At 60.0% G+C, this 56,043-nt stretch carries 57 protein-coding genes (1 of these 57 only partly in view); 35 read left to right on the forward strand and 22 right to left on the reverse strand.

Annotation, left to right across the window (positions count from 1 at the left end; all coding sequences use genetic code 11):
* From xdhB to DNK49_RS14905, 4 genes are all read right to left on the reverse strand, one after another.
* On the reverse strand, positions 1-629 hold the beginning of the coding sequence (xdhB, locus tag DNK49_RS14890) for a xanthine dehydrogenase molybdopterin binding subunit (protein WP_110526165.1). The gene continues 1,738 nt to the left of window position 1, outside the view; only the first 629 of its 2,367 coding nucleotides appear in the window; it begins with the start codon at positions 627-629; the stop codon falls past the left edge of the window.
* On the reverse strand, positions 616-2,139 hold the full coding sequence (gene xdhA, locus DNK49_RS14895; RefSeq protein ID WP_110526168.1) for a xanthine dehydrogenase small subunit: 1,524 nt from the start codon (positions 2,137-2,139) through the stop codon (positions 616-618). The genes xdhB and xdhA overlap by 14 nt, the downstream gene beginning before the upstream one ends.
* Positions 2,140-2,275: 136 nt before the next feature.
* Positions 2,276-2,911, reverse strand: a complete 636-nt coding sequence (locus DNK49_RS14900; RefSeq protein ID WP_243632382.1) for an HNH endonuclease — start codon at positions 2,909-2,911, stop codon at positions 2,276-2,278.
* A 101-nt stretch (positions 2,912-3,012) separates the two neighbouring features.
* On the reverse strand, positions 3,013-3,573 hold the full coding sequence (locus DNK49_RS14905) for an NUDIX hydrolase (RefSeq protein ID WP_110526171.1): 561 nt from the start codon (positions 3,571-3,573) through the stop codon (positions 3,013-3,015).
* 204 nt (positions 3,574-3,777) lie between these two features.
* Between DNK49_RS14905 and DNK49_RS14910 the strand changes: the two genes are divergently transcribed.
* The 13 genes from DNK49_RS14910 (at position 3,778) to DNK49_RS14970 (ending at position 17,720) form a co-directional block, all read left to right on the forward strand.
* Positions 3,778-5,691, forward strand: a complete 1,914-nt coding sequence (locus tag DNK49_RS14910) for a GGDEF domain-containing response regulator (protein ID WP_110526174.1) — start codon at positions 3,778-3,780, stop codon at positions 5,689-5,691.
* Between the two features lie 183 nt (positions 5,692-5,874).
* The gene (flhD, locus tag DNK49_RS14915; protein ID WP_110526177.1) at positions 5,875-6,192 is read left to right on the forward strand and encodes a flagellar transcriptional regulator FlhD; all 318 of its coding nucleotides are present in this window, start codon (positions 5,875-5,877) and stop codon (positions 6,190-6,192) included.
* A gap of 10 nt (positions 6,193-6,202) precedes the next feature.
* The gene (gene flhC, locus DNK49_RS14920) at positions 6,203-6,757 is read left to right on the forward strand and encodes a flagellar transcriptional regulator FlhC (protein ID WP_110526180.1); all 555 of its coding nucleotides are present in this window, start codon (positions 6,203-6,205) and stop codon (positions 6,755-6,757) included.
* 139 nt (positions 6,758-6,896) lie between these two features.
* Complete coding sequence (gene motA, locus DNK49_RS14925; protein ID WP_110526183.1) at positions 6,897-7,751, forward strand: flagellar motor stator protein MotA; 855 nt, start codon at positions 6,897-6,899, stop codon at positions 7,749-7,751.
* A gap of 58 nt (positions 7,752-7,809) precedes the next feature.
* Positions 7,810-8,811: a flagellar motor protein MotB gene (motB, locus tag DNK49_RS14930; protein ID WP_110526185.1), complete on the forward strand. Its 1,002-nt coding sequence runs from the start codon at positions 7,810-7,812 to the stop codon at positions 8,809-8,811.
* Positions 8,812-8,866: 55 nt separating this feature from the next.
* Complete coding sequence (locus DNK49_RS14935) at positions 8,867-9,820, forward strand: CheR family methyltransferase (RefSeq protein ID WP_110526188.1); 954 nt, start codon at positions 8,867-8,869, stop codon at positions 9,818-9,820.
* A gap of 6 nt (positions 9,821-9,826) precedes the next feature.
* Entirely contained in the window at positions 9,827-10,429 is a 603-nt protein-coding gene (locus tag DNK49_RS14940; RefSeq protein ID WP_110526191.1) for a chemotaxis protein CheB, read from the forward strand.
* Positions 10,430-10,560: 131 nt separating this feature from the next.
* Entirely contained in the window at positions 10,561-12,237 is a 1,677-nt protein-coding gene (locus DNK49_RS14945; RefSeq protein WP_110526194.1) for a methyl-accepting chemotaxis protein, read from the forward strand.
* A 150-nt stretch (positions 12,238-12,387) separates the two neighbouring features.
* A complete protein-coding gene (locus tag DNK49_RS14950; protein WP_110526197.1) occupies positions 12,388-13,359 on the forward strand; it encodes a chemotaxis protein in 972 nt (323 codons plus the stop codon).
* A 9-nt stretch (positions 13,360-13,368) separates the two neighbouring features.
* Positions 13,369-14,328 (forward strand): chemotaxis protein, encoded by a 960-nt coding sequence (locus DNK49_RS14955; RefSeq protein ID WP_110526200.1) that lies wholly within the window; start codon positions 13,369-13,371, stop codon positions 14,326-14,328.
* 31 nt (positions 14,329-14,359) lie between these two features.
* Positions 14,360-14,758: a chemotaxis response regulator CheY gene (cheY, locus tag DNK49_RS14960; RefSeq protein ID WP_110526203.1), complete on the forward strand. Its 399-nt coding sequence runs from the start codon at positions 14,360-14,362 to the stop codon at positions 14,756-14,758.
* Positions 14,759-14,877: 119 nt separating this feature from the next.
* The gene (gene cheZ, locus DNK49_RS14965) at positions 14,878-15,756 is read left to right on the forward strand and encodes a protein phosphatase CheZ (protein ID WP_110526206.1); all 879 of its coding nucleotides are present in this window, start codon (positions 14,878-14,880) and stop codon (positions 15,754-15,756) included.
* A gap of 62 nt (positions 15,757-15,818) precedes the next feature.
* Entirely contained in the window at positions 15,819-17,720 is a 1,902-nt protein-coding gene (locus DNK49_RS14970; protein ID WP_207806999.1) for a chemotaxis protein CheA, read from the forward strand.
* 127 nt (positions 17,721-17,847) lie between these two features.
* On the opposite strand, the gene tal is transcribed toward DNK49_RS14970, so the two are convergent.
* Positions 17,848-18,927, reverse strand: coding sequence for a transaldolase (gene tal, locus DNK49_RS14975; protein WP_110526209.1), 1,080 nt, complete (start codon positions 18,925-18,927; stop codon positions 17,848-17,850).
* Positions 18,928-18,968: 41 nt separating this feature from the next.
* Positions 18,969-19,787: a pseudouridine synthase gene (locus tag DNK49_RS14980; protein ID WP_110526212.1), complete on the reverse strand. Its 819-nt coding sequence runs from the start codon at positions 19,785-19,787 to the stop codon at positions 18,969-18,971.
* 259 nt (positions 19,788-20,046) lie between these two features.
* Between DNK49_RS14980 and DNK49_RS14985 the strand changes: the two genes are divergently transcribed.
* Positions 20,047-21,186: an ABC transporter substrate-binding protein gene (locus tag DNK49_RS14985; protein WP_165843342.1), complete on the forward strand. Its 1,140-nt coding sequence runs from the start codon at positions 20,047-20,049 to the stop codon at positions 21,184-21,186.
* 118 nt (positions 21,187-21,304) lie between these two features.
* Here the strand turns inward: DNK49_RS14985 and DNK49_RS14990 are convergent, their stop codons facing one another.
* Both DNK49_RS14990 and xseA read right to left on the reverse strand, forming a co-directional pair.
* Positions 21,305-21,889, reverse strand: a complete 585-nt coding sequence (locus tag DNK49_RS14990; RefSeq protein ID WP_110526218.1) for a superoxide dismutase — start codon at positions 21,887-21,889, stop codon at positions 21,305-21,307.
* A 339-nt stretch (positions 21,890-22,228) separates the two neighbouring features.
* On the reverse strand, positions 22,229-23,599 hold the full coding sequence (xseA, locus tag DNK49_RS14995; RefSeq protein ID WP_207807000.1) for an exodeoxyribonuclease VII large subunit: 1,371 nt from the start codon (positions 23,597-23,599) through the stop codon (positions 22,229-22,231).
* Between the two features lie 308 nt (positions 23,600-23,907).
* On the opposite strand from xseA, the gene DNK49_RS15000 reads away from it, so the two are divergent.
* The 7 genes from DNK49_RS15000 to DNK49_RS15030 all read left to right on the forward strand — a co-directional run bounded on the left by DNK49_RS15000 (position 23,908) and on the right by DNK49_RS15030 (position 29,004).
* Entirely contained in the window at positions 23,908-24,516 is a 609-nt protein-coding gene (locus DNK49_RS15000) for a MotA/TolQ/ExbB proton channel family protein (RefSeq protein WP_110526220.1), read from the forward strand.
* Between the two features lie 7 nt (positions 24,517-24,523).
* Positions 24,524-24,946, forward strand: a complete 423-nt coding sequence (locus DNK49_RS15005) for an ExbD/TolR family protein (protein ID WP_110526222.1) — start codon at positions 24,524-24,526, stop codon at positions 24,944-24,946.
* Positions 24,947-24,956: 10 nt separating this feature from the next.
* Complete coding sequence (gene lpxK / locus DNK49_RS15010; RefSeq protein ID WP_110526225.1) at positions 24,957-25,967, forward strand: tetraacyldisaccharide 4'-kinase; 1,011 nt, start codon at positions 24,957-24,959, stop codon at positions 25,965-25,967.
* Positions 25,948-26,136 (forward strand): Trm112 family protein, encoded by a 189-nt coding sequence (locus DNK49_RS15015; protein ID WP_110526228.1) that lies wholly within the window; start codon positions 25,948-25,950, stop codon positions 26,134-26,136. Before lpxK ends, DNK49_RS15015 begins: the two co-directional genes overlap by 20 nt.
* A gap of 9 nt (positions 26,137-26,145) precedes the next feature.
* Positions 26,146-26,913, forward strand: a complete 768-nt coding sequence (gene kdsB / locus DNK49_RS15020; protein WP_110526229.1) for a 3-deoxy-manno-octulosonate cytidylyltransferase — start codon at positions 26,146-26,148, stop codon at positions 26,911-26,913.
* A 103-nt stretch (positions 26,914-27,016) separates the two neighbouring features.
* On the forward strand, positions 27,017-27,670 hold the full coding sequence (gene adk, locus DNK49_RS15025) for an adenylate kinase (protein WP_110526232.1): 654 nt from the start codon (positions 27,017-27,019) through the stop codon (positions 27,668-27,670).
* A 92-nt stretch (positions 27,671-27,762) separates the two neighbouring features.
* Complete coding sequence (locus tag DNK49_RS15030; RefSeq protein ID WP_110526235.1) at positions 27,763-29,004, forward strand: 6-phosphofructokinase; 1,242 nt, start codon at positions 27,763-27,765, stop codon at positions 29,002-29,004.
* A gap of 75 nt (positions 29,005-29,079) precedes the next feature.
* On the opposite strand, the gene DNK49_RS15035 is transcribed toward DNK49_RS15030, so the two are convergent.
* Positions 29,080-29,712, reverse strand: coding sequence for a YbhB/YbcL family Raf kinase inhibitor-like protein (locus DNK49_RS15035; protein ID WP_110526238.1), 633 nt, complete (start codon positions 29,710-29,712; stop codon positions 29,080-29,082).
* Positions 29,713-29,780: 68 nt separating this feature from the next.
* Positions 29,781-31,319 carry a murein biosynthesis integral membrane protein MurJ gene (gene murJ / locus DNK49_RS15040; RefSeq protein ID WP_110526241.1) on the reverse strand — a complete coding sequence of 513 codons (1,539 nt, stop codon included), beginning with the start codon at positions 31,317-31,319 and terminating at the stop codon, positions 29,781-29,783.
* A gap of 154 nt (positions 31,320-31,473) precedes the next feature.
* On the opposite strand from murJ, the gene rpsT reads away from it, so the two are divergent.
* Complete coding sequence (gene rpsT / locus DNK49_RS15045; RefSeq protein WP_110526244.1) at positions 31,474-31,740, forward strand: 30S ribosomal protein S20; 267 nt, start codon at positions 31,474-31,476, stop codon at positions 31,738-31,740.
* 178 nt (positions 31,741-31,918) lie between these two features.
* Here the strand turns inward: rpsT and DNK49_RS15050 are convergent, their stop codons facing one another.
* Positions 31,919-32,209 (reverse strand): DUF3579 domain-containing protein, encoded by a 291-nt coding sequence (locus tag DNK49_RS15050; RefSeq protein ID WP_110526247.1) that lies wholly within the window; start codon positions 32,207-32,209, stop codon positions 31,919-31,921.
* 232 nt (positions 32,210-32,441) lie between these two features.
* Here DNK49_RS15050 and DNK49_RS15055 point away from each other — a divergent pair, with 232 nt between their 5' ends.
* From DNK49_RS15055 to DNK49_RS15085, 7 genes are all read left to right on the forward strand, one after another.
* Positions 32,442-33,614: an aspartate aminotransferase family protein gene (locus DNK49_RS15055; RefSeq protein ID WP_110526250.1), complete on the forward strand. Its 1,173-nt coding sequence runs from the start codon at positions 32,442-32,444 to the stop codon at positions 33,612-33,614.
* An 18-nt stretch (positions 33,615-33,632) separates the two neighbouring features.
* Positions 33,633-34,559, forward strand: coding sequence for an ornithine carbamoyltransferase (gene argF, locus DNK49_RS15060; protein WP_110526253.1), 927 nt, complete (start codon positions 33,633-33,635; stop codon positions 34,557-34,559).
* A 71-nt stretch (positions 34,560-34,630) separates the two neighbouring features.
* Positions 34,631-35,860, forward strand: coding sequence for an argininosuccinate synthase (locus tag DNK49_RS15065; RefSeq protein WP_110526256.1), 1,230 nt, complete (start codon positions 34,631-34,633; stop codon positions 35,858-35,860).
* A 56-nt stretch (positions 35,861-35,916) separates the two neighbouring features.
* The gene (locus tag DNK49_RS15070; protein ID WP_110526259.1) at positions 35,917-36,147 is read left to right on the forward strand and encodes a DUF2788 domain-containing protein; all 231 of its coding nucleotides are present in this window, start codon (positions 35,917-35,919) and stop codon (positions 36,145-36,147) included.
* Between the two features lie 12 nt (positions 36,148-36,159).
* On the forward strand, positions 36,160-36,483 hold the full coding sequence (gene ppnP / locus DNK49_RS15075) for a pyrimidine/purine nucleoside phosphorylase (RefSeq protein ID WP_110526262.1): 324 nt from the start codon (positions 36,160-36,162) through the stop codon (positions 36,481-36,483).
* 21 nt (positions 36,484-36,504) lie between these two features.
* A complete protein-coding gene (locus DNK49_RS15080; RefSeq protein ID WP_110526265.1) occupies positions 36,505-36,990 on the forward strand; it encodes a YajQ family cyclic di-GMP-binding protein in 486 nt (161 codons plus the stop codon).
* Between the two features lie 106 nt (positions 36,991-37,096).
* Entirely contained in the window at positions 37,097-37,291 is a 195-nt protein-coding gene (locus tag DNK49_RS15085; RefSeq protein WP_110526428.1) for a YjfB family protein, read from the forward strand.
* 2 nt (positions 37,292-37,293) lie between these two features.
* Here the strand turns inward: DNK49_RS15085 and DNK49_RS15090 are convergent, their stop codons facing one another.
* The 8 genes from DNK49_RS15090 to DNK49_RS15125 all read right to left on the reverse strand — a co-directional run bounded on the left by DNK49_RS15090 (position 37,294) and on the right by DNK49_RS15125 (position 47,044).
* The gene (locus DNK49_RS15090) at positions 37,294-38,343 is read right to left on the reverse strand and encodes a 2Fe-2S iron-sulfur cluster-binding protein (protein WP_110526268.1); all 1,050 of its coding nucleotides are present in this window, start codon (positions 38,341-38,343) and stop codon (positions 37,294-37,296) included.
* A 179-nt stretch (positions 38,344-38,522) separates the two neighbouring features.
* Positions 38,523-39,548 carry a diiron oxygenase gene (locus DNK49_RS15095; protein WP_110526271.1) on the reverse strand — a complete coding sequence of 342 codons (1,026 nt, stop codon included), beginning with the start codon at positions 39,546-39,548 and terminating at the stop codon, positions 38,523-38,525.
* Between the two features lie 214 nt (positions 39,549-39,762).
* On the reverse strand, positions 39,763-40,191 hold the full coding sequence (locus DNK49_RS15100; RefSeq protein WP_110526274.1) for a type IV pilin protein: 429 nt from the start codon (positions 40,189-40,191) through the stop codon (positions 39,763-39,765).
* 6 nt (positions 40,192-40,197) lie between these two features.
* A complete protein-coding gene (locus DNK49_RS15105; RefSeq protein WP_110526277.1) occupies positions 40,198-44,430 on the reverse strand; it encodes a pilus assembly protein in 4,233 nt (1,410 codons plus the stop codon).
* Positions 44,431-44,440: 10 nt separating this feature from the next.
* Entirely contained in the window at positions 44,441-45,004 is a 564-nt protein-coding gene (locus DNK49_RS15110; RefSeq protein ID WP_110526280.1) for a pilus assembly PilX family protein, read from the reverse strand.
* Positions 45,001-46,050, reverse strand: coding sequence for a PilW family protein (locus tag DNK49_RS15115; protein ID WP_110526282.1), 1,050 nt, complete (start codon positions 46,048-46,050; stop codon positions 45,001-45,003). The genes DNK49_RS15110 and DNK49_RS15115 overlap by 4 nt, the downstream gene beginning before the upstream one ends.
* On the reverse strand, positions 46,050-46,517 hold the full coding sequence (gene pilV / locus DNK49_RS15120) for a type IV pilus modification protein PilV (protein WP_110526286.1): 468 nt from the start codon (positions 46,515-46,517) through the stop codon (positions 46,050-46,052). The genes DNK49_RS15115 and pilV overlap by 1 nt, the downstream gene beginning before the upstream one ends.
* On the reverse strand, positions 46,514-47,044 hold the full coding sequence (locus DNK49_RS15125) for a GspH/FimT family pseudopilin (protein WP_133255111.1): 531 nt from the start codon (positions 47,042-47,044) through the stop codon (positions 46,514-46,516). Before DNK49_RS15125 ends, pilV begins: the two co-directional genes overlap by 4 nt.
* A 131-nt stretch (positions 47,045-47,175) precedes the next feature.
* Between DNK49_RS15125 and DNK49_RS15130 the strand changes: the two genes are divergently transcribed.
* The 6 genes from DNK49_RS15130 (at position 47,176) to DNK49_RS15155 (ending at position 53,398) form a co-directional block, all read left to right on the forward strand.
* Positions 47,176-47,814, forward strand: a complete 639-nt coding sequence (locus DNK49_RS15130) for a TIGR02281 family clan AA aspartic protease (RefSeq protein WP_243632384.1) — start codon at positions 47,176-47,178, stop codon at positions 47,812-47,814.
* A gap of 39 nt (positions 47,815-47,853) precedes the next feature.
* Entirely contained in the window at positions 47,854-48,471 is a 618-nt protein-coding gene (locus tag DNK49_RS15135; RefSeq protein WP_110526436.1) for a CoA pyrophosphatase, read from the forward strand.
* Between the two features lie 158 nt (positions 48,472-48,629).
* Positions 48,630-49,556: a CobD/CbiB family protein gene (locus DNK49_RS15140; RefSeq protein ID WP_110526289.1), complete on the forward strand. Its 927-nt coding sequence runs from the start codon at positions 48,630-48,632 to the stop codon at positions 49,554-49,556.
* 21 nt (positions 49,557-49,577) lie between these two features.
* Positions 49,578-50,759: an acetyl-CoA C-acyltransferase family protein gene (locus DNK49_RS15145; protein WP_110526293.1), complete on the forward strand. Its 1,182-nt coding sequence runs from the start codon at positions 49,578-49,580 to the stop codon at positions 50,757-50,759.
* A 250-nt stretch (positions 50,760-51,009) separates the two neighbouring features.
* Positions 51,010-52,428 (forward strand): circularly permuted type 2 ATP-grasp protein, encoded by a 1,419-nt coding sequence (locus tag DNK49_RS15150; protein WP_110526296.1) that lies wholly within the window; start codon positions 51,010-51,012, stop codon positions 52,426-52,428.
* A gap of 25 nt (positions 52,429-52,453) precedes the next feature.
* Positions 52,454-53,398, forward strand: coding sequence for an alpha-E domain-containing protein (locus DNK49_RS15155; protein ID WP_110526298.1), 945 nt, complete (start codon positions 52,454-52,456; stop codon positions 53,396-53,398).
* A 56-nt stretch (positions 53,399-53,454) separates the two neighbouring features.
* On the opposite strand, the gene rsgA is transcribed toward DNK49_RS15155, so the two are convergent.
* From rsgA to DNK49_RS15170, 3 genes are read right to left on the reverse strand one after another with little or no spacing between them, the layout of a single operon-like run.
* On the reverse strand, positions 53,455-54,387 hold the full coding sequence (gene rsgA / locus DNK49_RS15160) for a ribosome small subunit-dependent GTPase A (protein ID WP_110526301.1): 933 nt from the start codon (positions 54,385-54,387) through the stop codon (positions 53,455-53,457).
* The gene (locus DNK49_RS15165; RefSeq protein WP_110526304.1) at positions 54,384-54,701 is read right to left on the reverse strand and encodes a cytochrome c; all 318 of its coding nucleotides are present in this window, start codon (positions 54,699-54,701) and stop codon (positions 54,384-54,386) included. The genes rsgA and DNK49_RS15165 overlap by 4 nt, the downstream gene beginning before the upstream one ends.
* Before the next feature lie 19 nt (positions 54,702-54,720).
* Positions 54,721-55,974, reverse strand: a complete 1,254-nt coding sequence (locus DNK49_RS15170) for a M48 family metallopeptidase (protein WP_110526307.1) — start codon at positions 55,972-55,974, stop codon at positions 54,721-54,723.
* Between the last annotated feature and the right edge of the window lie 69 nt (positions 55,975-56,043).

Here is a 56,043-nt window from a genome sequence, read left to right on the forward strand (position 1 = left end):
TTCATGGTGTTGTCTTCCTGCGGGATGGCGTAGGCGATATGGGTTTCCAGGTAGAAGTGATCCTGGCCTCCGTGCCGGACGGTGCCTGACAGACGGTGCGCGGCCTTGGCGAGGGCGCCGTCCACCTCGCCCTGGCGCAAGCTGACGTCGGGCAGGACCCGGGTACCGGCTTCGAGCGCGTCGTCGACCGACAGCACGGCGGGCAGGGCCTCGTACTCGACTTGTGCCAGGCGAGCGGCGGCACGTGCTGCATGCATGTCCTCAGCCAGGACGGCGAACAGGGCCTGGCCGTGGAACTGTACTTCGCTGGTGGCAAAGATCGGGTCGTCGTGGACGACCGGACCAAAGTCGTTGAGTCCGGGAATGTCGTCTGCCGTCAATACGGCAACCACGCCGGGTGCTGCGCGAACGGCGTCCAGATTGATGCTCTGGACCCGGGCGTGTGCGGCAGTGGCGAGGCCGATGGCTGCATGCAGGGTGCGCCTCAGTTCCGGCAGGTCGTCGATATAGCTGGCGCTGCCGGTGACATGCAGGACGGCGGACTCATGCGCGAGGGCCTCGCCGGCGCTGCCGATGGGCTGCACGGGGGCGTGATGCGGGGTCGTTGTGATGGATTCAGCCGAGTTCATCGGTCACCTCCAGGGTATCGAGGCGGGTGGTGACACCGGTCATGTCGAGCTGCAAGCGGGTCAACAGGTTCTGCGCCACGCGCATGCGGTAGTCGGCTGAAGCACGCATGTCGGAAAGGGGCTGGAAATCCTGCGTCAGTGCGTGGTGTGCATCGGCGAGCGCAGCGGCGTCAAAGGGGCGACCGATCAGGCTGGCTTCGGTCAGCACGGCGCGCCGCGGGGTGGCGGCCATGCCGCCAAACGCCAGCCGTGCGTGGGTGATGATGCCGTCCTCATGCGTGATCGCAAGTCCGGCGAAGACGGCCGAGATGTCCTGATCGTGGCGTTTGGACACTTTCCACGCCCGGATCAGCGACTCGCCGTTGCTCTGGCTGTGGAGCGGGATACGTACCGCACGCACGAACTCGCCGGGGGTCAGGTCTTTCTGCTGATAGCCAAGGTAGAGCGCCTCGAGTGGCAACTGGCGCTGCTGCTTGCCTCGTTGCAGCACGACTTCGGCACCGATCGCGATCAACGCGGGCATGGAGTCTCCGATCGGGCTGCCGTTGGCAATGTTGCCGCACAGCGTGCCGGCATTGCGGATGGGGCGCGACGCAAAGCGCCGCCAGAGTTCGGTGAGTTCCGGGTAGTGCGGCAGGATGTGGTCGAAGGCGTCCTCCAGCGTGACGGCAGCGCCGATCTCGAGCGTATCTGCGCTGAGTTCGATGCGGGCCAGTTCGCGCACGCGACCGAGATAGAGCAGTACTGGCAGTGCGCGGAACTGCTTGGTGATCCATAGCCCGACATCGGTGCTGCCGGCCAGGATGGTGGCTTGCGGATGCTCGAGCAGCTGTGTGGCAAACGCCTCGAGCGTGCGCGGCGCGATGAAGCGGGTGAGCGTGCCATCGCCACGTGTATGGGACAGCATCAGCGTGGTGTCATCGTGTTCGATGGCCTCCAGTCTGGCAAGCAGGCGCGCGGCAGCAGGGTCCTTGTCCGCCCGCCACACAGGCGCAGGCAAGCTGCTTTCGGGTGCGGGCAGGTGGTACATGGCCTGTGCGGCGTCGAGGATGGGGCGGTAGCCGGTGCAGCGGCATAGATTGCCGGACAGGGTGTCGGCAATCGATTGCTTGTCCGGTGCGGCTTGACTTTGGTAGAGACCGAACAGCGACATCACGAATCCCGGTGTGCAAAATCCGCATTGCGAGCCGTGGCTCTCGACCATGGCTTGCTGGGCGGGGTGGAGCACGCCATGGGCTGTCCTGAGGCTCTCGACGGTAAACAGGGCCTTGCCGTGCAGGGTCGGCAGCAGCTGGATGCAGGCATTGACCGCCCGCCAGCGCAGGCTGCCGTTGCGGGCTTCGGCGATGACCACCGTGCACGCGCCACAATCGCCTTCGGCACAGCCTTCCTTGGTACCGGTACGCGCTTCGTGTTCGCGCAGCCAGTTGAGTACGGTGGTCGTGGGTGCGAGGTCGCGGATGCGAACGTCGCGGCCATCGAGCAGGAAATGGATTTCAGCGGAGTTCATGTCTCAAATGTAGCATCTGCTGCGCGGGGGAACATCGTGACTCGTTTATACAAGGTATTGAATCATTGGGATTTTGGGTGCCGAGATGGTGCGTTGCGGCAAAATTCGCCCCATTCCGAGGCGTGAGCCGGTGAATTCAGGGATGGACGAGCAGACGGCTTTGCCGCGGCAGGTGGCGGGTGAGGAAGTCCATCTGGTCGGCGAGGATGTGGCGATTGCTCAGAATCAGGTATTCCGCCTTGTTGGGCACATAGGGGGCGTACAGCAGCGCCATTCTTGCCTGCTCGGGGGTGCGTCCGCTCTTGCGCTGGTTGCAGGGGCGACAGGCGGTGACCACATTCATCCAGATGTCGCGGCCGCCTTGCGATACCGGGTGAATGTGGTCGCGGGTGAGCTGGCTGCCCGGCAGGCGATGGCCGCAATAGGCGCACAGGTGCTGGTCACGGCGGAAAAGCTCACGGTTGTTCAGGGGCGGGATCTTGTGCAGGGCGTCCGGCCGCAGCGCACGCCCCTTGATTGCGATGATGCTCTGGGTGGTGATTTGCGAGCGTTCGCCGGTCAGGCGCGAGGTGCCGCCCAGAAAGCGAAAGGCGTGATCACCGACACTCCAGGCGACCAGGTCGCGTGCGTGATAGTGACAGGCGGCTTGCCAGTTGATCCAGCGGTGCGGGGTGCCGTTCATGTCGAGCGACAGTATCCACGGATGCTGGCCGTCGTCCTGCATGGCCAATCCGTCCGCGCCCAGCAGCGTCATCCCGTGATCGATCAACACGTGCCCTCCGTCGCCCTGACAGGGCGCGCCTGCAATCGGCGTGCCCGGCGAATCAATCTAAACAGACATTGGGATGGCGTGCAAGGGCCTGAGGGCCTGCCTCAGCGCCCGATCAGCCCGGGAGGCGGATCGTTCAGGCTGACACTGCAGGTGTGAAAGCCCCAGCGGCCGTCACGGCGGTCGGCGAAGTAACGGCGCAGGGACAAGGCAATGGTGCGGAAGGCGATCTCGTCCCAGGGAATGTCAGCTTCGTCAAAAAGCGCGACTTCAAGCGATTCTTCGCCTGGTCGAAAGTCGAGATCGAGCAGACGGGCGCGATAGACGATGTGAACCTGGCTGATGTGCGGTACATCGATCAGCGAGAACATGTTGCCGACTTCGATGCGCGCGCAGGCCTCCTCGAGGGTTTCGCGGGCAGCGGCCTCTGCGGTGGTCTCCTCGTTTTCCATGAAGCCTGCAGGCAGCGTCCATTTGCCATGACAAGGTTCGATGGCGCGCCGGCACAGCAGGATCTTGTCTTCCCATTCGGGAATTGCACCGATGACCAGTTTCGGGTTCTGGTAATGGATGGTGCCACAGTGGTCGCAAACATGGCGGGGAAGGGTGTCCCCCGGCGGGATGCGGAAGGCCACGGAGGCGCCGCAACTGGAGCAGAATTTCATGTTGGTGGTCGCGCTGGCGGACGTTCGAATGTTCCCGATTCTAATCTCTAAAGCCGGTGTGGCACGATCCGTGCCGATCGCCGCGCTGTGGCCAATTGCGTCGGGCTGGAGCTGATTTCACTCTCGCGGTACAGTGCGTGCAAGACCAACAACAATTTTTTGATGACATCGAGATGAATGTCGTCATGGAGCAGCTGACCGACCATGTCTCCTCCGATCGAACTGAGTCGCTTCGCCCAGCTCAAGGCAACGGGTGACTTGCCTTCGCCGCGTGGTGTTGCGCTGGCCATCATCCGCATGACACAGGACGCAGAAGTTCCCATGTCGGAGCTGGCCCGCGTGATCAAGACCGATCCCGCTTTTGTTGGACGACTGGTCAAGGCCGCCAATGGCCTTGCCGGCGGGCAGCGTCGGGCGATCGTGGCGGTGCACGAGGCCTTGATGGTGCTTGGCTTGCCCGCAGTGAGAACGATGGCGCTGGGGTTTTCCTTGTTGTCGAACTACCGCAAGGGGCATTGTGCGGGTTTCGATTACGGCCTGTTCTGGTCATCGTCCTTGTTGATGGCCTTGTCGATGCAGACGCTGATGCAGCGCTTGCGCCTTGCCGCGGCTGATGAAGCCTTCAGTGCGGGGCTGCTGTCGCGCGTTGGTGAGCTGGCCATGGCAACGGCGTACCCGGTGGAGTACTCACGGGTGCTTGAGACGCTCAGGCGGTCGCCCGAGCGGCGCCTGCTGGATCTGGAGCATCAGGCGCTGGCCATGACGCATGCCGATCTTGGCGCTGCGATGCTGGCCGACTGGGGGTTGCCCGCGGTCTTTTACGAACCGATCCGTTACTTCGAGCAGCCTGACAAGGCTGCATTCTCTGAAGGCTCCCGCGAGTTCGGCATGTTGCAAAGCCTGATTCTGGCGCGGGCCCTGACCGAGATCTGTCAGGCGCCCGAAGCGGAGCAGTCCGCGCTGATGGTGATGTCCTTAAGGTGGGCGCAACGTCTGGGCCTGTCGCGGGAAGAGTTTGTCGACATGTGTGTACGCGTCGCCGGGCAGTGGGTGGAATGGGGCAAGTTGCTGCAGTTCGATACCGCGGCAACGCCCGATTTCGCTACCTTGGGGCAGGAACCGGCAAGCGCGGATGGGACCGTCGGGGGGGGCGTCACGGCGGCTTCCGGATTGAAAGTCATGCTCGTCGAGCGGGAGGAGGCCGAACGGCAGGTGCTGCGCAGCGTGCTTGAGGACGCCGGGCATCAGGTGTTCGAGAGTAGGGGCGGGCAGCGGCTGATTGAGCAGGTGCTGGATGTGCAGCCCAATATGCTGGTCATGGGACAGTCTGAGCCCGGGCTTGAGCAGGGACGACTGATCAGGGGTTTGCGTGCGACCCGGGTGGGGCGGGCGATGTATATCCTGCTGCTGACGCCCGAAGACGATGAACAAGCCATGGAGGCTTTCGAGGCGGGTGCGGACGACTTCCTTCAGCGGCCATTGCGGACACGCCTGTTTGCTGCGCGGCTCAATGCGGGGCAGCGTGTTGTGCGCTTGCAGCAGGAGCTTGAGCGTGATCGCGACGAGATCCGGCATTTTGCAGCGGAGTTGGCGATTTCCAATCGCCGCTTGCAGGAGGCGGCGCTGACCGATGCGCTGACGGGCGTGCCCAACCGTCGCTACGCGCTCGAGCGCATGCAGCAGGAATGGGCTGCAGTCGTTCGCAATCACCGACCCTTGTCGGTGATGATCATCGATCTCGATGACTTCAAGCCGATCAATGATGCCTTCGGGCACGACATTGGTGACATGGTCCTGCGTCAGACTGCAGACGCCTTGCGCGGTGCGCTGCGCGGGCAGGATGTGCTGTGTCGGACCGGGGGGGATGAGTTTCTTGTCATCTGTCCGGAAACGGGGCTTGAGGCTGCACGGGCTTGCGCAGAACGTTTGCGCCTTGCCGCCGAGCATCTTCGTGTCGAGACCGGTGGCCCCGTGCTGCAACTGACGGTCAGCATCGGTGTTGCTGCTCGAGACGACACGATGGCCGATGTGGATGCCCTGATCAAGCGGGCCGATCGTGGTGTTTATCAGGCCAAGGAGCAGGGACGCAACGCGGTCGGATTGGTGGTGCCGTCCTGAGGTGGGTGCATGACAGGGGCTGGATTGCCGAGGTGAGTGCGGCGGTCGACCAAAGTCGCTCAATTTGTCGGATGTTGTATTTTTGATACGACGTTAGGGGTATATCTGCGGGGTCTCGCTTGCGCGACTTGAGAAATTACTTTAACTTCGAAGCCGCTTGTCCCTGATAGGGAGCTTTAATCCATGAAACGTCCTGATTTTCAGGCCGAAATTCGCGAACTGAATCTGGCTTATCTGATGCTTGCGCAGCAAATGCTGCGCGGTGATCGGGAGACCGCGCTGTTTCGTCTCGGGCTGAGCAAGGATGTTGCCGATTTCATCGAAGGCCTGTCAGCAGCCAAGCTGGTCCGTATGGCCAGCAACCAGATGCTGCTTCCGCAGTTTCGCTTTGATGATGAACAGCTTGCCCGGTTGATGGCAGGTGAAGGGCGTGATGCAGCCAGTTCGAGTTTGCATGCTGCGATTCTCGCGGCAGGCAAGGCGGCTGAGGAAGCGGCCTGAGGAGATTTGAATGAAGAACAAACGGATCGTTGACGAGGCGGCGGACATTCGCCGTGCGGTGGAGATGGTCGAACTCGGTGCGCGCATGCAGATGCTCGAGGCCGAGACCAGGCTCAGCCGCGAAAAGCTGCTCAAGATCTACAAGGAAGTCCGCGGTGTCTCGCCCCCCAAGGGCATGCTGCCGTTTTCGACCGACTGGTTCATGACCTGGCAGCCGAATGTGCATTCGTCACTGTTCATGAGTTATCACCGGTTTTTCGAGCGGCAGGCTGGCATGACCGGGCTGGATGCGATCATCAAGGCTTACCATCTGTACCTTGACCAGATCGAGGGCGAGAAGATGGAGCCCATCCTCAGCCTCACCCGGGCCTGGACACTGGTCCGCTTCTTTGATGCCGATCTGCTCCATCTGGCGGCATGTACCTGCTGCGGCGGTCATTTTGTCGCGCATGCCTATGACCCCACCCATGCTTTTGTCTGCGGTCTGTGCAACATGCCTTCCCGCGCAGGCAAGACGCGTCGCACTGCGGTACGCAAGACCAAGGTGCGCGAGCGGGTCGAGTAGGGCTGCTTGATCTGCTTCAAATGAAAAAAGGCTGCCTCGTGCAGCCTTTTTCGTTTCCAGGGCTCAAGTATTGCGTGGGTGAAGACGTTACAATCTCATGAGTCTTGAGGCGTAGGGGCCAGCGCATGCGGAGTCGGCAGTGTATCTGATCATTGGTTATGTCATCGTTCTGGCGGCGTCGATCGGTACCTATGCGGTGCACGGTAGTCTGTTGGCGCTTTGGGTGCCACTGGAATACGTCGCCATTTTTGGCCTGATGATCGGCGGCTTTGTTGCGAGCAATGGGCCCAAGGCGATCAAGGCGACGCTCGGGTCGCTGGGGTCGGCCGTGAAGGGCTCGAAGTACAACCGGGCGCTGTACGTCGACCTGCTGGCGATGATGTTCGAGATTCTCGCCAAGGTCCGAAAGGAAGGCTTGATGTCCATCGAAAACGACATCGAGAACCCCGACTCCAGTCCGATCTTTTCCAAGTATCCCAGCGTGACCTCCGATCATCATGTGGTTGAGTTCCTGTGTGACTACCTGCGGATGATGGTCGGTGGCAATCTGAATGCGTTCGAGATCGAGAATCTGATGGACATGGAGATCGAGACCCACCACCAGGAAGCGCACGCCGCGCCGCATATTGTGGCCAAGGTCGCCGATTCGGTTCCTGCCTTCGGTATCGTGGTGGCGGTGATGGGCGTGGTGAACGTGATGGGCTCGGTGGGGGAGCCCCCTGCGGTACTGGGCAAGATGATTGGTGGTGCGCTTGTGGGGACCTTCCTCGGTATTCTTGTGTCTTACGGATTCGTTGCGCCGCTGGCCAGCCAGATCGAGCAGAAGGTTGAGGAGGGCGGCAAGATCTACCAGGTCATGAAGGTGGTACTGCTGGCGAGCATGAATGGCTATGCGCCTCAGGTCGCGGTCGAGTTCGGTCGTAAGGTCCTGTATTCCACCGACCGCCCAACCTTCATCGAGCTGGAAGAGGAAATCAAGAGCCGCAAGGGCTGAGCGTGATGATGCATCATCGGTTTGATCCGTCTGATTCTGTTGCTGTGGGAGGCGCTTCATGAGCGACGATACCCAACAGCCCATCATCGTCAAACGCATCAAGAAGGGCGGTGGTGGCGCCCATGGTGGTGCCTGGAAGATTGCGTATGCCGACTTCGTGACGGCGATGATGGCTTTCTTCCTGCTGATGTGGCTGCTGGGCTCGACCGCACAGGGTGATCTCGAAGGGATTGCAGACCATTTCCAGAATCCGCTCAAGCTCGCCATGGCGGGGGGGGAAGGGTCCGGCGACAGTTCGTCCATCATCAAAGGTGGGGGTGAGGATCTGTCGCGCAAGGTCGGGCAGGTACGCCGTGGCGATACGCCGAGTACTCGTGCGATCAATGTCGACGCGGCGCGTGATCGCCATCCAGCTGAACTGGCTGACGAGGATATCGCGGAGATCGAGCAGCGTCGGGAGCGTGCGCGTCTGATTGACCTGAAGGGGCGAATCGAGGCGATCATCGAAGCCGATGCAACCTTGCGCCAGTTCAAGAACCAGATCCTGATGGACATCACCACCGAGGGTTTGCGGATTCAACTTGTGGATGAGCAGAACCGGCCGATGTTCGATTCGTCCAGTGCGGAACTGAGGCCCTACACCCGGGACTTGCTGCGGTCCATCGGCCGCGCGCTCAACGATGTCGACAACCGCATCAGCTTGTCCGGACATACCGATGCATCGCGTTACGCGGGTGGCGACCGGGGATTCTCGAACTGGGAGTTGTCCAGCAACCGGGCCAACGCCTCCCGACGCGAGCTGGTGGCGGGGGGGCTTGCGGTTGCCAAGGTGGTGCGGGTCGTTGGCCTGGCGGATACGACGCATCTCAATAAGGATAACCCGCTGGATCCAATCAACCGGCGTATCAGCATCATTGTGCTGAACAAGCGCACCGAAGAATCGATTCGCGGTGAAGGGGGCAATGCGGGTGCCGATCCGGCGGTGGGCGGGGGGCCTGCGCCTGCTGTTCCCGGTGTTGGCGGCCTGCAGCGTCCGAACATCGTGCCGCCGTTGCGCTGATGGGCATTTTTTTGGCAGGCAGTCAGAGCTGTCTGCGTCTCACTCGAGGTTGATGATGACTTTGCCTGTGCCTCCCCGTCGCCCACCGCCGCCTGAGCCCGCTGGCGGTGCTGCGCGGCGTCCGGTGACGCCGTCTGCAGCGGTTCAGGCGCTGGCCTCGATTTCGGCCAATATCGGTGCCAGTCGTGAGCGTGAATTCGCGTTCACCGCGGCCGATTTCGAGCGCATCCGCAAGCTGATCCATGATCACGCCGGCATTGCGCTTTCCCCGGCCAAGCAGGATATGGTGTACAGCCGTCTTGCGCGCCGCCTGCGTGCGTGCGGCGATACCACTTTTGCGCAGTATCTTGCCCGTCTGGAACGCGACCGAAAGGAGTGGGAGACGTTTGTCAACTCGCTGACGACGAATCTGACATCGTTCTTTCGGGAGGCGCATCACTTCGACATTCTGGCTGAGCAGTTCAAACGCACGACCGAAAAGCGGACGCTCAAGGTGTGGTGCTGTGCGGCTTCAACCGGCGAGGAGCCTTACTCACTGGCAATCACGGCCTGTGAGGCGTTCAATACCACGTCTCCACCGGTTCAGATCCTCGCAACAGACATTGATACCGCAGTACTGGCGCACGGCGAAGCCGGCGTATACAGACGGGATCGTGTCGATCGACTCTCGCCCGAGCGCTTGTCGCGCTTCTTCACCAAGGGGGTCGGTGCTCAGGAAGGCAGTTATATCGTCAAGCCCGAGTTGCGCAGACTGGTCAGTTTCCGGCGGATCAACCTGCTGGATTCGGTCTGGTCGGTGCAGGGACCGCTGGATGCGATCTTTTGCCGGAATGTCATGATCTACTTCGACAAACCGACGCAATACGGCATCCTCAAGCGCTTTGCGCCGTTGATGCGTCCAGATGGACAGCTTTTCGCCGGTCATTCGGAGAGTTTTCTGCATGCTTCAGATATCTTGCGCTCCAGGGGGCGAACGGTATACGTGCGCCTCGATTCGCCCTTGCGCTGAGTGCAGATGACGCTGCTGTCCCATTCGAGCCCGATCGTTTTCATTGGCGCCTCCACCGGTGGAACCGAGGCGATCAAGGAGGTGTTGACCCGGTTGCCGGCCAATGTGCCGCCGGTGCTGATCGTGCAGCACATGCCGGCGATGTTCACCGCTTCGTTTGCAAAGCGCCTGGATGGCTTGTGCGCCATTCACGTCAAGGAGGCCGAGCAGGGTGAGCGCGTCCTGCCGGGTACTGCCTATATTGCACCGGGTCACTCGCATCTGAGTATCGCGCGGGTCGGGACGGCCTACCATTGCGAGGTCGAGCAGTCGCCACCGGTGAATCGTCACCGACCATCGGTGGATGTGTTGTTCGACTCGGCGGCGCGCCTGGTCGGACGTGGGGCCATAGGCGTGTTACTGACCGGGATGGGAAAGGACGGGGCGCAGGGCTTGCTGCACATGCAACGTGCGGGCGCCTGGACAATTGCGCAGGATCAGGACAGTTCGGTGGTCTATGGCATGCCCCGTGAGGCAGCCTTGCTGGGGGCGGTTAACGAAGTGGCGTCATTGAGCGATGTCGCCGGGCGCATCATGGCGCGACTGACTGCGCATGCGGTAAAGAGCTGATCTATTACTTTAGAGGTAATTTTTCAGTTTCTTCTAAAGATATTGGCGGCTTGCGCCGATAAAATGCCGCATGGAGTCGGGGCGTGGCAACGCGCTGCGGGTGAGTTGGGTGACCGCATCAGGAGCTTGAAATGGGACTATGGCCGATAGCCGTCACGCTGGGCGTCGTCACGGCGCTGGCCAGCCTTGGCGTGGCTGCAACAGCGGGAGCGCTGTCCTGGGGTGTGGCGGGTGCCGCGCTGGGGGCTGGTCTGCTGACGGGCTTGCTGGGCGCGGGTCTTCTCAGGCAGTTCTTCGTTGCGCCGCTCGACGCTTTTGCCGATACGCTAAAGCGGACTTACCTGGATGGCGATCTGTCGCGCCGGGCGAGCGCTGCGGCAGGTTCGACCGGCGTTTGTGTGGCGCATTACAATCGCTTGATTGCAAGTTTTCAGGGCATTGTCGGAAAGGTGATCTACGACGCCCAACGCGTGGCCGAAAAGGCCGATGTGCTGTCCGGTCATGCGTCCCGTGTGGCAGAGGGGTCGACGGCACAGCGTACGGCGTCGGAGACCATGGCCCGTACGATCGAGGAAATGACGGTGGGCATCAATGCGGTCGCTGGGCATGCGACCGAGACGGCGGCCGATGCGCAGCGGGCCCGTGAGCTGTCGGTTGATGGGGCACGTGTGGTTGCGCAGGCTTCGCACGAAATCGATCTGATCGCGCGTTCCGTCGAGCAATCCGCTTCGGTCATCGAGGCCTTGGGCGAGCGTTCGGAGGCAATCAGTGGAATCGTCAAGGTGATCCGTGAGATCGCCGACCAGACGAACCTGCTTGCGCTCAATGCGGCGATTGAGGCCGCGCGGGCGGGCGAGCAGGGGCGCGGTTTTGCCGTGGTGGCCGATGAGGTCCGCAAGCTCGCTGAGCGTACGTCGGTGGCGACCACGGAGATCAGTTCGATGATCGAGGCGATCCAGAGCGAGACCCGGGCTGCGATCGGCTCAATCCGTCAAGGCAGTCAGCAGGCCAACGCGGGTGCGTCCCTGGCGCAGCAGGCCGCGCAGGCGCTGGAACAGATCAACCAGGGGGCACACCGCACCATGGAGCGGATCGACGGGATTGCCGTGTCCATCGCGCAGCAAAGCCGCGAAGCCGATCATGTGGTGAGCAATGTCCGCCAGATCATGGATATGGTCGAGCACAATGCGGAAGGTGCGTCGCAGACCATGACCGAGTCGCGGGAGCTGGACAGCCTGGCAATCAACCTGCACGAGATCAGCAATGTGTTCCGGCTGGGGGCAGAGGGCGAGCGTGCAATGGCGGTGCACAAGTCGATGCCCGACGTCGTCATTGAGGCGGCGCGTGAGATCGGACGCGCGCTGGAGGGCGCTGTGGCCAGCCGACAGATCAGTGAGGAGGCGCTGTTCGATCAGAGTTATCAGCCCATTGCCAATACCCGGCCGCAAAAGTTCAACACCCGTTTCGATGGGCTGACCGACAAGATTTTTCCGCGTATCCAGGAGGCGATCCTGGAGCGCAACGGGGCCATTGTGTACGCCATCGGATGCGATCGGCGGGGCTATGTGCCGACGCACAATAATCGCTTTTCCAAGCCCTTGACGGGCGATTACGACAAGGATTTCGTTGGCAACCGCAGCAAACGGATATTCGATGACCCCGTAGGCAAGCGTTGTGGCGCACATGAGCTTCAGTTCCTGATCCAGACCTACCGGCGCGATACCGGTGAGATCATGCATGACATTTCGGCGCCGGTTTACGTCAATGGCCGTCACTGGGGTGGGTTCCGCATGGGGTATCAGGCCTGACAATCTCTGATGTCGTGCCGTCCGAAGGGTATCGGGGGCTGTCGACATCGTTCAAACTTGCTAAAGTCTGAAAAAGCATGACCGTTATAACTCATACATCGCTACCGGTCGCGTTGACCGGGCAAGCCCCCGCCCGCTGCGGAGAGTGACATGTCCGACTTACTGAAGAATATCGATGCCCGGACTCGTCTGGCCGGCACCAACAAGCTTGAGATCCTGCTGTTCACCTTGGGGATGGATCAGCGTACCGGACGCCGTGAAACCTTCGGCATCAACGTGTTCAAGGTGCGAGAGGTGATGCGCACACCCGCGATCACGTCCGCGCCTGAAATGCCCTCTTCGGTGGAGGGCATGGTCAGCCTGCGGGGTGTGCTGGTACCGGTGGTGGATCTGGCCAAATACGTTGGCGTCAGCACAGACACACCGCGGGACATCATGATCGTTACTGAATACAACGGCCACACTCAGGGCTTCCTGGTTGAGGCAGTTGATACCATCCTGCGCCTGGACTGGTCGCAGATGCGCGTGCCGCCGGAGATGCTGACGGCGAACATGGGCGGGCTGGTGACCGCGGTGACCGAGTTGTCGGGTAACAAATTGGTGATGATGCTGGACGTCGAGAAGGTGCTGTCCGAAACGGCGCGATACGATGACAGCCTGTTGTTCAAGGATATCGACCCGATTCCGGATGGCGAGGAGCACACGGTACTGTTCGCAGACGATTCCTCCGTGGCGCGCAAGCAGATTACTCAGACACTCGACGTGCTGGGTGTGCGCTACATCAGCGCGGTCAATGGACGTAATGCGTGGGAGGAGTTGAAGAAGCTCGCCGCACATGCGGAAGGTTCGGGCCGCAAGGTCAAGGACATGCTCAGTCTGGTGCTGACCGACGTCGAGATGCCCGAGATGGACGGCTACATCCTGACCCGCCATATCAAGTCGGATCCGCGTTTCGAGGGCGTGCCGGTGGTGATGCATTCGTCGCTGTCAGGCATGTCCAACCAGCAACTGGGTAAGTCGGTCGGGGTCGACGAGTACGTGCCCAAGTTCGAACCGCAGCGGTTGTCGCAGACCTTGCGTCGGCTCATTCATCGCAATGACCCGACCCCGAACAGCAAGTGAGGATAGGCCATGCTGAGCATTGAACAACAAAAGGAAGCCGCGCTGCTCGACACCGTCGACGGCCGTACCATGCTGGCGGGCTCCAACCGGATGGAGATCCTGCTGTTCTCGCTGGGGACCAACGAGATCTTTGGGATCAATGTGTTCAAGGTGCGTGAGGTGTCCAAGACGCCTTTCATCACCAAGGCGCCGAACATGCCCAATGGCGTGGAGGGTTTGATCTCGTTGCGTGGCAACGTGATCCCGGTGTTGTCCCTGGCAAAGATCCTGGGGCTTGGCGGTGTGGGTGACCCACTGGGCGGCTCGATGATGGTCACCGAGTACAGCAAGCGCACGCTGGGTTTCCTGGTCGAGGAGGTGGATCGCATCATCCGGGTGGAGTGGGACAAGGTACGTACGCCTGACAACGTATCGCAAAGCACCAATACCTTCATCACTGCGATTACTGAACTCTCCGATGGCAAGCTGGTGTCCATCCTTGATGTCGAGACCATTCTGGCGAACACTTTCGGGGAGGCCATCGTCGGCAATATTGCGCCGCTCGACGGAGGACACGAGGTCAACGTCTTTTTTGTCGATGACTCTGCTGTGGCCCGACGCAAGATTGCAGAGGTGCTCGACAAGCTGGGCGTCCGTCACAAGCACGCCCAGAATGGCCTCGAAGCCTGGACCCGGCTCGAGGGCATGGCGAGCCACGCCCAGCAGATGGGCCGACGGGTCAGCGACGAGATCGACCTGATCATGGTCGATGCTGAGATGCCCGAGATGGACGGGTATGTACTGACTCGCAACATCAAGAACGACAGCCGTTTCGACGGTATCCCGGTGGTCATGCATTCCTCCTTGTCGTCCGACGCAAATCGGGCGATGGGGAAACGGGTCGGTGTCGATACTTACGTGGCAAAATTCGACGCTGATGTCCTGGCCGACACGCTGCGCCCGCTGCTGCTGCGCGCACGTCAGGGTTGAGTGACCGGGAACGGGTACAACGGAGAAAAAAATGGGTGATCCCAAACTGAAATTTCTGGTGGTCGATGACTTTTCGACCATGCGTCGCATCGTGCGCAACCTGCTCAAGGAGTTGGGTTACACGAATGTGGACGAGGCTGAGGACGGCGCAGTGGCGTTGCAGAAGCTCAATGCCGCACAGTTCGACTTTGTCGTGACCGACTGGAACATGCCCAATATGGACGGGCTGACGCTGTTGCAGACCATCCGCCGCACGCCGCAACTCAAGCACCTGCCGGTACTGATGATTACGGCCGAGGCCAAGAAGGAAAACATCATTGCGGCAGCGCAGGCCGGGGCCAGTGGATACATCGTCAAGCCCTTTACTGCGGCGACCATGGCGGAAAAACTCGAGAAGATCTTCGAGAAACTGGGCAAGACGGCCGCCTGAGCCTGCTCCGGACGAATGCTGCGGCAGCCGTGATGCCTGCCGCCTGCGCAAGCTGTGGAGGTGGCCGCGCGAAACGGGGTTTCTGCGGTCTGCCTGAATGACTATTGGGGAGCCAGACAATGGCGAAGCGGATGAAATTTGACGAAGCGAGCGACTCGGACGAGCTTCAGGCCCTGTTTGACAGTATTGCCTCCAGCGAGCCGGCGCCGGTGCCGGCACCTCCCAAGGCAACGCCCGCGCCTGCAGCCAGCGTTGCTGCAGGCAATGATAGTGATGAGTTGCAGTCGTTGTTTGACGCGGTCGCTGCGGAGTTCGATGTTCCGTCTGAGCAGGAAACGGTACAGGCGAAAGTCGCGAAAATGCCCCAGCCTGAAACCGCGGTCGATGCAGGCAACGAGATTGCCTACAACCGCATTGGCCAGCTGACCCGTCAAGTGCACGACACCCTGCGTGAGCTGGGCGTTGATAGTGCCTTGCAGGAGGTGGCCCAGGCGATGCCCGATGCCCGCCAGCGCTTGACCTACATTGCGCAGATGACCGAGCAGGCGGCGAGCCGGGTGCTCAACGCCACAGACATTGCGAAGCCCATCCAGGACCGCGTCGAGATGGACTCCGCCGCGCTGCAGGCACGGTGGGATCGCCTGTATGCCAACGAACTGTCCGTGGATGAGTTCAAGGCGCTGGTTGCGGAGACACGGACATTCATCGGCGGTGTCGCCGATGCAAGTCGGGCGACCAACGCCCAGTTGCTCGAGATCATGATGGCGCAGGATTTCCAGGATCTGACCGGGCAGGTGATCAAGAAGGTCGTCGACATGGCGCATACCCTCGAGACCCAGTTGCTGCAGGTGCTGATCGAGGTGGCGCCGGCTGATGTGAAGATCGACAAGAAGAGCGCAGGCCTGATGAACGGGCCGGTGGTCAGCAGCGAGGGGCGTGACGACGTCGTGACGACTCAAGGGCAAGTGGATGACTTGCTCGAGAGCCTGGGTTTCTGAGATGCCCGGGTGTCGGGATGTGTGTTGGCCCTGCGCGATGAATATGAACGGGAGTGAGAGCCATGAGTGACTTTGCCGGAATGGAAGATCTGCTGCAGGACTTCCTGATCGAGGCGGGAGACCTGTTGTCCGGTGTGGACAACAAGCTGGTTGACCTCGAGCGCTTTCCCGACGACCTGAACCTGCTCAATGAGATCTTTCGTGGTTTTCACACCATCAAGGGTGGTGCAGGGTTCCTGAATGCGACAGAGCTGGTGACCTTGTGTCATCTGACCGAGAATCTGTTCGACAAGCTGCGCAACGGTGAGCTGGCGGTGACGTCCGAAATGATGGATGTCATCCTCGAGGCAACCGGATCCGTTCGCGAGATGTTCAGTCAGCTCGAACATGGGACACAGCCGCATCCAGCCGATCCGGCACTGATCGAGCGCCTCAAGGTCGCAATCGCGGGGCAACCTGTTCCGGTCGCGGTGAAGGCCAAGGCACCTGAGGCACCGGTGAAGGCGGAGACCCCGGGCGGGGCACACGAACCCGACTGGAACCTGTTGTACAGCGCGGTGACGAACGCACCAGCGGTTCGGGAGGTGAAGCCCGAGCCGGCAAAGGCGGACATCGAAGTGATCGGGCCGGCGCCGGTTGAGGATCCGGAAGAGATCATCAAGCATGCCATCGGACGCCGCTCCAGCGATCGTCCTGGCGCTTCGGCACCTGGCGGGCGTCGTGAAGGTGAGCGTCAGCGAGACAATTCGATTCGTGTCGATACCGCTCGCCTGGATCAGGTGCTCAACCTCTCCGGAGAGATCGGTCTGACCAAGAACCGCCTCAACGCCTTGCGCAGTGACATTCTCAGCGGTCGCAACGATACCGAGACCTTGCATGCGCTCGATCTTGCGGTTGGACAGCTGGATTTGCTGGTGTCGGATCTGCAGAACGCGGTAATGAAGACGCGGATGCAGCCGATCGGCCGGCTGTTCCAGAAATATCCGCGCATTGCCCGTGATCTGGCCCGTAATCTGGGCAAGGATGTTGAGCTGGTGCTGGCGGGCGAGGAAACCGAGATCGACAAGACCATGATCGAGGACTTGTCAGATCCGATCATTCACCTTATCCGCAATGCAGTGGACCATGGGGTGGAGGATGCTGCCGAACGGCGTGCCAACGGCAAGCCGGAGAAATCCGTGGTCCGGCTTGAAGCTCGTCAGGAGGGCGACCACATCGTCATCCTGGTGGCAGATGACGGGCGTGGCATGAATGCCGAGCGGCTGCGTGCTAAAGCCCTGCAGAAAGGTCTCATCACGGATGAAGAGGCCAACACCATGGATGAGCGTCAGAGCTATAACCTGATCTTTCTTCCAGGTTTCTCCATGGCCTCGCAGGTGTCGGACGTGTCTGGCCGCGGGGTTGGGATGGATGTGGTGCGCACCAACATCCAGAAGCTCAACGGATCGATCGACATCCGTTCGCAGCAAGGCAAGGGAACGACCTTCATCATCAGTCTGCCGCTGACGCTGGCGATCTTGCCGGTGCTGTTGGTGAGGTTGGGTGAGCAGCCCTTCGCCGTGCCGTTGTCGATGGTTCGCGAGATTCTGCCGATCGACGCCAAGGAGGTTCAGGAGGTCGGGGGGCGTGCCACCATGGTGGTGCGGGGTGAAGTGCTGCCGGTGTTGCCGCTCGCGGGCTTGCTGGGGTGGGAGCAGGAACGCACGCCCGAATATGGTGTGCTGATGCAGACGGCCGAACTGTCCTTCATTCTGGCCATTGACAGCTTCGCCGGCCGCGAGGATGCAGTGATCAAGTCACTGGACGATTTCCGTCCCAAGGGGGTTGCCGGTGTGACGACCCTTTCCAATGGGCAGATCGTGCTTATCCTGGACATGAAGGAAGTGTTGGGGGCCGCAGGTGATCAACGCGGTGTGGCGCGTTCGTCCTTGGTCAAGAAAAACGTACCGGCGCTGGTCGGTTGAGTGTGTGCCCTCATTCAGAGGGCAGGCAAACTGAAAAAAGGCACCCGAAGGTGCCTTTTTTGCTTGGGTGAAAGGTCTCGTTGCGGAATGCGGGGTAAACCGCGTTTGGCACGTCCGCGTATCAGGTTCAATCTGCGGTGAGTGCCAGCAACTGTGCGAAAGCCTGTTCGAACTGGCGCAAACCTTCGGCCTGAAGGCGCTCGCCAGCTTGTGTCATGTCGATGCCCAGACGGTTCAGTTCGTCCAAGACCCGGCGGGCGTCATCGAGGCCGGTTTCAAGGGTGCGCGCCACCCTACCGTGATCCAGCAGCGCGGCCAGTGTGGCGTCCGGCAAGGTATTGACGGTTTCGGGGCCGATCAGTGATTCGACATACAGCAGGTCGCTGTAGGCCGGATTCTTGGTGCCTGTACTGGCCCACAGCAGGTACTGCGGCCGGGCGCCGGCTGCGCGCAGGGAGGCAAAGGCCGGGCCGTGAAAGCGTGCCCGGTATTGTTGATAAGCCAGTCGGCACATCGAGACTGCGGCTTTGCCCCGCAAGCTCAGGGCCTCACCCCCACGCTCGTCGAGTTGCTTGTCGATCAGGGTATCCACCCGCGACAGGAAGACACTGGCAACGGACATGACCGAGGAGACATCGCCTCCCGATGCCTGAAGCCGTTCGAGCCCTTTCAGATAAGCGGATGCGACCGCTTCGACATGCTTCAGCGAGAACATGAGTGTGACGTTGACGCTCACGCCTGCGCCGATCAGGCGTTCGATGGCAATCAGTCCGGCAGCAGTCGCAGGCACCTTGATCAGCAGGTTGGCGCGATCGACGGCTGTCTTCAAGCGCAATCCGGCGGCCACGGTGCCGTCCGCGTCGTCGGCCAGGGCTGGCGATACCTCGAGGCTGACATAGCCCGCGCTACCCTTGCTGTCGTCGAACACCGGGCGCAGCAAGTCGCAAGCGCGCTGTACGTCCGGAATGACCAGATGCTCATAACGCGTCTCGGCCGCCATCGGCTGGGCCTTGAGGGCGGCAAGGTCGTCCTCGTAATACCGTCCGTCGGCAATCGCCTTGTGGAAGATCGACGGGTTGGTGGTGATTCCGGCAACCCCGTCTTCGGCGATGAAGCGTGCGAGTTGTCCTTCGTTGAGCAGCGTACGGGAGAGGTTGTCTAGCCAGATCTGCTGGCCTTGTTCGCGAACTTGCAGCAACGGATTCATGAGAGTCACTTCATCGGCAGGCGTAAAGGGTACATATTGTCCTACGAATCGAAAGACATCGAAAGCGTGTTCACATGACAGCTCCATCCGAGCTGATTGATGACGTTGGCAAAGTCGGGCGAGATCGGGCAGTCGATGATGATGGGCTGCGCGGAGTGAGGATGCGTCAGGCGTAGTCCGACACAGGCGAGGAGTAGCCGATGGCTGTTGAACAGGGTTTGAAACAAGCGGTTGTGGCGGCCCTTGCCATAGGTGGCATCACCGATGATGGGGTGGGACAGGTGCTTGAGATGGCGTCGGAGTTGGTGGCGACGACCCGTCTCCGGTGCGAGCGCGACCAGTGCATATCGGCTGCTTGGGTAGCGGTCGACCGGGTAGGGGAGTTCGGCGTGGGCCAGGGTGCGAAAGCGGGTACGCGCGGGAAGTCCTGCGGCCCCCTCTGCTACCGTCCCGGACTCGGGATCGATATCGTCGTCCTCCGGTAACCTGGTGTCGCGCCCGCCGTGGCCGATGCCACGGCTGTATTCGACGGGGTCGAGCTTGCGACGCAAGGGATGATCGATGACGCCCTGTACCGGAGGGTGCCCGCGGACGATGGCGAGGTAACGCTTGCCGACCTGTTGCACCTCAAACTGTTTGCCGAGGATGCCCGCGGTGGCCTGATCCAGGGCGAACAGCAGGACGCCCGAGGTCCCGCGATCGAGCCGATGTGCGGGATAAACCCGCTGACCGATCTGGTCGCGCAGGAGTTGCACGGCGAAGCGCTCGTCCTGTGCGGCGATCGGGCTGCGATGAACCAGCAGGCCGGAGGGCTTGTGGATGGCGATCAGATGATCATCGCGATACAGGATGTCGAGCATGGGGCACTGAGGGGCGCGGACTGGTCGGTTGAGGGTGTTTGAAAGCTGCAACGTCGTCTGATCCGGAGCGTGCCTGTTGTTGGCATGGGGCAGGGGACAGGGGGCAAGGGACAGGTCCCGGATGGTGCCGCAAAGGCGTCGAAGAGGGAAGCCGGCATGCTTTCTGCCGTGCATGATGTATTCTCACGTCACAAAGCCCCGTACCCGACAGGGTGGCAGTGGGCACAACAAGACAGACATCCATCATAGGAGGACTTCCATGCGAGGAAGACGAGCGTTCGTCCACATCTTTTGCCGCGCTGCAGCTGCGGTGTTGCTGGTTTCGCCCTTGTCTGCGGGTGCGCAGGAGGCACCGCTGGTCGTGGGTCAGTCGGCGGTGCTCAGCGGTCCGCAGGCGGCCAACGGTCTGCTCTACAACCGCGGTATCAGGCTGCATCTGGATGCGGTGAATGCGGCGGGCGGCATCGCTGGGCGGAAACTCGAGATGATCAGTCTTGACGATGGCTACGATCCCGAGCGCACGAAGGCCAACACACGACAGATCCTCGACGATAAGCGCGTCGTCGCGCTTTTCGGTTACACCGGTACCGGCAGCACGATGGCCAGCGCGCCGCTGGCGGAGGCGGCGAAAGTACCCATGCTTGCCCCATTGACCGGCGCCCCCGAGTTGCGGGACAAGGCCGGGCGTTACCTTTTTCATGTGCGTGCCAGCTATGTGGATGAGTTGCGCAAGGCGGTCGAGTACCTCAGCACGATCGGTATCCGTGACATCGCCATTGCCTACCAGGATGACGGGTTTGGTCGTTCGGGGCTGAAAAGCGCTGAGACCGTGCTGGACGCTCGTGGACTGAAGCCGGTTGCGGTCGGGGCTATTACGGGCACGACCTATGATTCGGTCAAGGCTGCGGCCGACATTGCGGCACGGGCACCGTCTGCCATCCTGCTGGCGACCGCTGGTCAGGCCTCGGTCAATTTCATCCGCGAGTATCAGAAGACTGGCGCCAGGGCTCAGTTCTTTGGTCTGTCGGTGGTCAGCAGCAGTCAGTTGCTGCAGGAGTTGGGTGCAGATGCCGATGGCGTTGTCATCTCGCAGGTGGTGCCGTCGCCATGGACGAAGACCGTGCCGCTGGTACGTGAGTTTCTGCGAGCGGCTGAGGCAGCGAAGGATGTTGAAGTCAATCACACCACGCTTGAGGGATATATTGCGGCCCGTGTTCTGGTTGAAGCGCTCAGGCGTGCAGGTCCGGAGGTGACGGCAGAGCGCGTGACCCAGGCCCTGGAGGGTATGCGGCCCTTTGGTGTCGGGGGCTATGACGTGAGTTTTGCACCCGGCCGGCGCGATGGCTCGAGCTTTGTCGACCTGTCCCTGGTTCGTGCTGACGGGCGTTACATCCAGTAGGTCGATTGACGCCGGGAACGGCCGTTGGGTCAACAAGGGCCCATCAGGCACCATGAAAAAGGGGCACCATCGGGTGCCCCTTTTGACGACATGCCGCATTTGCGGCTTGGCAAGGCGGTCAGGCGAAATTCTTCGCCGCGAATTCCCAGTTGGCCAGCTTGTCGAGGAAGGTCGCGACAAAGTCCGGACGACGGTTGCGGTAGTCGATGTAGTAGGCGTGTTCCCACACGTCGATACAGAGCAGGGCGGTGTCGCCAGTGGTCAGCGGGGTGCCGGCTGCGCCCATGTTGACGATGTCGACCGAGCCGTCGGCCTTCTTGACCAGCCAGGTCCAGGCAGAGCCGAAGTTGCCGACTGCGGAGGCAGTGAAGGCCTTCTTGAAGTCATCGAACGAGCCCCACTTGGCCTTGATCGCGTCAGCCAGCGCACCGGTGGGTTCGCCACCACCGTTGGGCTTCATGCTGTTCCAGAAGAAGGTGTGGTTCCAGATCTGGGCTGCGTTGTTGTAAACGCCGCCAGCCGGCGCCTTCTTGACGATGGCTTCGAGCTCGAGGTTTTCGTACTCGGTGCCCTTGATCAGGTTGTTCAGGTTGGTGACGTAAGCCTGATGGTGCTTGCCGTGGTGGAATTCCAGGGTTTCCGCCGAGATGTGCGGAGCCAGTGCATCCTTGGCATAGGGCAGTGCGGGCAGCGTGTGTTCCATCTTGATCTCCTGTTGAGAGGCGTTAAGCGCCGGAATCGGGGTAAGTCCGGGCGCCGAATGACAAAGCCTGAGTATTCTAGTCGGGATTGGCCATGCCTGACAATCCTGCATGGACGCGGAACCAGGAAGGCTGCCGGACGCGAGCGATCGGATGGTAAGGGCGTTGCGACTCGACCGCCCGCAGGAGGCATTCTGCTTGCATGCATTGCAGATGCCGGGAGCTGGGCGTCGCTATCCTGATTCCCAAGCGGATGATCCTCAGTCAGCTTGACCTTCGCGGGAGATGATAAACCCTTGTTGCAAGCATGGGAATCGTTGTGGCGCATTGAGGCAGGCCGCTTAGCCTGGCCTTGTGCGTACAACGCCGTCCAGAAAGCCGTCGGTCAGTTCGATGGATAGTGCATCGCCGGCCGCAACCTGCTGTATCGAGCGGATGATGTTGCCATCCTGATCCCGCGTGATGCTGTAGCCCCGCGCAAGAACCGCAGTCGGATCAAGGTGCCCGAGGTGGGTGCCGAGTGCGATGACATGTTGTCGCTGGGCGTGTAACTGTGTCCGCATCGATTGTTTCAAGCGTGCGTCGAGTGCGGTAAGGCGTTGTTGCAGGGGTGTCAGCCTCGGGCGTTGGTTGCGCAGGCGGAGTGCGATGTGATCATGCTGCTGTCTGTCGCGTCGCAGCGTGTCACGCATGCCACGTTTCAACCGTTGCGACAGGGTATCGAGTTTGGCGGCCGAAAGCTTCAGTTGCTGACATGGATGGATCAGGCGTAGTGCGCAGCGATCGATCCGCTGAGCGAGGTTCTCGAGCCTTCGGACAATCGTACGGCGCAGACTTTGACCGAGCATGACCAGATCGCCTTGTGCGGCATGAAAACCGGCGCTGGCCAACTCGGCCGCGCCCGTTGGCGTGGCTGCGCGCAGGTCGGCGACGAAATCGGCAATGGTGAAGTCGGTTTCGTGGCCGACACCACTGATCACTGGCAGCGGGCAATGACGGATGGCGCGCGCCAGGGCTTCGTCGTTAAAGGCCCAGAGATCTTCGATGCTGCCACCACCACGCACCAGCAGCACAAGGTCGGTCTGGTCGGCTTGTGCCCGTTGGCCTGCCTGCATGAGGGCCTGGATCAGGCCTTGTGGCGCATCAGGACCCTGGACAGGGGCCGGGTAGAGGATCACCCGTAAATGCGGACTACGACGGCCCAGGGTTGCGAGTACGTCGCGCAGGGCCGCCGCAGCCGGTGAGGTTACGAGGGCGATGCCACGAGGGAAGCGGGGAAGGGGGCGGCGCAGGGCTGCGTCGAACAGGCCTTCCGCAGCCAGTTTTTCCTTGAGCCGGCTGAAGGCTTCGAACAGGTTGCCGATACCGGCAGGGCGCAAGGTTTCGACATTGAGCTGATAGTCGCCACGTGCCTCGTACAGGCTGACCAATGCGCGCGCTTCGACCCGCATGCCGTTTTCGGGCCTGAACGCGAGCAGTTGGGCACGGTTTCGCCACATCGTGCATCGCACCTGGGCATTCGCGTCCTTGAGGGTGAAATAAACATGGCCTGAGCTGGCGCGGGTGAGATTGGAGATCTCGCCGCCGACCCACATCAGCGGCAAGGCAGACTCGAGCACGTCGCGCGCCAGCCGGTTGAGTGCGGAAACGCTGATGATCTGGTTGGAGCCCGGCTGGAGCCCGGTGCTGGCAAGGGCTGTCTGGTTTTTCATGGGGCCGGATTGTAGCGGAATCCACAGGGCGGGGCGTCTGTCAAGCTTCTGTAAGCAAGGGGCGCGCAAGTCCTTGATCTGTCAGGGGTGTGATATTAACTATTTGAATTAAAAGGATTTTAAATGTTGCACAAATTTTCATCGGAGCAAGAAAAGTCTTGCCGTTGGTGGGGTTTGGGGCAACATCCCGAAATCTTCCACAAACTTATCCACAGCTTCTGTGGATTGATCGCGCGACAGGCGGTCTTGCCCTGGCCGGCCGGCACGGCTAAAGTTCCGCTCTTTGGCACTTATCAAGGACTCACCGCGTGTTCGCGATCATTCAGGCCGCTGGCTGGCCGATGTGGCCTTTGTTGTTTGCTTCGGTCATTGCGGTGGCGTTGATCATCGAGCGCTCGGTTACCCTGCGTCGCGCCCGCATCGTTCCTGCCGGGCTGCTTGACAACATCATTGCCGACCTGAGTCAGCATGGCTCGTCGCCCGAGATGGTGAGCAGGGTCGCTGCTCACTCTCCGCTGGGTCAGGTGCTTGCCGCCGGCTTGAGAAACGTCAATAGCTCGCGCGAGATCATGAAGGAGTCGATCGAGGAGGAAGGTCGGGCCGTCGTTCATGAGCTCGAGCGCTTCCTGACCACGCTGGGAACGATTGCTGCCATCAGCCCGCTGTTGGGCCTGTTTGGCACCATTGTGGGGATGATCGACATCTTTGCCTCGCAGGGCGTGAGTGGCGCCAATCCGGTGCAATTGGCCAAGGGAATCTCGATTGCGCTTTACACCACTGGGCTGGGTCTGATCATTGCCATCCCTTCGACCATTTTCTGGCGCCATTTCCGCCGTTTGATCGATGACTTTGTCGTCGACATGGAGCAGCAGGCAATCAAGCTGGTCGAAGTTGCCCACGGCGAACGACGCGGCTGAGCCTTCCATGAGATTCCGTCGCGCCGAAAAAAGCGAAGAGCCCGAGATCAATCTCATTCCCTTGATTGACGTAGTGCTCGTCATCATCATCTTTCTGATGTTGACCACGACCTTTACCAAGACGGGCGGGCTCGAGATCAACTTGCCCACGGCCGCGAGCAGTGATGCAGCGACCGTCAGCAACGAGATCGTGGTGGCCATCACCGCTGCAGGCGATGTGATCATCAATCAGCAGCCTGTTGCCGACAGGCGTATCGAGGCGTTGGCCGCGGCGCTGGGCAAAGCGGTTCCGTCGGGTCAGCAGAACCCGGTGGTTGTCATCAGTGCGGATGCCAAGGCAGCGCACCAGAGCGTCATCGATGTGATGCAGGCGGCGCAGCGTGCCGGGCTGGCGCACATCACCTTCGCCACCCAGCTGACGTCTCCCTGAGTACTCATCCATGGCGTCAACCGCCCCGGCATGGTGGCAGCGTCGACGCGGATGGGCGCGGTTGCTCTATCCGGTTTCCCTGCTTTTCTTCCTGTTGTCGGCGATCCGGCGCTGGAGTTATCGCCTGGGCTTGCTCAATGCCGAGCGCCTGCCCGTGCCGGTGGTGATTGTCGGCAACATCGCAGTAGGGGGTAGCGGCAAGACGCCGGTCGTCAAGTGGCTGGTGGATGCCCTGCGGGCCGCGGGCTGGCGGCCGGGCGTGGTATCGCGTGGATATGGTGGCCGGGTCGACGGGGTGGCGGTGCTTGATGGTGACGATGCCGGCTTGTTCGGGGATGAGCCGGTGTTGCTGGCGCGTCTGACTGCATGCCCTGTTGCGGTCGGGCGCGACCGGCCCGCTGCGGCAAGAGCGTTGCTGCAGGCCCATCCGGAATGCGACATCATTGTCTCGGACGACGGCATGCAGCACTACCGTCTTGCTCGTGATGTCGAGATTGCAGTCGTGGATGACAAAGTGCTGGGGAACCGCTATCTGCTTCCTGCTGGGCCGCTGCGTGAGCCTTTGACCAGACTGACAGGGGTCGATGTCGTGATTGCCCATGGTGCGCTGTCGGAGCCGGTGTGGCAGATGCTTGCCGGGACGCCCGTGGTGCCGATGCGTCTCGCCGGTGATCGATTCGTCTCCGTGACCGAACCCGGGCGAAGCTGTACGGCGGCGGATTTCCGTGGGCGGCGGGTTCATGCCGTCGCCGGTATTGGACGGCCTCAGCGCTTTTTCGACCAGTTGCGTGCCATGGGACTCGAGGTGATCGAGCACCCGTTTCCGGACCACCACTGTTTCAGTGCTGCCGACCTCGCTTTCGTTGGTGAAGATGTCTGTCTGATGACGAGCAAGGATGCGGTAAAATGCCGGCCTTTCGCGCCTGACGATGCCTGGGAATTCCCGGTGCAGGCCATAATCGGTTCGGGTGCTGCCGAACGCATCCTGGAGAAGCTGAACAATGGACGCCCGACTGCTTGAAATTCTCGTCTGCCCGATCTGCAAGGGGCCGCTGGATTATCTGAAGGATAAGCAGGAGCTGGTCTGTAAGGCCGATCGCCTGGCCTACCCGATTCGTGATGGCATTCCGGTCATGCTGGAGGATGAGGCGCGGACGATGAGCGCCGAAGAAGTCGACGCCTTGCGCTGAGCCCACGCCATGTCGAGCCGTTTTCGCGTTGTGGTGCCTGCACGCCATGCCTCTACCCGCTTGCCCGGCAAGCCCCTGGCCGACATCGGGGGAAAGCCGATGGTCGTCAGGGTCATGGAGCGCGCACTGGTGTCTGGTGCCTGCGAGGTATGGGTTGCGACCGATCATGAGGCGGTCAGGGATGCCGTGCTGGCGGCGGGTGGCAAGGTGCTGATGACACGGCCCGATCATCCGACGGGGACGGATCGTCTTGCCGAGGTGGCATTGACGCTGGGCTGGTCGGATGATGACATCGTCGTCAACGTGCAGGGGGATGAACCGCTGATTGAACCTGCGCTGGTGACGGCGGTTGCCGACGCACTGGCTGCGGACGGTGGTGCAGCGATTGCGACTGCCGCGCATCCCATCCTGGATGTCGCCGAGGTTTTCAATCCGAACGTCGTCAAAGTGGTGTGCGACGCCCGGCAGCGGGCAATGTACTTCTCGCGTGCGCCCGTTCCCTGGGCGCGGGATGCATGGGCCACCCAGCGCGACGCCTTGCCGGTAGACCTGCCAGTGTTACGGCATGTCGGGCTCTACGCTTATCGGGTGGGTTTTCTCAAGTCCTACTCCGCGCTTGCTCCCGCACCGATTGAGCATTGGGAGGCGCTGGAACAGTTGCGAGCCCTGTGGCATGGCTATCCGATCAGTGTGATCAGGCTTGAGGGAGCGCCTGCTGCGGGTGTGGACACGCCCGAGGATCTGGCTCGCGTCCGCGCAATATTTGCCGCCGATTGATTGTTTTAAATGGGGTTTGACCGGCCGTGACTTGTCAGTTAAGTTTCGGCCTTCAACCAATAACGATTGCCGCCTGATGGCGGCCGCATTTCCGGGAGGGTGTATGCGACTGATTCTGTTGGGACCGCCGGGCGCCGGCAAGGGAACGCAAGCGAACTTCATCAAGGAGAAGTTCGGCATTCCGCAGATCTCCACCGGGGACATGCTGCGCGCAGCCGTCAAGGCCGGTACGCCGCTGGGTATCGAAGCCAAGAAGGTCATGGACGCCGGTGGGCTGGTCTCTGACGACATCATCATCGGTCTGGTCAAGGATCGTCTGCAGCAGGATGATTGCAAGGCGGGCTACATGTTCGACGGGTTCCCGCGTACGATCCCGCAGGCCGATGCGATGAAGGATGCAGGCGTCCCGATCGATTTCGTGCTCGAGATCGATGTGCCCGACAGCGAGATCGTTGAACGCATGAGCGGCCGTCGCGCCCACCTGCCGTCCGGCCGTACCTATCACGTCAAGTACAACCCGCCCAAGGTTGAGGGTAAGGACGATGTCACCGGTGAAGACCTGGTGCAGCGTGACGACGACAAGGAAGAAACGGTCAAGAAGCGCCTGGATGTCTATCATGCGCAAACCAAGCCGCTGGTCGAGTACTACAGTACCTGGGCTGCCAGCGGGGCTGCCAATGCTCCCAAGGTTCGCAAGATCGTCGGCCTGGGGGCAGTTGAAGAGATCACGGCGCGTGCCTTTGATGCGCTGAAGTAACTGACCCGCCAGTTGGCGTGTAATTTCGCGGTCGGTGCTGCAGGGCAGTGCCGGCCGCGTTTGCTTTGTTGCGTCACCTTTCAAGAGATCCGATGAATCTGCTTTATGCCCAATCCGGTGGCGTGACCGCCGTCATCAATGCAAGCGCTGCCGGTGTCATTGATGCCGCCCGCAAGCATGCGGCTATCGGCAAGGTGTTTGCGGCCCGTCATGGCATCCTGGGTTTGCTTGATGAGGCGCTGTACGACACTGCAGGTGTTGATACCGCAGCCTTGCTCAATACCCCCGGCGGGGCGTTCGGTTCCTGCCGTTTCGATCTGCCGAGTGAGGCGGACGAGCCGGCAGTCTATGATCGATTGTTCGCGGTGCTGCAGGCGTACCGGATTGGTGGCTTGCTGTACAACGGGGGCAATGGCTCGATGGACCTGATCGTGAAGGTGGCGGAGTCTGCCCGGCGCAGGGGCTATCCATTGATCAGCGTCGGGGTGCCGAAGACGGTGGACAACGATATCGAGGGCAGTGACTGTTGTCCGGGTTTTGGTTCGGCCGCAAAGTATCTGGCGACCTCCATGCGTGAAGCGGGGCGTGATGTTGCGGCCATGACGGGCCGCAGCGGCCGGGTATTCGTCATGGAGGTGATGGGGCGCAATGTGGGCTGGCTGGCTGCCTCAACTGCGCTGGCCGCGCGTAGTGCGGACGAGGCTCCGCATATCGTGCTGATGCCGGAGGTGGCATTTGACGAAGAGGCGTTTCTGGCGCGCGTCAGGCAGGTGGTCGAGCGCCTGGGTTATTGTGCGGTGACTGTGGCTGAAGGGTTGAAAGGGGCGGATGGGCGACCGCTGATGGAGCAGGCGCGGGATGCGCGTGGCTACGTGCAGTTGGGCGGAGCGGGTGAAGAGGTTGCCCGTCTGATCGGCGAGCGTCTTGGTTACAAGCATCACTACGGAAATCCCGACTACCTGCAGCGTGCAGCCGGCCACTGGATGTCTGCAACCGACCGTGAGCAGGCTTATGCCGTGGGGGCGGCGGGTGTCGAGTTGCTGATGGCAGGTCAGGATGGCGTTATGGCGGCAATCCGGCGTTTGTCGGATCAGCCTTACTGTTGGGATGTGATTGCAGTGCAGGCGGCTTCCATCGCGAATCTCGAGCGTCGGGTACCGAGAGCGTTCATTTCAGACGACGGGCTTCATGTCAGCGAACTGGGTCGCCGTTATCTGCTACCGCTGATTGCAGGTGAGATTGCCGTGCCGTGCACGGATGGTCTGCCCGACCACTACATCATGGATTTCCCGTTGATGCCGAGGTTGCTGCCTGATTTTCGGCGTTCGGCATAAGACATGGCGGCCAGGGTTGGCTGCCCTCCGAGTGGCAGCGTCGTCACGCTGCCTTGCCGTGGCAATGTCTGGTTGTCATGCACCGTTAACGACAGGGTTAAGGCTGTAGTGAACGGTAAGCCGGGCCTCTGCCAGCACGTGCCCGGCGATGGCCTGACGCACTTCGGGGCCGCCGAAACGCCCCTCTACTGGGCAGCGCTCGACATCCAGCGCATACAGCGTGAACACGTAATGGTGTAGCCGCTCGTCGTTCCATGGCGGGCAGGGGCCATCGTAGCCATGGTAATCGCCACGCATTGCCTCGTCGCCGGCGAACCAGTCGGTGTAGTTGTTGATGCCTTGGCGTGTGCCATGTGCAGCGGCTGGGCCGGTCTTGCCGCCGGGCGTGACTTCGTTGGAATAGCTGCCTTCGGCGATTTCATTCAGGTTTGCGGGAATGTCGACCAGAACCCAGTGGAAGAAATCGACGCGCGGCAGATCGATGGGGACGCTGCGTCCTTCCTGGTTGACGTCGTCGCCGCGGCTTGGCACGTCCGGGTCGTGGCAGATCAGGGCAAAGGAGCGGGTGCCTTCGGGGGCGCCGGACCAGGCAAGGTGGGGGTTGCGGTTGGCGCCCAGGCAGACATGGCCTTCGTCTGCCGGGATGCAGAAGGTAAACTGGCCTGCGATGCGGGTGCCGTCGGTGATGCTGTGGCTGCTCAACTTCATGGGGCTGTCTCCGTCCGTGTCAGTCATGCAAGCGCTGATTCTAGCCCTTGCCGGCAGTCGGGTGGCGCTTAGCTTGCTGCCCGGCGCCTGAAGTCGCGCGGGCGGAAACCCAGCGCGAACAGGGTTGCAAAGTACGCCGCAGCGGCAATGCTGACGATGCCGCCCAGCCAAAGCACCCGCTCGAGGCCGCTGCGTGCAATCCAGGTCTGGTCGTCGCCGGTCAGCAGCCAGAGTACGCAGCCCATGATCGCCAGTGCGGCCAGTAGCTTGAGCCAGAAGGGTCCCCAGCCTGCTTGTGGGCGATAGACGCCGCGTTTGCGCAGGCCGCGATACAGCAAACCGGCATTCAGACAGGCGGCAAGACCGATCGATAGCGCCAATCCTGCGTGCTGCAGGGGTAGGATGAAGGCCAGGTTCATCAACTGCGTGGCCAACAACGTGATCAGCGCGATTTTTACCGGGGTGCGGATGTCCTGGCGGGCGTAGAAACCAGGCGCCAGCACCTTGACCAGGATCATGCCGGTCAGGCCCACGGTATAGGCGAGCAACGCATTGCGAGTATGGAAGACGTCATCTGGCGAGAAGGCGCCGTAATGAAATAGTGTGGTAATCAGTGGAACGGCCAGCATCGCCAGGCCGAGTGCGGCAGGCAGGGTCAGCATCAAGGTCAGCCGCAGTCCCCAGTCGAGTAGCGAAGAAAAGGCTTCGGGGTTTTCGTTCGCGTGCAGCTTTGCCAGGCTGGGCAGCAGGATGGTGCCGAGCGCCACACCCAGCAGACCGGCGGGAAACTCCATCAGCCGGTCGGCGTAGTACAACCATGACACGCTGCCACTTTGCAGGAAGGAGGCGAAGATGGTGTTGATCAGCAGCGAGATCTGGCTGACCGAAACGCCAAGGATGGCGGGCGCCATCAGCTTGAGGATGCGGCGGACCCCGGGGTCGCGGGTGTCCAGATTGAAGCGCGGCAGCATGCCGATCTTCATCAGCGGACGGATCTGCAGTGCAAGCTGGAGTATGCCGCCAAGAAAGACGGCCCAGGCGAGTACCAGTATGGGGGGGGTGAACCAGGGGGCGGCAAAAAGCGCCATGCCGATGAAAGCCAGATTGAGCAGCACTGGCGTGAAGGCGGGAATTGCAAAGCGGCTCCAGGTGTTCAGAATTCCGCCTGCAAGGGCCACCAATGCCATGAACAGGATGTAGGGGAAGGTAATGCGGGTCAGTTCGACTGTCAGCGCAAACTTGTCTGCATCGGCCGAGAAGCCGGGGGCAGAAATGTGAATGATCAACGGGGCGCCGATGACCCCCAGCAGGGCGACCACTGCGACGGCGAGGGCGAGCAGGGTGGCAACCTTGTCGATCAGCAGGCGGGTGGCGGTTTCACCCTGTTTGTTCTTGTATTCGGCCAGAATCGGTACGAAGGCCTGAGAGAAGGCGCCCTCGGCAAACATGCGACGCAGCAGGTTGGGCAGGCGGAAAGCGACGAAGAAGGCGTCGGTCATCATGCCGGCACCAAAGGTGCGCGCGATGACGAAGTCGCGTACAAAGCCGAGGATGCGCGACAGCAAGGTCATGCCGCTGACGGTGGCGAGGGCGCGCAGAAGGTTCATTCCGGGGCAGGCAATGGCTGTTAAAGGGCGGATGATAGCTGGCCCTCGCATGCTCGCGGCAAATTTAGTGCATCGAAATGCTTGCGCCGCGATAACTGGGCAGTTAGAATCGAGGGCTTCTTAGAACCACCTTATTTACACGGGAATCACATATATGGCCAACTCGGCACAAGCTCGCAAGCGCGCACGTCAGGCGACCAAGGCCCGCGCCCACAACGCCAGCCTTCGTTCGCGTCTGCGTACTGCGATCAAGGCCGTGCGCAAGGCTATCGTCGGCGGTGACAAGACTGCCGCGCAGTCGGTCTTCCGCACTTCGATGAGCACCATCGACAGCATCGCCGACAAGAAGATCATCCACAAGAACAAGGCCGCTCGTCACAAGAGTCGTCTGTCCGCTGCTGTCAAGGCAATGGCTGTTTGATCTTGATGTCTGCGTGATGGGCTGAAAAGCGCATCTGCAAAAAAATTGGCGACTTCGGTCGCCATTTTTTTTGCCAAGGCTGGTTCTAGATTGCTGGCTGGGATTGTGGCGTCTGGATGCAGGGTAGGAGGCGATGAATGTGTCGCCCCCTTCAATTCAAGGTGGATCGATATGAGTGTCAGAGCTGGTCGCTGCTGATCGGCTCCATCTGCAGTTCATTGTCATTGGCAAAATTGACCATGAACTTGTATGCAAGGGGTTCGATGTCGTAGAGACGGGCGTCGACCATGACGGTCTTCTGGCCCTTCAGGGTGCAACCGGGGCGCACGTAGGGGGAATACTGCATCCGGTGATCGGCGCCAAAGGCCGACATGATGCCGCACAGTCGATCCGCCCAATCGCTGGGGCGGAATGTTTTTCCTTCCCTGGTGACCCCGATGATGACAAAGCTTTCGATCTTCTGGTTCATGTGTCACGCCATGTCGGCTACGGGGAAGGGATCTGGTCGGGGTGGCCGGTTCCAGATCCCGGAACGCGGCGGATTCTAGCAGAAAAATGGCCTGTTTAACGAGGGGGTGAGGGCCGCAGGTGTGGGTCGATATGTACAGCACCCCCGGTTTTGGCTTAAGATCGCGGCTTATTCCTGCACGGCGGCGATTGCCGCCGTGCGCGTTTTTGGTCCATCCTGATCGGGGTTTTCCATGTCCCATGTCATGAACACCTACGCCAGATTGCCGGTGGCATTCACGCACGGCGACGGCGTCTGGCTCCACGACGAAACGGGCAAGCGCTATCTGGACGCGCTTTCTGGTATCGCGGTATCCACCCTCGGCCACAATCACCCCCGCCTGGTGCGTGCCATTTCGCAGCAGGCTTCGCGTGTGCTGCATACTTCCAACCTGTATGGCATTCCGTTGCAGGATCGCCTGGGTGACCGGCTGGCCGAGTTGTCCGGTATGGAAGAGGTGTTCTTCTGCAACTCCGGCTGTGAGGCCAACGAGGCTGCGATCAAGCTGGCGCGGATGTTCGGTCACCAGAAAGGGATCGAACTGCCCACCATCATCGTGATGGAAAGCGCTTTCCACGGTCGTACCATGGCAACGCTGTCGGCAACCGGCAACCGCAAGGCCCAGGCCGGGTTTGAACCGCTGGTGTCGGGTTTCGTGCGCGTGCCGTACAAGGATATTGCGGCCATTCGTCAGGCGGTCGAACACAACCACCAGGTCGTGGCGGTCATGCTCGAGATGATCCAGGGCGAGGGCGGCATCAACATCGCCGATGACGCGTTTCAGCGTGAAGTGCGTGCGCTGTGCGACGAGCGCGGCCTGTTGATGATCTGCGACGAAGTGCAATGTGGTGTGGGCCGTACCGGACGCTGGTTCGGCTGGCAGCACGCAGGGGTCATGCCTGACGTGATGACGCTGGCCAAGGGTCTGGGGTCGGGTGTGCCGATCGGTGCCTGTCTGACCGCTGGGCGGGCAGCTGGCTTGTTCAAGCCGGGTAATCATGGCTCTACCTTCGGCGGCAACCCGCTGGCATGTGCGGCTGGCCTGGCCACACTGGATGCGATCGCTGACGATCGTCTGATGGAAAACGCGGTTCAGGTTGGTAATGAGATCCGCGCGGGGCTGGCCGAGGCGCTCAAGGGTGTTGATGGTGTGGTGGAGATCCGTGGCAAGGGGCTGATGATCGGCGTGGAGCTCGATCGTCCTTGTGGCGAACTGGTCAAGCGCGGCCTTGATGCCGGGCTGTTGATCAATGTCACCGCAGAGCGGGTGGTGCGTCTGCTGCCGGCACTGGTGTTTACCAGTGTCGATGCTCAGACCCTGGTCGACGCGCTTGCACCGCTGATCCGCGATTTCCTGTCGCAATAAGGCAAGGGCTGGTTGCCAATGACTTCTCCCAGACACTACCTGCAGTTCAAGGATTTCTCCGCCGACGAGTACGCCTATCTGTTCGGGCGTACCAAGTGGATCAAGGACAAGTTCAAGAACTACGAGCCGTATCATCCGATGTTCGATCGCACATTGGTGATGATCTTCGAGAAGGCCAGCACCCGCACCCGTTTGTCTTTCGAGGCCGGCATGCAGCAGTTGGGGGGGTCAGCAATCTACCTCAACACCCGCGACTCGCAATTGGGGCGCGGTGAGCCGGTCGAGGATGCGGCGCAGGTCATCTCGCGGATGAGCGACATCGTGATGATCCGTACCTTCGAGCAGGAGATCATCGAGCGTTTTGCCGCCAATTCGCGGGTGCCGCTGATCAATGGCCTGACCAATGAGTACCACCCCTGCCAGATCCTGGCCGACATCTACACCTTCATCGAGCATCGTGGCGATATCCGCGGCAAGACGGTGGCCTGGGTGGGGGATAGCAACAACATGTGCAACACCTGGCTGCAGGCCGCCGAGGTGCTGGATTTCAACGTGCATGTGTCGACCCCGCCGGGTTACGAAGTCGAACCCGAGCGTGCGGGCCTGTACGGTACCGATCATTTCGAGCAGTTTGCCGACCCCCTCGAAGCGTGCAAGGGCGCGCATCTGGTGACCACCGATGTGTGGACTTCGATGGGTTTCGAGGCAGAGAACGAAGCCCGAATGAAGGCCTTTGCCGACTGGTGCGTCGACGCCGAAATGATGTCGGTGGCTTCAGGCGATGCCTTGTTCATGCATTGCCTGCCGGCTCACCGCGGCGAGGAAGTGACCGCCGAAGTCATCGATGGTCCGCAATCGGTGGTGTGGGACGAAGCAGAGAACCGCCTGCATGTGCAGAAGGCCCTGATGGAATATCTCGTACTCGGCCGCGTCGGGGACGAGTGATCGAAACAACGCGGAAAAGCTGCTAACCGCCGCTGCCCACAAGGTAGCCGGCACCTGGAACGGACAAGACGATGAGCGATGTGAAGAAAGCAGTGCTCGCCTATTCGGGCGGGCTGGATACCTCGGTGATCCTGAAGTGGCTGCAGGACACCTATCAGTGTGAAGTGGTGACCTTCACCGCTGATCTCGGTCAGGGCGAAGAGCTGGAGCCGGCACGCCAGAAGGCGCTCAAGTTCGGCATCAAGCCGGAGAACATCTTCATCGACGACCTGCGCGAAGAGTTCGTGCGGGATTTCGTCTTTCCGATGTTCCGCTGTAACACCGTTTATGAAGGGGAGTACCTGCTGGGTACCTCCATCGCCCGTCCGCTGATCGCCAAGCGTCAGATCGAGATTGCCCGTGCAACCGGTGCCGATGCGGTGTCGCATGGCGCGACCGGCAAAGGCAATGATCAGGTGCGTTTCGAGTTGGGTTATTACGCCTTGATGCCGGGCGTGAAGGTGATCGCGCCGTGGCGCGAGTGGGATCTGCTGTCGCGCGAGAAGCTGCTCGCCTACGCCGAGAAGGCAGGCATCCCCATCGAGATGAAGCACAAGCAGGGCGGCTCGCCCTATTCGATGGACGCCAACCTGCTGCACATCTCCTTCGAGGGTCGTCACCTGGAGAACCCGGCTGCCGAAGCCGAAGAGGACATGTGGCGGTGGACGGTGTCGCCCGAAGCGGCACCCGATGCCGCCGAGTACATCGACCTCGAGTTCGAGAAGGGCGATGTTGTGGCAATCAACGGTACCCGCCTGAAGGCACACGAAGTGCTGGCCAAGCTTAACGAGCTGGGTGGCAAGCACGGTATCGGCCGCCTTGATCTGGTGGAGAACCGCTACGTCGGCATGAAGAGCCGCGGCTGCTACGAAACCCCGGGGGGCACCATCCTGCTGAAGGCCCACCGTGCCATCGAATCGATCACCCTGGATCGTGAAGTCGCTCACCTCAAGGATGATCTGATGCCGCGCTACGCCAGCATGATCTATAACGGCTACTGGTGGAGTCCCGAGCGTCAGGCCATCCAGGCGCTGATCGACCATACCCAGCAGACTGTCAATGGCTGGGTGCGGATCAAGCTGTACAAGGGTAACGTCATCGTGACGGGTCGTGACTCCAAGACCGACTCACTGTTCGACCCGACCATCGCCACGTTCGAGGATGATGCCGGCGCATACAACCAGAAGGATGCGCACGGTTTCATCCGCCTTAATGCACTGCGTATGCGGATTGCAGCCAACGCCAAGGCAAAACGCGGCTGATCGCAACTGCGATCCGTCTTGCAGCCCTGCGGGGCTGTTGATTTCCGGAAACGATGATGGACAACGAAGTACTGATCTTTGGGCTGACGATTGCGGAGTTCGAGGATATTTCGCTCAAAGTCTGCTTTACCGCCCTGATCCTCTACATGCTGTTCATCATCGGCAACCTGGTCAAGGAATCCAAGGCAGGCAAGTACGGCGCGATGTGGATGTTCATCGGCCTGGGCCTGGGTTTTCTCGGCTTTGTCGCCAAGGGCTTCATCCAGAAGATCCTTGGCATCGAATAGGACATATCTGCAATGAGCATCACCGAAAAGCTCGACGGCGTGGCTGTCACCACCAAGGCCAATGTGTACTTCGATGGCAAGTGCGTCAGCCACAGCGTTCGTTTTGCCGATGGCACCGGCAAGTCGGTTGGCGTGATCCTGCCGTCCACCCTCACCTTCAATACCGGTGCGCCGGAAGTCATGGAAGGCGTGGCCGGTAGCTGCCGGGTACGCCTGAAGGGCGAGACCGAGTGGAAGACCTATGGTGCTGGCGAATCCTACAATGTGCCGGGCAACGCCAGCTTCGACATCGAAGTGGTGGGCGAGCCTTACCACTACATCTGCCATTTCGGCTGATCACGCAGGGAGAGCGAAGCGATGCCGTCTTTCGACATCATGTCCGAGGTCGATCAACCCTCGCTGCGCAATGCCGTCGAGCAGGCCAATCGCAAGGTCGACGGCCGGCACGACTTCAAGGGCACCAGTGCCAAGATCGAGCATGCAGACAAGTTGCTGACCCTTTATGGAGACAGCGACTTTCAGCTCGATCAGATCAAGACCATCCTGTTGCCCGAGATGACCAAGAAGAACGTCGACGTCCGTTGTCTCGATTACGGCGACGTGCAGAAAATCTCCGGCAACAAGGTCAAGCAGGAAGTCAAGGTGCGCGTTGGCGTTGATCAGGATCTGGCCAAGAAGATCGTCAAGCTGTTGAAGGACAGCAAGATGAAGGTTCAGGCGGCGATTCAGGGCGATGCCGTGCGTGTGTCCGGTGCCAAGCGCGATCTGCTGCAGGAAGCCATTGCTCTGGTCAAGAAACAGGTTACCGATTTCCCCTTGCAGTTCGGCAACTTCCGCGACTGACGTACGGTTTTCGCGCCTGTCTTACTCAAGTTTCGAGCCCTGTTGCCGTTAAGGTAACAGGGCTCGAATGTTTTCTGCATTCGGCCACTCATACAAGGTGCATGTCATGGAAGTGTCCTCCATCGCTGCGGCCGCCAGCGCGAATGCCGCGGCACAACTTCAAGCCGAGGTGTCGGTCACGGTACTCAAGAAGGCCATCGATATTCAGGCCGAGGCTGCCCTACAGTTGCTGGAGGCTTTGCCCCAGGTCCCTGCTGCACCCGTCGGCACGGCAGGTGGGGTGATTGACACCTGGGCTTGAGCTCAAGTCGTCATCAGATGGCTGGCTGGCGCGGTTTCGGGCTGTGCCTGACCGAAGTAGCCCTCGGTGTGGATCATTTCTTCGCGCGCGCCCAGCGCCTTGACGGCCGCGACACTGGCGCTGACAAAGTCCGGGTTGCCCGCCACGAAGATGCTGTGTTGTGACAGGTCCTTGAAGACCTGATCGATCACCGCCGGCAAGCGGCCATGCAGCATGCCGTCACAGTGTTCCCGGGTCAGACTGGGCTTGTAGCTGAAGTTGCGGTGCTTGGTCTCCCAGTACTTCATCATCCCCGACTCATACAGATCGTCAGCGGTACGTGCAGAGAACATCAGCGTAACCGGCTTGCGATAGCCGCGCCGCAGCGCCGCCTCGGTCAGCGCCAGAATGGGTGCAAGGCCTGATCCCGAGGCCAGACACAGTACGGGTGAATCGACAGACAGATCGCCGATGAAGGTGCCATAGGGGCCGGACAGCTTGACCACATCGCCCAGCGCCAAACTGTCGTGAACCCAGCGGCTGGTACGACCGTCCTCGACTCGGGTGATCTGCAGCACGATTTCGCCGTCCGGTCGCGGCGCATTGGCGATCGAGTAACAGCGTGCGGGCGCACCGGCGCGCTCGTCACCCAAGGTGACGTATTGTCCGGGCCAGTAGCGCATCACCTGGCCCACTGGCCGCAGGTGCAATTCGAGTATGCCGGGGGTGCGTGTGATGCGGTCCACAAGGACGAAACGTTGATCTTCTCGTGGCGGAAAGAGCTTGGGCTTGGCGTCTTCCGTACCCCATTCGATGATCAGTTCCGGCGACAGCGGTTTGGCCATGCACATCAAGCCATAGCCCTGGCGGCGTTCATCCTGCGACAGGGCCATGTCCAGCACCATGCCCTGATCGAACTGACCGGCAAGCACCTTGACCTTGCATTCACCGCAGGCGCCAGCACGGCAGTTGTTCGGAAGGGCGTAGCCGGCGCGCTCGAGGGCGCCGAGTACGGTGTCTCCGGTCTGACAGTCGATCTCGCGACCGGAAGGATGAAGTTTGATCTTTTGCATGGGAAGCGAAGGTTGTTTTGTGCGTCTGATCATCCAGCAGCGCATCTGATCAGGATTTTCAGGTGCTCGGTGGCGTAGCGCCAGCGAGCACCTTTCACTGCAGCAGGGGTTGGCAGGGCCTGTCCGAACGTCGCTTGCGAGCGTCGGTTCAGGCGCACTGCCTCGAGTGTTTCAAGTGCTCAGAACACCGGGATGATGTCGTTCATGTCGATGTCGGAGATCTCCTGGCCCGAGATGCCCACTTCGGGAATGGCGGGGAAGGGGATGCCATAACGGTCGAGCACGCCTTTGAGATTGAGCATCGCGTTACGCCAGTTGTCTTTCTTGGCCTCGTAACTGGGTACGCCGAAGCCGGCCCCGCGCGCCACTTCTTCAGCTTCACGCTGATTGTCGATGAAGTCGGCGGGCAGATCCCAGAACTCCATTGGCGGCTCGAACAGCACCGCAGACAGGAACAAATAGCCCGCGCGGATCTGTTTGGTGACGATGGCCTTGTCTTCGGCTGGCAAACGGGGGTAGTCACGCTCCATCAGCGCCATGCAGATCGCCATATGCCGCCCTTCGTCGCGGCCGATGTTGCGGAAGGCTTCCTTGAACACCAGTTCGCGGGAGTTGTCGTGCATCTGCTTGAAGATGGTCGCCGCGGCAATCTCACCCATCAGGAAGGACGAGAACAGTACGGCCAGCGAGTACTTGGGCACCGCTTTCTTGTAGCCCGTCCAGTAGCGACCACCGTTGTAGTACAGCCACTTGGCGTTTTTCTGCAGGCGTTTGCCCAGTTCGGTCTTGGGCTCGTAGGTGATCGGATCGGGATGGCCGAGGAAGCGGGTGATCGCCAGGCCACACATCTGCTCGTGGTTCTGTTCGTCACGGGTCACCGAGAAGAAGCAGCGGCGCACCGGGTCTTCTTCATGCACTTCATAGGTCTTGATGAAGGCTTCGGCAAAAACCGGGGGGGCTGAAGCATCGAACACCGACAGCAGCGTCCACCAGTAGGCGATGGCCTCACGCTCTTCCCAGGTGTAGGACTCCACATCCAGCGTGTCCCAGGGCAGCTTTTTCGGGTCCCAGTTCTCGCGCTGCGCTGCGTCCCAGACCTCTTCCATTTTGGCGGTCTGGGCATTCCACGACAGGGGGTAAACGTTGGGTTGCTCGGTCGCAGGCGGGAACTCCATCGTCAGCGCCAGCTTCTCGTTGTGTGCCATGCAGGTCTCCTCTTTCTCTTGATGTCGTCGCAGCGATGACTGCGCGGAGTGAAAGATGAGGCCTGCGAGGCGCCTGGATGTTGACCTGGATCAAACTTTAGTTGAATTGATTGACCGGTCGGTCAGCTTTGTCGTTGTGCAAAGAAAACAGAAAGCCCCGGTAGATACCCGGGGCTTTCCCTCTCGAGAGGATGGTCAAAAGTTAAATTGAGACTTAGCGCCAGCACTGCACCGCTGCGCCGCTGACACTGCTGCCTTTGACCCCGGCCTGTGTCAGGCTGAGGGTGCCACAGCCGCTGTCGTTGGTAGCCTGAGCGCCTTGGGGGATAGCCTCAAGAAGGTAGCTGCGTTGTTCAAGTTCGTCCTCGTCGAGTTGGAAAGTGTAGAGACCGTTCAGATCAGTACGACACTGGATGTCGGGCAGCACTGGTTCATCGCCATCGGTATCCTCGTCGTAGCGCAGGTTGGTGGTATAAAACCTCTCCATGAACTGCGATAGCTCACCAAGGCAGGCTTTTGCGGTGGCCCGGCGGGTCTGGGTGATATGGTTCTGGTAGCCGGGATAGGCAATCGCAGCCAGAATCCCGACGATTGCAACGGCAATCATCAGTTCGATAAGGCTGAAGCCTTGCTGCTTACGCATTTGTGGTTACTCCTTAATAATCTCACGCCAGGACATTCGACCTGTGACTTTCTTGCCACCAAAGTTCTTCTTAAGCGTGGTGATCTTTCCAGAGGTGCCACTGACCACGTTCTCTGGTGGGAGCAGGACAGGTTCACCGGGCATGCCAACGCCAGGATTCAATGAGCTTGGATATTCGCCATTGATCATGTCGTTCTCATCGAATTTACCGTCACCATTAATGTCGATGAATACAAAGTCCAACTGTGCGCCAGTGAATGGGTTGATGAAATTGATGAAACCATCTCCTTGGGCATCGCAGGGGTCACCCTCTACTGGGATGATACTGGCGACTTCCAGTACTGGTTTTAGAGCATTGACAATGATGGAACGGCTCACGATACGTTCCCCGCGCGCAGAAGGATCTACTAGATCGAGGTACCAGCCTTTCTTGTTAAGCATGTCATCGGTTTCTGCTTTTGCGATGGAACGAACGATGACTGGAATATCTCCTTTCATTATGGTGTCTTGGTTGACTACAAAACTGCGTTCTACAAGCTCTGATCGGCCCGAAATCACGCCGTCGTCGACCAGGCCATACCATGTTTGAATATTCTGGTTGATAGGATCGCCATTCGCCATGTAGCTGCCCGTGCCAAAGAACACGAAGGTTTCACCAGCATTCGGACCACTCGTCGCCATATTGACGGTGACTGCGAGCGGAGCGGTGATTGGTTGAACAGTTCCGTTCTTGTCTTTGGCTGTAAACAGCGGAGCGGGCTTGCCCGAGACTTTGTATGCGAAATCCCAGTTTCCAAGGTTAGATTTGTGCTTTAAGTCGTACTTCCAGACGTTGCCTTTCAGGTCGCCGGCATAGACATAATCGATCGCTCCGTCACCGTCTTCATCGAAGACTGTGGGTGTTGCCAAGCCGTTACTGCCGGTCTTGCCAGCCCTAAGCTTCTTGATCAGCGCGCCGGTTTCGAGGTCGAAGATGAACAGCACTGCGTCGCCATTGGTACTGTTATAGCCGTTGCCGACAATCACCGCCGTCGCACCATTGTTAAGTTTGGCAATGATCGGTTGTCCGAGGATGAAACCTATGTCGCCGCGATCGGCGACAGGCAGAGCGTTGTCGTCGGCTTCGGTGTACTCCCACAGCACATTGGAGGGTGAGAAACTGCTGGGCGCCGTGACATTTAGCGCGTAGAGCCCTTTTGCGCCGCGTCCCGGTGCACCGACTAAAATGTTTTTGTTTGGCGTCTGTGTGCGGGTACTGACGACGACTTCGCCATCGACAAAGTAGGTATGGGTGTAGTTCGGGTCAGCGAGAGTGGCGAGCTTGCCGAACAAAGTGGAAGGAACATAGGCAAATAGTTCATTGCCTTCCGAAGCATCAAAGGCGTGAAGCATGCCGTCGTTTGCGCCGACGTACACGGTGTCGGTATCCTTCACATAGTATGGGGAGGAATGGACGATATCGCCGATCAACGATGCACGGTTGCGTAGAGAGCCGCCCTTGCTGATTTCATTGGAACGATCACCACGCAAGTAGTTAAGGACGTTCTCCGAACCCAGCGCAGTCTGCTGCTCTGTCGTCAGACTTGACCATGTGAACGGGATGCCGCCTGTCTCGTTACTGGTGACGATAGTTCGGATGATCGGAATTTCCTCCGACGCGCTCCACTTAACGGCACCGACACCAACTCCGGTGAGTAGGAACGCTTTTAGGTCGCCCGTCCAAGTTTCTGTATCGTAAGTGGATTGGAAGACTGCGGTCCCATTGGTGATCGATGTGCTGTTGACAGCGAGATTGCCTGAACTGGCGGCCTTATCCACGATGCTCTTGAAACTGCGTTTGAGGGCTTCTTCGAGCTTGGTTGGGTTCTGCACTAGGAAATAAGTGTCTGGAGCACCGTCGTTTCCTTGATCCCACTCGAGATTGAGGTCTGGAATGCCATTCCCATTTCTGTCGGTGAAGCCACCCCATTTGGCGGCAAACCACAAGGGATTGTTCAGAACCGTGGCGCTGGAAGTGCCCCCTGTGGTGAATGTCTGCACACTCTGATTGTTTGGAGCTGCAGCGCCTATCCATGGGAGTTGAGCACAATCTGCTGGGAAAGGGTTTGGATCCGAATCAGTCGTCGAGTCGCAATAACCTGCTCGGCGGCCCGGAGGTACATTCAGATAATAGTTTAGGCTCTCGTTTTTATCCTGCACTACGAGATAGACACCATCGCCTTCTTTAGTACCAGTGATCACATAACCGATGTTCTGGTTACTGCCGGTGGATTCGTAGGTTGGTTTGACCTTGACGGTAAGGGTGCCGTCCTTGTTGATGATCTCGTATTCGACGACGACGTCCATGTCGAAGTCGTTACCCTGTTCATCGGCTTCGTAATTGATGCGGAACTTGACCCGGTCAGAGGTGTATTCCTCGATGTAGAGGTCCACAATCGGGTCGGTGGGCTGGTATTTGCCTTTTGTCCGATTCGTGCTGGAGCCATCAATTGTCTTGGCAAAGGGTACAAGCGAGATCGTCTTGCCACCAATGTTGAATTCAAACTTGGGCATTGGCGAGGCCAGAGCCACCACATAGGTATCGGTTTTTTGATCGCCTTTGGCGCTGTTCAGGTCTGTGATCTTTCCGTAGTGTGCGACCGAAGCAGAGTAGTAGCTTCCTTGTTTTGTCGGCTCCTCAGGTGCAAGCCCTCTGAGATTGCCCAAGGTGGTGACGTTCTTCGCTGTTGGGGCAAAGTCCTCCAGCGATCCTACTGCACCAATGTAGCGCTTGCCCGGGACGCTAGGCTCATGTTGAGTGATCTTATCGCCGATGGCGCTCGCATTGAGGCCGCTCAGATCACCGGCGTAGTTGCTGAAGGCACTGCCCGGTACCTGATCAGAGTCGTAGGAGACGTTGACGCTACTCATGACGAGAAGGTTAGGCTTGGCGCACCATTGCGCTTTGGCCGCACTGTCACTGGCGTAGGGATCATCCCAAGCTGGCGGAGTCAGGCCCTTGAAGACTTCTCCGTCATGTGATCCACTGGTCGAAAATGCCGTGCTAGGTGATTTCTTGCCAGCAAAGTAGCGTAAGGCTTCGTACATCATCTCGCCGACCGGATTGCCCCAGTCGGGATAGTCCCCTTCCTTCATGGGACCCGTGCGGAAGCTCCCGTTTCGATAGGAACCATCGGTTTTGTCATTGTTGAAATCCCGTATACGCAAGCTGTCCATTGTCTTGACAATGGTGGCATTGGTAGTGAAATCGCCGGTCTCCTGATTGACCTCGTTCTTGAACGAAGACATGACCTTGCGAAGTACGCCACCTGACATGTTCTTATTGTAGCTGCCGGTCAGCAGGCCAAAATACATGGCCTCGTTTTCGCCATATTCGTGCAACAGCCCGACGGGCTTGAAGCTGCCGTTGGGGTATTTCTTGCAGCCGCTGTTGAATGCTGCTGTGCATACCTGGACGCGGACGGTGTAGTTGGTTCGCGCTCCGCCGTGGGTGTCGTTGCGCAAGACGAGGCGCTCGGATGATGCCCATTCCCAGACCCGTTTGTTGCTGTTGGTGACCACGGACAACCAGGGCGCCAAGTCGCTGCAGGTGTTCAGCGTCTTGCAGTTGGTGCTGCCGTTCGCTGTCAGGTTGCCGAAGAAATGACGTCGTCCGGCGTTGGGCAGGGAAAGCGGGGTGTAGTCCGAGATGTCGTAGCCGTCGACGGTGACACTGGTGTATTCCTTGGCCCAGGAGTGCCCGTCCTGTGGAATGTAGGCGCGCCGGAGGATGGTATTGGTCGAAGTGGACGCCGGGTCGCGATGTCCACCGTAGAAGACTTTGCGCAGGGCGTCGATTCGGCTGGTGGTGACGTAGTTCAGCCAGTTGCCCGACCACTTGCCCGGACATTTTCCATCTGCGTCTGCGACCGATACTGGAGAGAACAAGCCTGTTGTTGCACTACCGTTGGTATGCCCGTAGCACAGCTTGCTGTCGAACAGCCCGTAGTAGGTGATGGACGGTTTGAAGTGCAGTTCGAGTATGCCGTCACCATCAAGGTCACTGGCGTCGTTGTAGGCTTCAAAAAACAAGGTGTGATCACGACCAAGGACCAGCATGGTCATCGGAGTGAAGGTCTGGCTCGCCAGCAGCGGCGTCTCGGGGATGCCGATGTTTGCGGTTGCCACACTGGTGATTGATGACATCAGGACGACGCACAACAGCTTTAGGCTTGGCGTACGGTTCGTGTGCTGTTTCATTGTCGGCTCCTCAGTCGGTAGCGTAAATCGATTGAAGCGTGACACTGGCGCGCCCAGTCGCGGTGCTACGTGCGGTAATACGGAAACGTTTGCAGTTTTGCATGCCTGCTGTTGGCTCGGAGGGATCGCAGGGGGCCGTCGTAGAAAGTGCTTCTACGATGTATTGTGGGGTTCCCGAAAGCCCCTCCATTGCATCGGTAGCTTTCCAGATTTGGTTGGGGTCATTCCAACGTGCTGTGCTACAGTCTGGATCTGGTATCTGACACAGGCCATTTTCATTGCAGGCGGTCTGTGTACAGGCATTATTGCTGGCAAGGGCAGTATCGATATCTGGGTAGGCGCCGGAGCCGGCATTCTCACCCCACTGCTGAGCTTCTTGCTCACCAATTCGAAGTGCATTCTCCGCAGCCTGAAAGGCTAGGCTGCGATCGTGCACATTAGCGCTCATTTTTTCTTGTGTCGATGTTGCACGGATACTCGATAGTCCTAGCAAGGACATGACCATGAGCAGGATCAGCGCAACGATCAGGGCTGCACCCTGACTGCGGTTGTTGCGATAAGCGAGTCTCTTCATGGTGCGCGGTTCCTTAGCGTAGCCACATGAATCAGCTTGCGTTCGAGTGTGGGCTTTCCGTCCGCGGTCGAGATTCGGTCGTTGCTGATAAAGGTGAGTTCAACGTTGACAGCAACAACGTCCGACCACTCGGTAATGTTTGCTGCGGTAACATAATCATTGGTTCCACCCGAATTTGCTGGATCACGTGTTTTGTAAAGCAATTGCATATCGGTGACGTTATCAACGATTTCGGTAGCTGACACAGTTGGAAGGTTACTTGGTGACGCATAATCGATAACCGGCGCGCTTCTGAAAAGCGAACGACCTCCGCGTGCGTTGTATCCGATGAACCAGGCCTCGGCAATCAGTTTCACGATGTAGCCATTGCCTTCGAACGAGTAGCCCGATCCTAACGCCGTGCAGAGTGTCGGATATCCCAGACCTTTGCTGCAGTTTCCGGGTTTGACCGAAGAGCCTGTGTTGTGCACAAGGGTGACGTTGGTGGCACTTGCATTGGTAGTCTGGAAGATGGCCGCCAGATGGTCATCACATGCCATGAGGATGTCGCCATCTTTAAAACCGTGAGCTGTCGTGCTGACCTTAAACTGCGCGGCCGGTGCGTCGTGGGTAACAATGGAAACGCCAGAGTCGTCACCCGACATCAAGATTAGGGTGTCGGTACCGGCAACGCGCTGACCGGCGCCTGTGCCGGTCGTGACTGCGGGTGAAGATGTGTTGTTGTCATAACCTCGGATCGCGTTGTCCGCCCAGTTCGACCACCACGTGGTGTCGCTGCCCTCTAGCACGTTGGCCACTGTTGTGGCGCCACAGGGGTTGCCTCCAGCATCTCGCAGAGAGCGAGCCATCAACTCGAACGCGACGCGACTGTTCTCTTGCATTCGGGAGAGGTTTTCGGTCGTGCGATTGGCTTCACGGTTGCCGATGAACAGGCTGATGGCGCCACCGGTGACGATCAGGCCGAGAACCAGCGAGATCATTAATTCGATCAGCGTTAGTCCTCGTTGCCTATGGGCGTGCGTTCTGCGCGTATGCCTTGGGAGCATCACAGCTGACTCCTGGTTTCAATAACTTGGGTGCCCGAGCCACTTGTGCCACGGCTATCGTCCCAGCGGATACTGACTGTGCAAGTATTCAAGTTGCACGCGACCTTTCCGCACGCGGATTCGCCAAGGTTGGCTCCCAAGTTGTTGATCCAGCGCGCGGCGTCCTTGGCCGCCAAAGAGTTGCCCTCCGGAGGATCGTCGGCACATACCCAGTTTCCGAGCACCGCTGCGTCAGTATAATCTTCGGGGCGAAACGAATGGGGTGTTGTAGATGTGTCAATGTTGGCGCGCATGGCGTCGAGGATGGAGTAAGTCATAAACACAACCTGACTGCGTTCGGCTGCACTTTGGTTGTTTCGTAATGCAGACATCTGCATGCCAGCGACGCCAAGTAGGCCGAAAGACAATACGAGCACTGCAATGAGGATTTCAAGAAGGCTAGAGCCGGCCTGGCGATGCTGTTTCATGAGCAGTCCTCTCCTTTCGTTTCAATCATCGGCCGGCCAGAAGCTTCAATCGTGACGAGCATGCTGCTGGAGTGTCCGGAAACCGCAAGGCAGATACTTGTAGCGGTGCCTGTTCCCAAACTGGTGAAAGTGGTTTTTTTTACGCTATTGGGGGCTCCAAGGCGCGCCTCGTAGTTGCCCTGCCTGATTGGGTTAGGGTAATTGACGTTGTTGGTGTCGGTTATGTCATCGGCAGATGTGTAGGCACCGTCAGCATTTGTGTCTATGTAGATCCGCCATTGACGATCGGTCCCAAGCTGGAACGACACTGAACGGTTTCGACGAATGGCTTCCATGCGAGCTTGTTGTAGCGCCGCTGTCATCTCGTTTGCTGCACTTGTGATGCTCATGTTAATGATCAAAGTCTGAAAAGACGGCACGGCAATGGCAAGCAGGATTGCGAGCACCGCAATTGTGATCATCAGTTCGATCAGCGTGAAACCGCCGGATTTCGCGAAAAGAGATCGGAGGCAGGGGCGGGTAGTCAAGATGGACTCAAGCTTGTGTGTTGACGTCGTTATCCTAGGTGAATGTGCCGCTGAATGATATGGAGTGCTCGACGAATGGCGCAAAGTGTGTGATAACCGGCAGGGGTTTTGTCTTTTCGGAGATTGGGCTGATGCGCTTCGGGCGGGGGGTTGGTCTGGTTGTGGGCATGGGGATGACGATGCCAGTGGGAGCGCTGGAAGTGTCGGCCGCCGGTGTGTTCGGCAGCAAGGCAGTGCTGGTTGTTGAGGGCGGCGTACCCAGGACCCTTAATGTTGGTGAGCGCACAGTTGACGGTGTGCGGCTGGTCTCGGTCGATGGAGACCGGGTGGTCGTCGAGTTCAATGGCCGGCGTCATGCACTTAAGGTCGGTGAGAGTGTCGTTCATCGCCCGGCATCGGAGCAGGAGGAACTGCTTCTCGAGGCTGATAGCCAAGGGCACTTTTTCGTCAATGGGCAGATCAACGGTGGAGCGATACGGCTGATAGTGGATACCGGCGCGTCCGTAGTCTCGCTGGGGCGTTCTGACGCAGTGCGACTGGGGATAGACCTGACGCGTGGTGTTCCGGCCCGCAGCCAGACTGCCGGGGGGGTTCGTCCGATCCGGCTTGTCAGGCTCGACAGCCTGAGGATAGGGCCCTTCGTGCTCAACGACGTTGAGGCCGCTGTTCATGAGATTGATCTGCCTATTGCACTGCTTGGTATGAGCGTGCTCAATCGGATGGAGATGGTTCGGGATGGAAGCAGGATGGTGCTGCGCAAGCGGTACTGACGGATTGAGGTTCAAGTGGTAGTTGAGGTGATGGTGGGCATGAACGGGCAGGGTGTGGCGGGAGGTTGGCTGGAGCGGCTGCGCAACGGGTTGGCGCAGGTAGATGGCACCCAGATTGACGGGGACTGGGCGGGCACGGAGAGTCGTATCTCGCATACACCCGCTGCCGTGCTTGTTCCACTAGTGTTGAGGGCCGAAGCCCCCGCTGTGTTGCTGACTCGGCGCACAGATCACCTGCATCACCATCCAGGCCAGATCAGCTTTCCTGGAGGACGGGTTGAGGCGGGGGATGCTTCCTCGGTGGCGACTGCGCTGAGGGAGACCTATGAGGAGATCGGTTTGGGCGCAGACCGGATCGAGCTACTCGGTGCGCTTCCAGATTACCTTACCGGCACCGGTTTTCGGGTGACGCCGGTGGTGGGCCTAGTGCATCCGCCGTTCGAGCTAGCGCTGGATGCTTTTGAGGTGGCCGAGGCGTTCGAGGTGCCACTGTCGCATTTTCTCGACCCCGCGAATCATCAACGGCATAGTATGCAGGTGGAGGGGCGCACACGACATTTCCATGCCATGCCTTATGGTGACTATTACATCTGGGGGGCGACTGCAGGTATGTTGATGTCACTGTATCGGGCACTGTCTGACCCGTTGGTGGATTAGCTTGCGCGATTGCGCCTCGGAGGATTGGCTGACCGAGGTGGAGGTGTGTTCCGGATGCAGCTTATGTCGTGTCGACGCTTCAATTAGTGCCGGTTCTTTGTGGTATCTTGGCTGCAATCGGTTTTCTGCTGGCATTTGTGTACGCCTGACAACATCGCATGACGCTTCTCTCGTTGATCATCGCCCTGCTGGTCGAGCAGGTTCGGCCGCTGCCGGTGCAGCAATTCGTGATCGGGCCGCTGAAAAGGCTGTCTGCCGTCCTGGTCCAACGTTTCAACGATGGTCGGGCCAGTCATGGCCGTATCGCGTGGTTGTTGGTGGTCGGTGGAGGCACGCTGGCGTGCGCCCTGCTGCATTTTCTGCTGTGGGGCCTTCACCCCCTGATTGCGTTTGCGTTCAACGTCGTCGTGCTGTATCTGACGATGGGCTTTCGCCACGAGAGCCATTTTTTCACGGATATCCATTTGGCGCTGCGCATGGGCGAACTCGATCGTGCCCGATCGCTGCTGGCTGAATGGCGTGGGGGGCAGTACCACGAGACCAGCTCCAGCGAGATTGCGCGACTGTCCATCGAGCAGGCGTTGGTGGCTGCGCACCGTAATGTGTTCGGTGTGGCATTCTGGTTCGTGATCCTGCCGGGCGCGAGTGGGGCGGTCATGTACCGTCTGGCGCGCTTCCTGGATGAGGAGTGGGGCATGCGCTCGGATGCTGAGTTCGGTGAGTTCGGGCGATGCGCGGCGCAGATGTTCGGCATCATCGACTGGCTGCCGGTGCGATTGACAGCGGCCTCCTTTTCTGTCGTGGGGGATTTTGAGGATGCGGTGGCCTGCTGGCGTACGCAGGCAATGCTGTGGCCCGATAAGGGCTCCGCTATACTGCTTGCAAGCGGTGGCGGAGCGCTGGGAGTGCGGCTGGGCATGCCGGTGCACATCTCGGGCGAAATCGTCGAACGTCCGGAAATCGGCGTGGGTGATGAGGCTGACGTGGATTCCATGCAGAGCACCATTGGTCTGGTCTGGCGTGCGCTGGTGGTGTGTTTGTTGTTGCTGGCCTTGCTGGGGATTGCCGGCTGGGTTGGCGGTTGATTTTTCGAGGAGGGAGTATTGATGGCTAATCGTGAAGTCGTAGTGCTGAGTGCCGTGCGTTCTGCCGTGGGTGGCTTTGGTGGCTCGCTCAAGGATCTGGAGCCGGGTGAACTCGGCGGCCTGGTGGTCAAGGAAGCCATCGCCCGTGCTGGCGTCGACCCCAAGGCAGTGTCGTTTGCTGCGGTCGGCAACTGCATCCCGACCGAATCCCGCTATGCATATGTTGCCCGTGTGGCCACCATCCAGGGCGGAATGAGCATGGACTCCGTGGCTTTTGCGGTCAACCGCCTGTGCGGTTCGGCTCAGCAGGCCATCGTCAACTCGGCTCAGGCCATCCTTCTGGGCGATGCTGATTACGCAATCGGTGGCGGTGTCGAAGTGATGTCGCGTGGCGCCTACCTGATGCCGGCCTTGCGTTCGGGTGCGCGCATGGGTGACACCAAGGCCATCGACGCCATGGTTGCCGTGCTGACCGACCCGTTTGGTGTGGGCCACATGGGTATCACTGCAGAGAATCTGGCCACCAAGTGGAACATCAGCCGTGAAGAGCAGGACGCCTTCGCTCTCGAGTCCCAGGTGCGTGCGGCCAAGGCCGTTGCCGAAGGCCGCTTCAAGAGCCAGATCGTGCCGATCACCTTTGAGACCCGTAAGGGCACCGTGGTGTTCGATACCGATGAGCATCTGCGTGCCACCACGCTTGAGGCGCTGGCCAAGATGAAGCCGGCCTTCAAGAAGGATGGTTCGGTGACGGCTGGCAATGCTTCAGGCATCAACGATGCAGCGGCCTTCCTGGTGCTGGCCGATGCTGCCAAGGCAGCGGCCGATGGTCACAAGCCGATTGCCCGCCTGGTGTCCTATGCGATTGCCGGCGTGCCGAACGACGTCATGGGCGAAGGCCCGATTCCGGCCTCCAAGATCGCGCTGCAACGCGCTGGTCTGACCCTGGACAAGATCGACGTGATCGAGTCCAACGAAGCCTTCGCGGCTCAGTCGATTGCTGTGAACAAGGGGCTGGAGCTCGATACTTCCAAGGTCAACCCCAACGGTGGCGCGATTGCGATCGGCCATCCGGTGGGTGCGACCGGCTCGGTGATCATTACCAAGCTGCTGCACGAGCTGATCCGCGTCAATGGCCGTTACGGCATGGCCACCATGTGTATCGGCGGTGGTCAGGGCATCACCACGATCTGGGAACGTGTCTGATCCTGGATTCGAGTAGCTGCAGAAAAACAAACCCCGCTTAATGCGGGGTTTGTTTTTTGGGGCACACATTTGGTGTTCTCCAGATTCCAATGCACCACATTCTGGTGCGCTGATGTTTGATGGCACCATCTTGGTGCGATGATGTCCATAAACGCATGAGAACCTGATGCTTTCGGGGTTTTTGGCTTGGCACGCTTTTCGCTGATATAGGTTTGTCCGGAATCACAACGAGAAAGGCAGGTCCCGCGTCATGACCATCAAGAACTTCTACAACGAGATGACCGACGAGGCAGGGCGGGTTCGTCCGCACTATGCTTCCTATGCCAACTGGCTGTCGGAGATGCCGGAAGAGCGGCTGTCACAGAAGCGCGCCGAGGCTGATGCGCTGTTTCATCGCTACGGCATTACTTTCGCCGTGTATGGCGAGAATGCGGGTACCGAACGGCTGATCCCGTTCGATATCATCCCCCGCATCATCCCGGCCAGCGAATGGCAGACCCTGGCTGCCGGTCTGCGCCAGCGGGTCAAGGCACTGAACCTGTTCATCCGCGATATCTACCACGATCAGGATATCCTCAAGTCGGGCACCGTCCCGGCTGAACAGGTTCTGAATAACGCCCAGTATCGTCGCGTGATGCAGGGGGTGGATGTGGCACGTGACATCTATGCCCACATCGCCGGCGTAGACGTGGTGCGTGCCGGCGCTGGCGAGTACTACGTGCTCGAGGACAATCTGCGCGTCCCCTCTGGCGTGTCCTACATGCTGGAAAACCGCAAGATGATGATGCGGCTGTTCCCGCGTTTGTTCTCGCGCTACAAGGTGGCGCCAGTCGACCGCTATCCTGACATGTTGTTGAACATGCTGCGCAGCGTGGCGCCCACCGGGGTCAGCGATCCGACGGTGGTGGTGATGACGCCAGGCGCATACAACAGCGCGTACTTCGAGCACGCTTTCCTCGCTCAACAGATGGGCGTTGAACTGGTCGAGGGGCAGGACATGTTCGTCAAGGACGAGCAGGTCTTCATGCGGACCACCCAGGGCCCGCAACGGGTGGATGTGATCTATCGCCGGGTGGATGACGATTTTCTTGATCCGCTCGCCTTCCGTCAGGATTCAGTGCTGGGCGTGCCGGGTATCCTCGGCGCCTATCAGGCCGGGCGGGTGACGGTGACCAATGCGATTGGCTCAGGCGTGGCCGACGACAAATCCATCTATCCGTATGTGCCGGAGATGATCCGCTTCTATCTGGGCGAGGAGCCCATTCTGCACAACGTGCCGACCTTCATGTGCCGCAAGAAGGACGACCTGGCCTATGTGCTGGATCATCTCGCCGAACTCGTGGTCAAGGAAGTCCACGGCGCCGGCGGCTACGGCATGCTGGTCGGGCCGGCAGCGACCAGGGCCGAGATCGAGGACTTCCGCAAGATTCTCGAGGCGCATCCTGAGCGCTACATCGCCCAGCCCACGCTGGCGCTGTCGGCATGTCCTACCTTTGTTGAATCCGGCATTGCGCCGCGCCACATCGATCTGCGTCCCTTCGTGTTGTCGGGTGAAGAGATCCAGCTGATCCCTGGAGGACTGACCCGTGTGGCACTGCGCGAGGGCTCGCTGGTGGTGAACTCGTCGCAAGGCGGCGGCACCAAGGATACCTGGGTGCTGGAAGCATAAAGAAAGGCTTGAGGGAGAATCAAAGATGCTGAGCCGTACCGCCGATCACCTGTACTGGATGGCCCGTTACATGGAGCGGGCCGAGAACATCGCGCGCATGCTCGATGTCAATTACCGCATGTCGCTGATGCCGCAGTCGCAGGTCCAGGAAGACCAGGCCTGGGCTGCCACCCTGCGCATCATGGCGCTGGAGGGGGCGTTCCACGAACGTTATGCCGAGATCACTGCCGACAATGTGCTTGATTTCATGATTTTCGATGAAAGCAATCCGTCGAGCATCCGTCGCTGTTTGCTGGCGGCGCGTGAAAATGCCCATGCGGTGCGTGGCACGCTGACGTCCGAACTGTGGGAGACCACCAACGGCACCTGGCTGAAGATGCGCGACTTTACCCGCGAGGAGTTTCAGGACGTGGGGGCGGGTGAGTTCTTCGAATGGGTCAAGTATCGCTCCCATCTGTCGCGCGGCGTCACCATCGGTACCATGCTGCAGGACGATGCGCTGCGTTTCATCCGCATCGGCACCTTTCTGGAGCGGGCCGACAATACGGCACGCATCCTGGATGTCAAATACCAGATCCTGCTGCCGGCGGGCGAGGTCGAAGGGGGCGCGGCTGACTATTATCAATGGAGCGCACTGTTACGTTCCGTCTCGGCGTTCGAGGTTTATCGCAAGGTCTATCGTGACCTGATCACGCCGGCACGTGTGGCCGAGCTGATGCTGCTGCGGGTTGACATGCCGCGCTCGATGGCACGTTGCCTGAAGGAGGTCTATAGCAACCTTCAGCGCATCCGCAATGCGCAATCGGCCGAAACCGAGCGCCAGGCCGGCGAACTTGAAGCGCAGCTGCGTTTTGGCAGGATCGAGGACATCGTACGTGGTGGCCTGCACACCTACACCATGCGCCTGCTCGACCGGGTGCAGGAGCTTGGCAACCGCATCGCTGACGATTTCCTGGTGCCGGTGTCCTGATTCAGGCTGTTGCCTGAGTCGATCGAATGGGGGCGCGATGAGCGTCCCCAACGCGTTTACCAGCCCGGGTTTGCGCGCCTTGCCTCTGAGATCTCGTGGCGGATGCCGCGGTAGTGCTCGAAGCGTCGCGGATTGATGTGGCCTGCTTCGAGTGCCCCAAGCAATGCGCAGCCAGGCTCGGCCTCGTGTCGACAGTCGCGAAACCGGCACTTGCCAAGGTAGGGGCGAAACTCGATGAAGCTCTCGGCAAGATCGTCGGCTGACAGGTGGGCCAGGCCAAAAGCCTGCAGGCCGGGGCTGTCGATCAGCCAGCCGCGGCCCAGTGGGTAGAGGCGGGCGAAGGTGGTCGTGTGCTTGCCACTATCCAGTACGGTGGAGATCTCACGGGTGGCGGCGTCGGCCTCGGGTACCAGTGCGTTGGTCAGCGTGGACTTGCCCATGCCGGATTGCCCGACCAGGATGCTGCGCTGGCCTGACAGCACTGCCATCAAGGGTGCCGCGCCCTGCAGGGCGGAAAGCTCCACCACCTGATAGCCCAGCTGAACGAAGGGCGCCAGCTGGGCGCGTGCGCTGTCCAGACGGGTTGTCAGATCGGCTTTGTTCAGGACGATGATCGGGGTGATGTCCTGACTCTCGGCAGCGGCAATGCAGCGCGAGATCAGCATGTCGGAAAAACCCGGTTCGGTCGCCACGACAATGGCGATATGACTCAGATTGGCGGCAATCAGCTTTTCGCGAAAGGCGTCCGATCGCCAGAGCAGGTTGCGTCGCGGGTGCAGATGCTCGATGACGCCCTGGTTGTCACCGCCGGGCGCAACGTCTACCTCGTCGCCGCAGGCATAGCTGCTTTTCTTGCCGCGGGTGTAACAGCGCAGGGTGCCTTCCGTGGTCAGCACCTCATAGTGTCGCCCGAAGGCGGCAATGATGGTGCCGGCAAGGGTGTGGGTTTGCTTGCCGGTCCGGTGCCTGCTGGCTTGAGGTGCGCTCACTTGAATTTGTAGAAGTGCTTGTTGAGGTAGCCGGCGAGATTGTTCTCGTCCTCGGGGAAGAGGTCGAGGTTGAGCATGGTGGTACAGGCAGTCAGCTGCTGGCTGAGCGCGCTTGGGCTGGAGACGCGGCGATCGACCCGGGTGTAGATGTCCGAGCCCCCTTCACCACCATACTTGCGCGCATGACAGGCGATGCACATTTTCTCGTGATTCTCGTGCGCAGCTTTCAGGTCAGCATCGGGGAAGGGGTTTGCCATTACCGGAAAGCTGGCCAGCAACAGCGCCGCACTGGATGCGAGGTTCCAGGTCTTCATGTCTTCCTCCTGTTGATTGTCATGTCGTGACGGCCTGCAGCCTTGCAATGCGCAGTGCAGCCGGGGGGTGAGAGTCAAAAAAACTGGAGTAGACCGGGTCCGGTGTCAGCGTGGACGCATTGTCGCGGTAAAGCTTGACCAGGGCCCCGACAAGGTCGTCCGCGCGGGTGTGCTTGGCCGCGTAGGCGTCAGCCTCGAACTCATGGCGTCGCGACCAGTGGCTGAACAATGGGGTCAGCAGAAAGGTGAAGTAGGGCAGGATCAGGAAGAACAGCGCGAGTCCAGCTGCCGTGCCTGGGGTGTCGACGCCCAGTCCGGCAAAGAACCCAGGCTGCTGCAGCAGGCCGCCCAGTACCGCGAACATCAGCAGGCTGACCGGGGCGAGTACGGCAAGGCGCTTGATGATGTGCTTGTGGTGAAAATGGCCAAGCTCATGCGCCAGCACGGCTTCGACCTCGGCGGGGGCGAGTGTGTCGAGCAAGGTGTCGAAAAAGACGATGCGCTTTGCCGCACCAAAGCCGGTGAAGTAGGCATTGCCATGCGCCGAACGGCGAGAGCCATCCATCACGAACAAGCCCTTGGCACGAAAACCGCAGCGCTGCAGCAAGGCTTCGACCCGGGATTTCAGCGCCACGTCCTGCAGTGGGCTGAAAGTGTTGAACAAGGGGGCAATGAAGGTTGGCCAGATCAGCATCACCAGCAAGTTGAACGTCAGCCATGCCGCCCACACCCAGAGCCACCAGTACTCGCCCATGGCCTCCATCAGCCAAAGGACACCGGCCAGCAAGGGCAGGCCGATGATCGCGGCAAGCAGGGACTGCTTGACCAGGTCGCTGACAAACAGTGCGGGGGTCATGCGGTTGAAGCCAAACCGCTTTTCCAGGGAAAAGGTTCGATATAGCCCGAAGGGCAGGTCGATTGCCCAGCCGGCGGCCCCCAGCAGCGCCAGCAACGCGACGCCATGCAGCAGTGTACCGGAATCGAATGCCGCGGCTGCAAGCCCGGACAGCCACTGCAGCCCGCCACCCAGGGTCAGCAGCAGGACGAATGCGGCCCCCACAGCCATGTCGATCAGACCAAGATGCATGCGTGCAACGGTGTAGTCCGCTGCGCGTTGATGCGCTTGAAGACCGATGACGTCGGAGAAGGCGGTGGGTACGGTGTCACGACATGCACGGACATGACGAATCTGGCGACGCATCAACAAACTGCGCAAGCCGAGCGTGGCGGTCAGTGCAATCAGGAATGCCGAGGCAAACAGCGCAGGAGACATACGGAAAAGCCGAAAGAGAGTGAGCAACCGATCTGTGACACAATCCGGGGCGGTATTGTTTCGCCCTGA

Source organism: Parazoarcus communis SWub3 = DSM 12120, from assembly GCF_003226565.1.
In the GTDB taxonomy this organism is placed as follows: Bacteria; Pseudomonadota; Gammaproteobacteria; order Burkholderiales; family Rhodocyclaceae; genus Parazoarcus; species Parazoarcus communis.

Bases quoted from the DNA above. Each gene is read 5' to 3' on its own strand.
- DNK49_RS15145 (WP_110526293.1), top strand. From the start codon at position 49,578: ATGGCTAATCGTGAAGTCGTAGTGCTGAGTGCCGTGCGTTCTGCCGTG.
- lpxK (WP_110526225.1), top strand. From the start codon at position 24,957: ATGGCGTCAACCGCCCCGGCATGGTGGCAGCGTCGACGCGGATGGGCG.
- DNK49_RS15135 (WP_110526436.1), top strand. From the start codon at position 47,854: ATGAACGGGCAGGGTGTGGCGGGAGGTTGGCTGGAGCGGCTGCGCAAC.
- tal (WP_110526209.1), bottom strand. From the start codon at position 18,927: ATGAATCCGTTGCTGCAAGTTCGCGAACAAGGCCAGCAGATCTGGCTA.
- DNK49_RS15140 (WP_110526289.1), top strand. From the start codon at position 48,630: ATGACGCTTCTCTCGTTGATCATCGCCCTGCTGGTCGAGCAGGTTCGG.
- kdsB (WP_110526229.1), top strand. From the start codon at position 26,146: ATGTCGAGCCGTTTTCGCGTTGTGGTGCCTGCACGCCATGCCTCTACC.
- DNK49_RS14950 (WP_110526197.1), top strand. From the start codon at position 12,388: ATGTCCGACTTACTGAAGAATATCGATGCCCGGACTCGTCTGGCCGGC.
- DNK49_RS15095 (WP_110526271.1), bottom strand. From the start codon at position 39,548: ATGGCACACAACGAGAAGCTGGCGCTGACGATGGAGTTCCCGCCTGCG.
- ppnP (WP_110526262.1), top strand. From the start codon at position 36,160: ATGAGCATCACCGAAAAGCTCGACGGCGTGGCTGTCACCACCAAGGCC.
- DNK49_RS15055 (WP_110526250.1), top strand. From the start codon at position 32,442: ATGTCCCATGTCATGAACACCTACGCCAGATTGCCGGTGGCATTCACG.
- DNK49_RS14980 (WP_110526212.1), bottom strand. From the start codon at position 19,787: ATGCTCGACATCCTGTATCGCGATGATCATCTGATCGCCATCCACAAG.
- cheY (WP_110526203.1), top strand. From the start codon at position 14,360: ATGGGTGATCCCAAACTGAAATTTCTGGTGGTCGATGACTTTTCGACC.
- DNK49_RS15165 (WP_110526304.1), bottom strand. From the start codon at position 54,701: ATGAAGACCTGGAACCTCGCATCCAGTGCGGCGCTGTTGCTGGCCAGC.
- murJ (WP_110526241.1), bottom strand. From the start codon at position 31,319: ATGAACCTTCTGCGCGCCCTCGCCACCGTCAGCGGCATGACCTTGCTG.
- DNK49_RS15130 (WP_243632384.1), top strand. From the start codon at position 47,176: ATGCGCTTCGGGCGGGGGGTTGGTCTGGTTGTGGGCATGGGGATGACG.
- DNK49_RS14945 (WP_110526194.1), top strand. From the start codon at position 10,561: ATGGGACTATGGCCGATAGCCGTCACGCTGGGCGTCGTCACGGCGCTG.
- DNK49_RS15115 (WP_110526282.1), bottom strand. From the start codon at position 46,050: ATGCTCCCAAGGCATACGCGCAGAACGCACGCCCATAGGCAACGAGGA.
- adk (WP_110526232.1), top strand. From the start codon at position 27,017: ATGCGACTGATTCTGTTGGGACCGCCGGGCGCCGGCAAGGGAACGCAA.
- DNK49_RS15170 (WP_110526307.1), bottom strand. From the start codon at position 55,974: ATGTCTCCTGCGCTGTTTGCCTCGGCATTCCTGATTGCACTGACCGCC.
- DNK49_RS15065 (WP_110526256.1), top strand. From the start codon at position 34,631: ATGAGCGATGTGAAGAAAGCAGTGCTCGCCTATTCGGGCGGGCTGGAT.
- DNK49_RS14955 (WP_110526200.1), top strand. From the start codon at position 13,369: ATGCTGAGCATTGAACAACAAAAGGAAGCCGCGCTGCTCGACACCGTC.
- DNK49_RS15035 (WP_110526238.1), bottom strand. From the start codon at position 29,712: ATGAAGTTGAGCAGCCACAGCATCACCGACGGCACCCGCATCGCAGGC.
- DNK49_RS15085 (WP_110526428.1), top strand. From the start codon at position 37,097: ATGGAAGTGTCCTCCATCGCTGCGGCCGCCAGCGCGAATGCCGCGGCA.
- DNK49_RS15105 (WP_110526277.1), bottom strand. From the start codon at position 44,430: ATGAAACAGCACACGAACCGTACGCCAAGCCTAAAGCTGTTGTGCGTC.
- DNK49_RS14985 (WP_165843342.1), top strand. From the start codon at position 20,047: ATGCGAGGAAGACGAGCGTTCGTCCACATCTTTTGCCGCGCTGCAGCT.
- xseA (WP_207807000.1), bottom strand. From the start codon at position 23,599: ATGAAAAACCAGACAGCCCTTGCCAGCACCGGGCTCCAGCCGGGCTCC.
- DNK49_RS14990 (WP_110526218.1), bottom strand. From the start codon at position 21,889: ATGGAACACACGCTGCCCGCACTGCCCTATGCCAAGGATGCACTGGCT.
- xdhA (WP_110526168.1), bottom strand. From the start codon at position 2,139: ATGAACTCCGCTGAAATCCATTTCCTGCTCGATGGCCGCGACGTTCGC.
- DNK49_RS15030 (WP_110526235.1), top strand. From the start codon at position 27,763: ATGAATCTGCTTTATGCCCAATCCGGTGGCGTGACCGCCGTCATCAAT.
- DNK49_RS15015 (WP_110526228.1), top strand. From the start codon at position 25,948: ATGGACGCCCGACTGCTTGAAATTCTCGTCTGCCCGATCTGCAAGGGG.
- DNK49_RS15070 (WP_110526259.1), top strand. From the start codon at position 35,917: ATGGACAACGAAGTACTGATCTTTGGGCTGACGATTGCGGAGTTCGAG.
- DNK49_RS14935 (WP_110526188.1), top strand. From the start codon at position 8,867: ATGACTTTGCCTGTGCCTCCCCGTCGCCCACCGCCGCCTGAGCCCGCT.
- DNK49_RS15155 (WP_110526298.1), top strand. From the start codon at position 52,454: ATGCTGAGCCGTACCGCCGATCACCTGTACTGGATGGCCCGTTACATG.
- DNK49_RS15050 (WP_110526247.1), bottom strand. From the start codon at position 32,209: ATGAACCAGAAGATCGAAAGCTTTGTCATCATCGGGGTCACCAGGGAA.
- pilV (WP_110526286.1), bottom strand. From the start codon at position 46,517: ATGAAACAGCATCGCCAGGCCGGCTCTAGCCTTCTTGAAATCCTCATT.
- DNK49_RS15090 (WP_110526268.1), bottom strand. From the start codon at position 38,343: ATGCAAAAGATCAAACTTCATCCTTCCGGTCGCGAGATCGACTGTCAG.
- DNK49_RS15005 (WP_110526222.1), top strand. From the start codon at position 24,524: ATGAGATTCCGTCGCGCCGAAAAAAGCGAAGAGCCCGAGATCAATCTC.
- cheZ (WP_110526206.1), top strand. From the start codon at position 14,878: ATGGCGAAGCGGATGAAATTTGACGAAGCGAGCGACTCGGACGAGCTT.
- DNK49_RS15100 (WP_110526274.1), bottom strand. From the start codon at position 40,191: ATGCGTAAGCAGCAAGGCTTCAGCCTTATCGAACTGATGATTGCCGTT.
- DNK49_RS14940 (WP_110526191.1), top strand. From the start codon at position 9,827: ATGACGCTGCTGTCCCATTCGAGCCCGATCGTTTTCATTGGCGCCTCC.
- DNK49_RS15110 (WP_110526280.1), bottom strand. From the start codon at position 45,004: ATGAAGAGACTCGCTTATCGCAACAACCGCAGTCAGGGTGCAGCCCTG.
- DNK49_RS14905 (WP_110526171.1), bottom strand. From the start codon at position 3,573: ATGAAATTCTGCTCCAGTTGCGGCGCCTCCGTGGCCTTCCGCATCCCG.
- flhD (WP_110526177.1), top strand. From the start codon at position 5,875: ATGAAACGTCCTGATTTTCAGGCCGAAATTCGCGAACTGAATCTGGCT.
- flhC (WP_110526180.1), top strand. From the start codon at position 6,203: ATGAAGAACAAACGGATCGTTGACGAGGCGGCGGACATTCGCCGTGCG.
- motB (WP_110526185.1), top strand. From the start codon at position 7,810: ATGAGCGACGATACCCAACAGCCCATCATCGTCAAACGCATCAAGAAG.
- DNK49_RS14970 (WP_207806999.1), top strand. From the start codon at position 15,819: ATGAGTGACTTTGCCGGAATGGAAGATCTGCTGCAGGACTTCCTGATC.
- argF (WP_110526253.1), top strand. From the start codon at position 33,633: ATGACTTCTCCCAGACACTACCTGCAGTTCAAGGATTTCTCCGCCGAC.
- rpsT (WP_110526244.1), top strand. From the start codon at position 31,474: ATGGCCAACTCGGCACAAGCTCGCAAGCGCGCACGTCAGGCGACCAAG.
- DNK49_RS15080 (WP_110526265.1), top strand. From the start codon at position 36,505: ATGCCGTCTTTCGACATCATGTCCGAGGTCGATCAACCCTCGCTGCGC.
- DNK49_RS15150 (WP_110526296.1), top strand. From the start codon at position 51,010: ATGACCATCAAGAACTTCTACAACGAGATGACCGACGAGGCAGGGCGG.
- DNK49_RS14910 (WP_110526174.1), top strand. From the start codon at position 3,778: ATGTCTCCTCCGATCGAACTGAGTCGCTTCGCCCAGCTCAAGGCAACG.